Raw genomic sequence first — 45,218 nt, forward strand, 5'->3', positions numbered from 1 at the left:
AGCCGAGAGCTCGGGGGAAGGCAGCGCACCAGTCTAGGCCGCCGTCAGGGCCCGCGGCTTCACACGGGCGGCCGGGGGTGTGCGCGGGGGCGAGCGCCCTGTGCATATGCGGATACGCCCCCGCAGCGTGACCCAACCCCAAGTGGCGCGTTGGTCAAGAGAGATTGACCGAATCGGGTCGCCCCTCCCCCAGCGACCCGCTCCCTTTCACGCCGGTTCGAGAGGCTCATCCATGGCCGACCACGCAACCCACGACGCCCAGGCCCGGGCAAGTCTGCACCTGCTCGTGCGGGACATCGAGCGGGTCCGGCGGCAGGTGGACGCACTGCGCACGCTCACGGCCCAGCTGGGCAATGTCTACCGCCCGCGCCGCACCGCCCCTTCGACGGGCTTCGTCGTCTACGGGCGCGCCCCCGCCCCCACCGTCCGTCTCGCCCAGGAGCTCCGGGACAGCGTCGAGACCCTGGTGACCGCCGCGGTGGACTTCGACCGCTCGCTCGGGTTCTCGTGGGACGCGGTGGGCTCCGCGCTCGGAGTCACCAAGCAGGCCGTCCACCGCCGTTACGGCTCCCGCCGCGCCCCGCAGCCGGGCGGCGGCGCCGCCCTGGAGCAGGAGCGGGCGGCGGAGCCGGGCACCACCCGCACCATGCCCGTGGTGCCGCCGGCCCGCAGCATGCCGCCGCAGCCCACCTCGGGCAGCCAGGCGCTGCGCGAGGAGCCCCGCCCGCCGGTCTTCCCGGCCCCGCGCAACGGCTGACGCACCGTCGCGCGCAGTCGCAGTCGCCATCGCGTTCGCGTCCCGAAAGGGCCGCCCGTCCTGTCGCGGGCGGCCCTTCGCGCGCCGTGGCAGGGGCGCTCAGCCGATGTCGGGCGGGTCGACCCGGACCCGGACCGGCTCCCCGCCGCCCCGCGCCAGACGGGAGGCCTGGGCGCGCTTCAGGGCGGTGGCGAGCGCGGCGCCGCTGCCGGGGGGTACGCGGATCAGGGCGCGCTCCCACTGCTCGCCGGGCGGGGTGTCGCCGGGCCGGCGCGGGCCGCCGGGCCGGGTGACGGGCAGCGGGACGGGGCCCAGGATCTCGGCGTCGGGGGGGAGCTCAGCGCCGTGCAGGAAGGCGCCGAGGGCCTCCGGCGGGCCGGACACGGCGGCCATCCGGGAGACCGGCGGGAAGCCCAGCTCGGCCCGCTCGGCCAGCTCGCGCTGGGCGTGCCCGACGGGGTCCCAGCGGACCAGCGCCTGGACCGGGCGCAGGGTGGGCTCGGCGACGCACACGACGGTGCCGCCCCGGTCCTGGCCGCGCACCAGCGAGGCCGCGTCGATCCAGCGGCGCAGCGCCTCCTCGCCCGCCCGCAGGTCGGGGCGGCCGAGCATGGCCCAGCCGTCGAGGAGCAGAGCGGCCGCGTAGCCGCCGTCGGCTACGGGTTCGGCGCCGGGGGTGCTGACGACGAGCGCGGGCCGGTCGGGCACCCGGTCGAGGACGTGGTCGCGCCCGGAGGTGCGCACGGGTACGGCGGGGAAGGCGCGGCCCAGTTCCTCGGCGGTGCGCCGGGCGCCGACGATCTGCGCGCGCAGCCGGTTCGAGCCGCAGGCCACGCAGTGCCAGTCGGGTGCGCCGCGCCCGCACCAGGCGCAGTGCAGCTCCTGCTGCTCGGGGGCCTCCAGGCGGCCCGAGCAGTGCCGGCAGCGGGCGGGCGTCCGGCAGCGCTCGCAGGCCAGCCTCGGCACGTAACCCCGGCGCGGGACCTGGACGAGCACCGGGCCGGTCTTCAGCCCCTCCCGTACGGTCTGCCAGGCGAGGGTGGGCAGCCGGGCGGCGCGGGCGGCCTCGTCGCGGGCGAGATCGGTGTCGCCGACGGTACGGACGATCGGGGCGGCCCGCCGTACCTGCTCGCGGCCGGGCAGCAGCGGCCGGGCCCAGCCGGACTCGACGAGCTGGGCGGCCTCGACGGTGCAGCTGACGGAGCCGAGCAGGAAGGCGCAGCGGTCGTGGGCGGCGCGCAGCAGCAGGACGTCGCGGGCGTGCGGCTGGGGGGCGTGCGGTTCGCTGTGGCTGGTGTCGCCGTCGTCCCAGATGACGGCGAGGCCGAGGTCGCGCACGGGCGCGAACATGGCGGCGCGGGTGCCGACGACGGCGCGGACGGCGCCGCGCCGGACGGCGAGCCACTGCGCGTACCGCTTCTCGGGTCCGGCCTCGGCGGTGAGCAGCGCGTGCCGGCCCGCGCCGAGCAGCGCGGTGAGGGCGGCGTCGACCCGGCCGGCTGCCCGGCCGTCGGGCACGACGACGAGGGCGCCGCGGCCGGAGGCGAGGGTGGCGGCGACGGCGCGGGCGATCTCCTCGGCCCAGTGCGGCCCGGGCAGCGCGTTCCACACGGCCCGGGGGGCGGCGCCGTGGGCCAGCGCCTCCAGGAAGGCCGCGCCCTGCTCGTACCGCGCCCAGCTGCCCGGCTCGGGCGGCCGGGGGGCAGGCAGCGGCTCCGGGGAGGGCTTGGCCTCGGCGCGGGCGTTGCGCGGGGGCACGGCGAGCTGCAGCACGTCGGCGAGGCTGCCCGCGTACCGGTCGGCGACGGCCCGGGCGAGCCCGAGCAGCTCGGGTCCGAGGACGGGCTCGGGCGAGACGACGTCGGCGAGCGCGGCGAGCGGCCCGGAGTAGTCGGACTCGGCCTTCCGCTCGATCAGGAAGCCGTCGATCAGGCGTCCGCCCTCGCGCCGTCCGCCCCGCACCTGGTGCGCCCCGGCCCCGAACCGCACCCGCACCCGCACCCCGGGCCGCGCGGCCTCGTCGAGCTCCTCGGGCACGGCGTAGTCGAAGAACTGGTCGAGGTGCAGCACGCCCTTGTTCACCACGACCCGCGCGACCGGCAGCTCCTTGGCGAGGGCGGCCCCCCGCCAGGTCCGCGGCTTGGCCCGCGGCACCTTCGCCCGGCGCACCGTCTCGCGGATGAGCGCGAGCTGCTCGGGCTCCTCCTGCCCCCCGCGCCCGTCGCCTGCGGGCCTCTCGTTCTCGCTGCTCACAGCCTCATACCTACCAGACGCCACCGACAGCGGCGGCGGTACGCCGAAGGCCCGGCGCCCCCGTCCAGGGGTGCCGGGCCTTCGCCGGTCGCTTCAGGCTGTGGTGCGGCGGGGTCAGACGCCCGCGGCGGCCTTGAGGGCGTCCACGCGGTCGGTGCGCTCCCAGGTGAAGTCCGGCAGCTCGCGGCCGAAGTGGCCGTAGGCGGCGGTCTGGGAGTAGATCGGGCGGAGCAGGTCGAGGTCGCGGATGATCGCGGCCGGGCGGAGGTCGAAGACCTCGGCGATGGCGGTCTCGATCTTCTCGGTCTCGATCGTGTTGGTGCCGAAGGTCTCGACGAAGAGGCCGACGGGCTCCGCCTTGCCGATCGCGTACGCGACCTGGACCTCGCAGCGGGAGGCGAGGCCCGCGGCGACGACGTTCTTGGCGACCCAGCGCATGGCGTAGGCGGCCGAGCGGTCGACCTTCGACGGGTCCTTGCCGGAGAAGGCGCCGCCGCCGTGGCGGGCCATGCCGCCGTAGGTGTCGATGATGATCTTGCGGCCGGTGAGGCCGGCGTCGCCCATCGGGCCGCCGATCTCGAAGCGTCCGGTCGGATTGACCAGGAGGCGGTAGCCGTCGGTGTCGAGCTTGATGCCGTCCTCGACGAGCTGCTTCAGGACGTGCTCGACGACGAACTCGCGGATGTCGGGCGCGAGCAGCGACTCCAGGTCGATGTCGGAGGCGTGCTGCGAGGAGACGACCACGGTGTCGAGGCGGACGGCCTTGTCGCCGTCGTACTCGATGGTGACCTGGGTCTTGCCGTCGGGGCGCAGGTACGGGATGGTCCCGTTCTTGCGGACCTCGGTCAGCCGGCGGGAGAGCCGGTGGGCGAGGTGGATCGGGAGCGGCATGAGCTCCGGGGTCTCGTCCGACGCGTAGCCGAACATCAGGCCCTGGTCACCGGCGCCCTGCTTGTCCAGCTCGTCCTCGTCGCCCTCGACGCGCTGCTCGTAGGCGGTGTCCACGCCCTGCGCGATGTCGGGGGACTGCGACCCGATGGAGACCGAGACGCCGCAGGAGGCGCCGTCGAAGCCCTTCTTCGAGGAGTCGTACCCGATCTCGAGGATCTTGCCGCGGACGAGGGTCGGGATGTCCGCCCAGGCCTTGGTGGTGACCTCACCGGCGACGTGCACGAGGCCGGTGGTGATCAGCGTCTCGACGGCGACGCGGGAGGTGGGGTCCTCCTTGAGCAGCGCGTCGAGAATGGTGTCGCTGATCTGGTCAGCGATCTTGTCGGGGTGACCCTCGGTCACGGACTCCGAGGTGAACAGACGACGGGACACAACGCTCCCTGGGGTTGCAGCGGCTGCTGGCTGTCGATTGCGGACCGGCAGGGGGCTGCGCCCCGCGACGTTCCATGGACAGTCTAATAGGCACGATCGCCCATCTGGCCAGGCCTTCCGCCCGGCGATTGCGTGATCTGTGCGCCAACCGGGGCTCCCAGCTGGCGTTATGCCCGATTTTGTGGGAATTCTCGCGGTCTTCGGGGCGCAGTGCGCCCGCCTCCCGCCGTTGGCGCGGAATTCACCCGGAGAGGGGGCGCAGCCGGGGCAGGACCAGGTCCCACACCGTCTCTGCCAGCGCTTCCTTCGGTCCGTACGGCACCGGGGTCTCGGTTCCGTCGGCGGCGAGGACCACGGCCTCGTTCTCCTCCGAGCCGAAGGTCTTGCGCTCGCCCACCTCGTTGACGACGAGCAGGTCACAGCCCTTGCGCTGGAGTTTCCTGCGCCCGTTGGCGAGCACGTCGTCGGTCTCGGCGGCGAATCCGACGACGACCTGGCCGGGCAGCGCGCGGTCGGCGGAGATCTCCGCGAGGATGTCCGGATTCCGTACCAGCCCGATGGTCGGCGCGCCGCCGTCGTCGCTCTTCTTGATCTTGCCGGTGGCGTACTCGGCGGGCCGGAAGTCGGCGACCGCAGCGGCCATCACCACGGCGTCGGCGTCGCCGGCGGCCTTGAGGACGGCTTCGCGGAGCTGGACGGCGGTGCCGATGCGGACCACGTCGACGCCCGCCGGGTCCGGCAGGCCGGTATTGGCCTCGATCAGGGTGACCCGGGCGCCACGGGCGGCGGCGGCCTTGGCGAGGGCGTAGCCCTGTTTGCCGGAGGAGCGGTTGCCCAGGTAGCGGACCGGGTCGAGGGGCTCACGGGTGCCGCCCGCGCTGACCACCACATGGCGGCCGGCCAGGTCGGGGGTGGCGACGCCGCGGGCCAGACTGCGCCTATTCAAGATGCGGCGGCAGACCTCGAAGATCTCGCCGGGGTCGGGCAGCCGGCCCTTGCCGGTGTCGACGCCGGTGAGACGCCCGACGGCGGGCTCGATCACCACGGCGCCGCGGCGGCGCAGGGTGGCGACGTTCTCCTGGGTGGCCGGGTGCTCCCACATCTCGGTGTGCATGGCCGGGGCGAAGACCACCGGACAGCGGGCGGTGAGCAGGGTGTTGGTGAGCAGGTCGTCGGCGAGGCCGTGGGCGGCCTTGGCCAGCATGTCGGCGGTGGCGGGGGCGACCACGACGAGGTCGGCGGCCTGCCCGATGCGCACGTGCGGCACCTCGTGGACGGACTCCCAGACCTCGGTGGAGACCGGGTTGCCCGAGAGCGCGGACCAGGTGGCGGCGCCGACGAAGTGCAGCGCGGAGTCGGTCGGGACGACGCGGACGTCGTGGCCCGACTCGGTGAGCCGGCGCAGCAGCTCGCACGCCTTGTACGCGGCGATGCCGCCGCTCACGCCCAGCACGACCTTCGGCTTCGTCGTCACCACTGTCACGTCACTCCCCGCACTCGGATGCGCACGACTGCGCGTACGACTCCATGAGACACCACAGGCCCGGCGGATGTTCCGCCGGGCCTGGGTGACAAACCGAAAAACGTGCTTACTGCACCGGGCCCTCGATGGCCTCGGAGGTCAGCAGGCCCGCGTTGATCTCGCGCAGCGCGATCGAGAGCGGCTTCTCGTGGACGTGGGTGTCGACGAGCGGACCGACGTACTCGAGCAGGCCCTCGCCCAGCTGCGAGTAGTACGCGTTGATCTGGCGCGCGCGCTTGGCGGCGTAGATCACGAGGCTGTACTTGGAGTCCGTCGCCTCGAGCAGCTCGTCGATCGGCGGGTTGATGATGCCCTCGGGCGCGGTGATGGAAGAGGACACGCTCTACCTTCCGAAGATGGATATCCGGTCACGGATCATGACGGATAAAAGATCAGACAACGTGCATCAACGTTAGCAGCTCGCGCGCGACGTCCTCGACCGAGGTGTTGACGAGCGTGGTGTCGAACTCCGACTCGGCGGCCAGCTCGACCTTCGCGGCCGCGAGACGGCGCTCGATGACCTCCGGCGACTCGGTGCCTCGGCCGGTGAGCCGGCGGACCAGCTCCTCCCAGCTCGGCGGGGCCAGGAAGACCAGCTGCGCGTCGCTCATCGACTCCTTGACCTGGCGGGCGCCCTGGAGGTCGATCTCCAGGAGCACCGGCTCGCCGGCCTCCAGACGGTCGAGGACCGCACGCCGCGGGGTGCCGTAGCGGTTGCCCGCGAACTCGGCCCACTCCAGGAGCTCACCGTTGGCGACCAGCTTGTCGAACTCGTCGTCCGTGACGAAGAAGTACTGGACACCGTGCTGCTCGCCGGGTCGCGGCTTCCGTGTCGTGGCCGACACCGAGAGCCAGACCTCGGGGTGGACCTTGCGCATATGAGCGACGACCGTGCTCTTGCCCACCCCGGAGGGGCCGGAGAGCACGGTCAGCCGCGGACGTACCTCTGCTGCCATGCAGCGATTATTCCAGCTTCACCGGTGTGCCCGGGACGCCTGGTCCCGGGCCGCCGGCGCGGCCGCGGCGCACTCAGGCGCCGGCGCCGCCGAACTCGCGCTCCAGGGAGGCGATCTGGTTGGAGCCGAGACCGCGGACCCGGCGGCTCTCGGAGATGCCGAGCCGCTCCATGATCTGCTTGGCGCGGACCTTGCCCACGCCCGGAAGGGACTCGAGCAGCGCGGAGACCTTCATCTTGCCGATGACGTCGTTCTCCTGGCCCTGCTTGATGACCTCGTGGAGGGAGGCGCCGGAGTGCTTGAGTCGATTCTTGACCTCGGCCCGCTCCCGGCGAGCCGCGGCGGCCTTTTCGAGCGCGGCTGCGCGCTGTTCAGGGGTAAGGGGCGGAAGAGCCACGCCTACGTCACCTCGGATGTCGAACTGTCGGATACGGACCGGTGGGAAGCTGCACGCCCCGCGCGAGCGGGGCACGCCACACCAGTGGAGCAACGACCGACGTGGAGTACGTCGAACGCCGACTCTGTCCCGGAGACTAGCGGCCGAGGCCGCCTGAGTCAGCGAGAACAGACGAAAAGTCCTGGTCAGCATCGACCGACCAGGACATTTCCGACATAACGACGCCGTTTTGGGCCAAGTTTTGTCAAGGAGTGAGACGGCGAGGACACGCCGCCCGACCTGCGGATTGGCGAGAACCGGACGAAATCGTCCGCCGGGGTGCCTCAGGCGCCCACGGCCTCCCTGATCTCGTTCGCGTAACGTTCCGCCGCCGAGCGCAGCGCACCGGCGTCCGGACCCGCCTTCAGGACCCCGCGGCTCACGTTCGGGACGACGTTGCGGACCGCCGCGCCGAAGACCCTCGGCAGGTCGGCCGGGGTCGCGCCCTGGGCGCCGATGCCGGGGGCGAGCAGCGGCCCGTTGATGTCCAGGTCGAAGGAGGACAGATCCCCGAGGGTGGCGCCGACCACCGCGCCGAACGAGCCCATCGGGGTCTCCCCCGCGTTCTCCTCGGCCAGGTGGGCGAGCATCGTCGCGCCGATGGTCCGCCCGTCCTCGCGCACCGCGCGCTGGACCTCCGCACCTTCCGGGTTGGAGGTCAGCGCGAGCACGAAGAGACCGGCGCCGGACTCCCGGGCCAGGTCCACGGCCGGCTTCAGGGAGCCGTAGCCGAGGTACGGGGAGACGGTCAGCGCGTCCGAGAACAGCGGGGAGTCCTTGCGCAGGAAGGCCTCCGCGTAGGCGCCCATGGTGGAGCCGATGTCGCCGCGCTTGGCGTCCATCACGACCAGACCGCCGGCCGCCCGCAGGTCGGCCGTGGCGCGCTCCAGGACGGCGACGCCGCGCGAGCCGAAGCGCTCGAAGAAGGCGGCCTGCGGCTTGAACACGGCGACCGTGCCGGCCAGCGCCTCCACCACGGTGTACGTGAAGCGCTCCAGGCCGGCGATGTCGTCGGCGAGGCCCCAGGAGTCGAGCAGCGAGGCGTGCGGGTCGATGCCGACGCAGAGCGGTCCGCGCTCGTCCATGGCGGAGCGCAGGCGGTTCCCGAAGGAGAGGGTCACTGGGCGGCCTTTCCGGTGGAGGAGCGGTGGTCGGCGCCGACGGCCTCGGCGAGCGTGGCGTACGGGGAGGCCGCGAGCCGCGCGGCCAGGCCTTGGTGGATCGCGCGGGCGTAGAACGGGCCCTCGTAGATGAAGGCGCTGTAGCCCTGCACCAGCGTCGCGCCGGCCAGGATCCGCTGCCAGGCGTCCTCGGCGTTCTCGACGCCGCCGACGCCCACCAGGACGATCCGGTCGCCCACGCGCGCGTACAGCCGCCGCAGCACCTCCAGGGAGCGCTGCTTGACCGGGGCGCCGGACAGGCCGCCGGTCTCCTTGATCAGCGCCGGGTCGGACTTCAGGCCGAGGCCCTCACGGGCGATGGTGGTGTTGGTGGCGATGATGCCGTCGAGGCCGAGCTCCAGGGCCAGGTCGGCGACCGCGTCCACGTCCTCGTCGGCGAGGTCGGGGGCGATCTTCACCAGGAGCGGGACGCGGCGGTCGGTCACCGTGCGGTCGGCGGCCTCGCGGACGGCGGTGAGCAGCGGGCGCAGCGACTCGGTGGCCTGGAGGTTGCGCAGCCCCGGGGTGTTGGGCGAGGAGACGTTGACGACCAGGTAGTCGGCGTGGGCGGCGAGCCGCTCGGTCGACTTCACGTAGTCGGCGGCGGCCTCGGCCTCGGGCACGACCTTGGTCTTGCCGATGTTGACGCCCACGACGGTCCTGAAGACCGGGTTACGGGCGGCCAGGCGGGCGGCGACGGCGGCGGAGCCCTCGTTGTTGAAGCCCATGCGGTTGATCAGAGCGCGGTCCGGGATCAGCCGGAAGAGGCGCTTCTTGGGGTTGCCGGGCTGCGCCTCGCCGGTGACGGTGCCGATCTCGACGTGGTCGAAGCCGAGCATGGCCATGCCGTCGATGGCGATGGCGTTCTTGTCGAAGCCGGCGGCGAGGCCGAAGGGGCCGTGCATGCGCAGGCCCAGGGCCTCGGTGCGCAGCTCCTTGTGGCGGGGCGCGAGGACGGCCGCGACGAAGGTGCGCAGGACCGGGACGCGGACGGCCAGCCGGATCCAGCGGAAGGCCAGGTAGTGGGCCTTCTCGGGGTCCATCCGCTTGAAGACCAGGGTGAAGAAGAACTTGTACATGGGGAGTGTCCTCAGCAAGAGGGGGACACCGTTTCCGGTGTCCCCCCTGTGGGCTGCTAGTCGCGGGCCGCGGTCAGGTGTGCCGCGTGATCCTGGAGCGAGCGGACGCCCACGTCGCCGTGGTTGAGTGCGTCGATGCCCTGGACGGCCGCCGCCAGCGCCTGGACGGTGGTCAGGCAGGGGACGGAGCGGGCCACCGCCGCCGTACGGATCTCGTAGCCGTCGAGGCGGCCGCCGGTGCCGTACGGGGTGTTGACGATCAGGTCGACCTGGCCGTCGTGGATGAGCTGGACGATGGTCTTCTCGCCGTTCGGGCCCTCGCCCTCGGACTGCTTGCGCACGACGGTGGCGTTGATGCCGTTGCGCTTGAGGACCTCGGCGGTGCCGGAGGTGGCGAGCAGCTCGAAGCCGTGGGCGACCAGCTCACGCGCCGGGAAGATCATCGAGCGCTTGTCGCGGTTGGCGACCGAGATGAAGGCGCGGCCCTTGGTGGGCAGCGGGCCGTAGGCGCCGGCCTGCGACTTGGCGTAGGCCGTGCCGAAGACCGAGTCGATGCCCATGACCTCGCCGGTGGAGCGCATCTCCGGGCCGAGGACGGTGTCCACGCCGCGGCCGTGGATGTCGCGGAAGCGGCTCCACGGCATGACGGCCTCCTTGACGGAGATCGGCGCGTCGAGCGGCAGGGTGCCGCCGTCGCCGGTGGCCGGCAGCAGGCCCTCGGCGCGCAGCTCGGCGATGGTGGCGCCGAGCGAGATGCGGGCGGCGGCCTTGGCGAGCGGCACCGCGGTCGCCTTCGAGGTGAAGGGGACGGTGCGCGAGGCGCGCGGGTTGGCCTCCAGGACGTACAGGATGTCGCCGGCCATCGCGAACTGGATGTTGATCAGGCCGCGCACGCCGACGCCCTTGGCGATGGCCTCGGTGGAGGCGCGCAGCCGCTTGATGTCGAAGCCGCCCAGCGTGATCGGGGGCAGGGCGCACGCCGAGTCGCCGGAGTGGATGCCGGCCTCCTCGATGTGCTCCATGACGCCGCCGAGGTAGAGCTCGGTGCCGTCGTAGAGGGCGTCGACGTCGATCTCGATGGCGTCGTCGAGGAAGCGGTCGACCAGGACCGGCCGGGTGGGGCTGATCTCGGTGGACTCGGCGATGTACGACTCCAGGCGCGCCTCGTCGTACACGATCTCCATGCCGCGGCCGCCGAGCACGTACGAGGGGCGTACGAGGACGGGGTAGCCGATCTCGTCGGCGATGGCCTTGGCGCCGGCGAAGGTGGTGGCGGTGCCGTGCTTCGGGGCGGGCAGGCCGGCCTCGGCGAGCACCCGGCCGAAGGCGCCGCGGTCCTCGGCGGCGTGGATGGCCTCCGGGGAGGTGCCGACGACCGGCACGCCGTTGTCCTTGAGCGCCTGGGCGAGGCCCAGCGGGGTCTGGCCGCCGAGCTGGACGACGACACCGGCGATCGGGCCCGCGAGGGACTCGGCGTGCACGATCTCCAGGACGTCCTCCAGGGTGAGCGGCTCGAAGTAGAGCCGGTCGGAGGTGTCGTAGTCCGTGGAGACGGTCTCCGGGTTGCAGTTGACCATCACCGTCTCGTAGCCGGCGTCGCTGAGCGCGAAGGAGGCGTGGACGCAGGAGTAGTCGAACTCGATGCCCTGGCCGATGCGGTTGGGGCCGGAGCCCAGGATGATCACCGCGGGCTTGGTGCGGGCCGCGACCTCGGTCTCCTCGTCGTAGGACGAGTAGAAGTACGGGGTGTTGGCGGCGAACTCGGCGGCGCAGGTGTCGACCGTCTTGTAGACCGGGCGGACGCCGAGGGCGTGCCGGACCTCGCGGACGACGTCCTCGCGCAGGTTGCGGATCTCGGCGATCTGGGTGTCGGAGAAGCCGTGCCGCTTGGCCTCGGCGAGCAGCTCGGGGTCGAGCTTCTCGGCGGCGGCGAGGTCGTCGGCGATCTCCTTGATGAGGAAGAGCTGGTCGACGAACCAGGGGTCGATCTTGGTGGCCTCGAAGACCTCCTCGGGCGTGGCGCCCGCGCGGATGGCCTGCATGACCGTGTTGATCCGGCCGTCGGTCGGGCGGACGGCCAGGGCGAGCAGCTCGGCCTTGTCGCCGGGCTCGCCGGTGAAGGCGAACTGCGAGCCCTTCTTCTCCAGGGAGCGCAGGGCCTTCTGCAGGGCCTCGGTGAAGTTGCGGCCGATCGCCATGGCCTCGCCGACCGACTTCATGGTCGTGGTCAGCGTGGAGTCGGCGGACGGGAACTTCTCGAAGGCGAAGCGCGGGGCCTTGACGACGACGTAGTCGAGGGTCGGCTCGAAGGAGGCCGGGGTCTTCTCGGTGATGTCGTTCGGGATCTCGTCCAGCGTGTAGCCGACGGCCAGGCGGGCGGCGATCTTGGCGATCGGGAAGCCGGTGGCCTTGGAGGCGAGCGCGGAGGAGCGGGAGACGCGCGGGTTCATCTCGATGACGATGACCCGGCCGTCGTCGGGGTTGACGGCGAACTGGATGTTGCAGCCGCCGGTGTCGACGCCGACCTCGCGGATCACGGCGATGCCGATGTCCCGCAGGATCTGGTACTCGCGGTCGGTCAGCGTCATCGCCGGGGCGACGGTGATCGAGTCACCGGTGTGGACGCCCATCGGGTCGAAGTTCTCGATGGAGCAGACGACCACGACGTTGTCGTGCTTGTCGCGCATCAGCTCAAGCTCGTACTCCTTCCAGCCGAGGATGGACTCCTCCAGGAGCACCTCGGTGGTCGGGGAGAGCGTGAGGCCCTGGCCGGCGATGCGGCGCAGCTCCTCCTCGTCGTGGGCGAAGCCGGAGCCGGCGCCGCCCATGGTGAAGGAGGGACGGACGACGACGGGGTAGCCGCCGAGGGTGTCGACGCCCTTGAGGACGTCGTCCATGGAGTGGCAGATGACCGAGCGGGCGGACTCGCCGTGGCCGATCTTCCGGTTGACCTCCTCGACGACCTCCTTGAAGAGGTCGCGGTCCTCGCCCTTGTTGATCGCCTCGACGTTGGCGCCGATGAGCTCGACGCCGTACTTGTCGAGGGTGCCGGCCTCGTGCAGCGAGATGGCCGTGTTGAGGGCCGTCTGACCGCCGAGGGTGGGCAGCAGGGCGTCGGGGCGCTCCTTGGCGATGATCTTCTCGACGAACTCGGGGGTGATCGGCTCGACGTAGGTGGCGTCGGCGATCTCCGGGTCGGTCATGATCGTGGCCGGGTTGGAGTTGACCAGGATGACCCGCAGGCCCTCCGACTTGAGCACCCGGCAGGCCTGGGTGCCGGAGTAGTCGAACTCGGCGGCCTGTCCGATGACGATCGGGCCGGAGCCGATGACCAGGACGGACTGGATGTCGGTGCGCTTAGGCACGCTCGGCCTCCATGAGGGTCACGAAGCGGTCGAAGAGGTACGCGGCGTCGTGCGGGCCCGCGGCCGCCTCGGGGTGGTACTGGACGGAGAAGGCCGGCTGGTCGAGCAGCTGCAGGCCCTCCACGACGTTGTCGTTCAGGCACACGTGGGAGACCTCGGCGCGCCCGAAGGGGGTGTCGGAGACCTTGTCGAGGGGCGCGTCGACGGCGAAGCCGTGGTTGTGCGCGGTGACCTCGACCTTGCCCGTGGTGCGGTCCTGGACGGGCTGGTTGATGCCCCGGTGGCCGTACTTCAGCTTGTAGGTGCCGAAGCCGAGCGCGCGGCCGAGGATCTGGTTGCCGAAGCAGATGCCGAAGAGCGGGGTCTTGCGGCGCAGGACCTCCTGCATGACGGCGACGGGGCCGTCGGCGGTGGCCGGGTCGCCCGGGCCGTTGGAGAAGAACACGCCGTCCGGGGCGATCGCGTAGACGTCCTCGGCGGTGGCGGTGGCGGGCAGCACGTGGACCTCGATGCCGCGCTCGGCCATCCGGTGCGGGGTCATGCCCTTGATGCCGAGGTCGACCGCGGCGACGGTGAACTTCTTCTCACCGATCGCGGGGACGACGTACGGCTCCTTGGTGGCGACCTCGGCGGAGAGGTCGGCGCCGGTCATCTCGGGCTGCTGGCGCACCTCGGCGAGCAGGGTGCCGTCGTCGGGCAGGGCGCTGCCGGAGAAGATGCCGACGCGCATGGCGCCGCGCTCGCGCAGGTGGCGGGTGAGCGCACGGGTGTCGATGCCCTGGATGCCGACGACGCCCTGGTGGCGCAGCTCCTCGTCGAGGGAGCGCTGGGCGCGCCAGTTGGAGGAGACGCGGGCGGGGTCGCGGACCACGTAGCCGGAGACCCAGATGCGGGCGGACTCGGGGTCCTCGTCGTTGACCCCGGTGTTGCCGACGTGCGGGGCGGTCATCACGACGACCTGGCGGTGGTACGACGGGTCGGTGAGGGTCTCCTGGTAGCCGGTCATGCCGGTGGAGAACACGGCCTCGCCGAAGGTCTCCCCCACGGCCCCGTAGGCGCGGCCGCGGAAGATGCGGCCGTCCTCCAGGACGAGTACGGCGGGAACCTTGGTGGTTCCCCTGGTGGAGGTCGTCATCGTGCGGTGCCTTCCGTCGTACGTGCGGTGTTCAGGTGGTTGATGGCCTCGACCCAGGCGGCGTGCTCGGCCGCGTGGTCGGAGCGGAAGCCGGAGTCGAGCAGGGTGCCGCCGTGCTCCCAGGTGACGACGAGCAGTCCGCCCTCGGTGAGGACCTTGCCGGCGATGCCCTTGTCGAGGCGGGCCTCGCGCAGGGCGGCGGCCGGGATCAGGAAGTCGTCCGCGCCGGGGCGTACGACGCTGATCCCCGCGTCCGTCAGGGTGAGCTCGGCGCGGCTGCGGGTGCCCAGGCCGTGGGCGACGATCCGGTCGAGCCACTGTCCGGCGGTGGTGGAGCCGTGGTAGCGGCCGCTGAGCTCCAGCGTGGGCTCACCGGGGGTCTCCGGCACCTCGGGGAGGGGCGGGAGGCCGGACTGGAGGCTGCCGCGCCACTTCCAGCCCTGGCGCATCAGCCAGTAGACCAGGGTGATGAAGAGCAGCAGTCCGGCGACCCAGCCGAGCCGGCCGGCCCAGTCGGTGACCTCGGCGGACTTCTGATCGGCCGCGGCGGCGGCTGCGGCCAGTTGGATGAGTGGTGTCACGCCAGCTTCCCGTCGACGAGCGTTGCCCGGCCCCGCAGGAAGGTGTGGGTGACGCGTCCCGGCAGCTCACGGCCCTCGTAGGGGGTGTTGCGGCTGCGGGAGGCGAAGTCGGCGGGGTCCACGACACCACGGTATGCCGGATCGACCAGGGTCAGGTTGGCGGGCTCACCAGCCGAGACGGGGCGTCCGTGGCCGGCCGCCTGCCCGATCCGGGCCGGCTTGACGGACATCCGGTCGGCGACGCCGGCCCAGTCCAGCAGCCCGGTCTCGACCATCGTCTGCTGGACGACCGACAGCGCGGTCTCCAGGCCGACCATGCCCATGGCGGCGGCGGCCCACTCGCAGTCCTTGTCCTCGTGCGGGTGCGGGGCGTGGTCGGTGGCCACGATGTCGATGGTGCCGTCGGCGAGGGCCTCGCGCAGCGCCAGCACGTCACGCTCGGTGCGCAGCGGCGGGTTGACCTTGTAGACCGGGTTGTAGGTGCGCGCCATCTCGTCGGTGAGGAGGAGGTGGTGCGGGGTGACCTCGGCGGTGACGTCGATGCCGCGGGACTTGGCCCAGCGGACGATCTCGACGGAGCCGGCGGTGGAGAGGTGGCAGATGTGCACGCGGGAGCCGACGTGCTCGGCGAGGAGCACGTCGCGGGCGATGATCGACTCCTCGGCGACGGCGGGCCAGCCGCCGAGGCCCAGCTCGGCGGAGACGACGCCCTCGTTCATCTGGGCGCCCTCGGTGAGCCGGGGCTCCTGGGCGTGCTGGGCGACGACGCCGCCGAAGGCCTTCACGTACTCCAGGGCGCGGCGCATGATCACGGCGTCGTCGACGCACTTGCCGTCGTCGGAGAAGACGGTGACGCCGGCGGCGGAGTCGTGCATGGCGCCGAGTTCGGCGAGCTTCTTGCCCTCCAGGCCGACGGTGACGGCGCCGATGGGCTGCACGTCGCAGTAGCCGGCCTCCTTGCCGAGCCGGTAGACCTGCTCGACGACGCCGGCGGTGTCGGCGACGGGGTGGGTGTTGGCCATGGCGAAGACGGCCGTGTAGCCGCCGGAGGCGGCGGCGCGGGTGCCGGTGAGGACGGTCTCGGAGTCCTCGCGGCCGGGCTCGCGCAGGTGGGTGTGCAGGTCGACCAGGCCGGGCAGCAGGATCTGCCCCTCGGCCTCGATCACCTGGGCGTCGTCGGCGCTGAGGCCGGTGCCGACCTCGGCGATGATCTCGCCGTCGATGAGGACGTCCTGCGCCTCGCCGCCGAGCACCTTCGCACCGCGGATCAGGATCTTGCTCATGTTCTTACTTCTCCTCGGTGCGGGTGGTGGTGGCGGGGGCGGCGGGCTCGGAGCCGCCGAGCAGCAGGTAGAGGACGGCCATGCGGATGGACACGCCGTTGGCGACCTGCTCGACGACCGTGCAGCGGTCCGAGTCGGCGACCTCGGCGGTGATCTCCATGCCGCGGACCATGGGGCCGGGGTGCATGACGATGGCGTGCTCGGGCATCCTCGCCATCCGCTGGCCGTCGAGGCCGTAGCGGCGCGAGTACTCGCGCTCGGTGGGGAAGAAGGCGGCGTTCATCCGCTCGCGCTGCACACGCAGCATCATCACCGCGTCGGACTTCGGCAGCACGTTGTCGAGGTCGTACGAGACCTCGCAGGGCCAGCTCTCGACGCCGACCGGGACCAGGGTGGGCGGGGCCACCAGGGTGACCTCGGCGCCGAGGGTGTGCAGCAGGTCGACGTTGGAGCGGGCGACCCGGCTGTGCAGCACGTCGCCCACCAGGGTGACGCGCTTTCCGGCCAGGTCCTTGCCGAGGCCGGCGTCCCGGCCGACCAGGCGGCGGCGCATGGTGAAGGCGTCGAGCAGGGCCTGGGTGGGGTGCTGGTGGGTGCCGTCGCCGGCGTTGATGACCGGCGCGTCGATCCAGCCGGAGGTGGCCAGGCGGTACGGGGCGCCGGAGGCGCTGTGCCGGATGACGACGGCGTCGACGCCCATCGCCTCCAGGGTCTGGGCGGTGTCCTTCAGGGACTCGCCCTTGGAGACGCTGGAGCCCTTGGCCGCGAAGTTGATCACGTCCGCGGAGAGGCGCTTCTCGGCCGCCTCGAAGGAGATCCGGGTGCGGGTGGAGTCCTCGAAGAAGAGGTTGCAGACGGTCCGGCCGCGCAGGGTCGGCAGCTTCTTGATCGGCCGGTCGGCCACCCGGGCCATCTCCTCGGCGGTGTCGAGGATCAGAACGGCGTCGTCGCGGGTGAGGTCGGCGGCCGAGATGAGGTGACGCATCATCGGGGTCTTTCTCCGTTGTGGGGAGGATGAGGGCAGACGGGTGCGCAGGGCTGTGCCCCGGCTCCCGTCGAGGGGGCCGGTGAAGGTGTCAGGAGGCGGGCTTGCTGCCGAGCAGCACGGTGTCGCGACCGTCCTCCTCGGCGAGCAGGACCTTGACCGTCTCCCGCAGCGACGTGGGGAGGTTCTTGCCGACGTAGTCGGCGCGGATCGGGAGCTCGCGGTGGCCGCGGTCGACGAGGACGGCGAGCTGGACCGCGCGCGGGCGGCCGATGTCGCCGAGGGCGTCGAGGGCGGCGCGGATGGTGCGGCCGGAGAAGAGGACGTCGTCGACGAGGACGACGAGGCGGCCGTCGACGCCGTCACCGGGGATCTCGGTGCGGCCGATGGCGCGGGCGGGCTTCAGCCGCAGGTCGTCCCGGTACATGGTGATGTCGAGGGAGCCGACCGGGATCTTGCCGCCGGTGATGGATTCGAGCTTCTCGGCCAGCCGGGCGGCGAGGAACACGCCGCGGGTGGGGATGCCGAGGAGGACCACGTCGTCGGCGCCCTTGGCGCGCTCGACGATCTCGTGGGCGATGCGGGTCAGGACCCGCGCGATGTCGGGGGCCTCCAGAACGGGCCGCGCCGTCTCGCTGTACTGCTGCTGAGCGTCCATGTGTAAACGGACCTCCTTCTCCGCCTCACGGGACGGACCTTAAAGGACGTCGGAATTGCGCCATCCACCCTACCAGGGGCGGACGGGACGCCTGCTCACCCCCCGTCCGCCACACCGCGCGCCGTCCCCCGGGAGGGGGCGGTATGGACCATTCGGCTTGACGGGAGAGTGTCACGCTGCGTAACCTCACAGTGAGTTACCAGCCGCGCGGCGCAGCCGCAACGTCGTCTCAGCGTCCGGGAGCGTTATGTCCAGCGAATACGCAAAGCAGCTCGGGGCCAAACTCCGTGCGATCCGCACCCAGCAGGGCCTTTCCCTCCACGGGGTGGAGGAGAAGTCCCAGGGCCGCTGGAAGGCGGTCGTGGTCGGTTCGTACGAGCGTGGCGACCGCGCCGTGACGGTGCAGCGCCTGGCCGAGCTTGCGGACTTCTACGGCGTGCCGGTGCAGGAGCTGCTGCCCGGCACCACCCCTGGCGGCGCCGCCGAGCCGCCGCCGAAGCTGGTCCTCGACCTGGAGCGCCTGGCCCACGTCCCCGCGGAGAAGGCCGGCCCGCTCCAGCGCTACGCGGCGACGATCCAGTCGCAGCGCGGCGACTACAACGGCAAGGTGCTGTCGATCCGCCAGGACGACCTGCGCACCCTCGCCGTCATCTACGACCAGTCCCCCTCGGTCCTCACCGAGCAGCTGATCAGCTGGGGCGTCCTGGACGCGGACGCGCGCCGCGCGGTCGCCCACGAGGACAACAGCTGACCCTGCGGAGAACACTCGCAGAAACGTGCCGCCGGGGCCCCGGGAGTCACCTCGACTCCCGGGGCCCCGGCGCTTCTGTGTGCCTGCGTGGCGGTACGACGAAGGGGCCCGCAGCACACCAGGTGCTGCGGGCCCCTTTCGACTGCCTGAGGGCCGTGGACGGGCTAGGCGTCCGCGTCCCGGCGCAGGCGCGGCTTCAGGTCCTTGAAGCGCGCGAGCAGGCCGTTCACGAAGGTCGGCGACTCGTCGGTGGAGAACTCCTTGGCGAGGTTCACCGCCTCGTCGATGGCCACCGCGTCCGGGGTGCCGTCCTCCCAGATCAGCTCGTACGCGGCGAGGCGCACGATGTTCCGGTCGGCGGCGGGCATCCGGTCGAGGTCCCAGTCCACCGCGTAGGTCGCGATGAGCTCGTCGATCCGGGCCACGTGCTTGGCGTAGCCCTCGACCAGCTGCATGGTGAAGTCGTTCACCGGCGGCTGGCGGTCGTCGGACCGGTGCAGCCGGACCTGGTCCGCGAGGACCTCCTGCACCGAGGTGCCGCGCTGGTCGGCCTCGAACAGGATCTGGAAGGCCCGCTTGCGGGCCTTGCTCCGGGCGGCCACGGCTAGTTGTTCACCCGGCCGAGGTAGCTGCTGTCACGGGTGTCGACCTTGACCGTCTCACCGGTGGTGACGAAGAGCGGGACCTGGATCTCGTGGCCGGTCTCCAGGGTGGCGGGCTTGGTGCCACCGGTGGAGCGGTCGCCCTGGACGCCCGGGTCGGTGTGCTGGATCTTCAGCTCGACGGCGGCCGGGAGCTCCACGTAGAGCACCTCGCCCTCGTGGCGCGCGACGGAGGCCGTGAAACCCTCGATGAGGAAGTTCGCGGCGTCGCCGACGGCCTTCTTGTCGACGTGCAGCTGGTCGTAGGTCTCCATGTCCATGAAGACGAAGTACTCGCCGTCCATGTAGGAGAACTGCATGTCCCGGCGGTCAATGGTGGCCGTGTCGACCTTCACACCCGCGTTGAAGGTCTTGTCGACGACCTTGCCGGACAGCACGTTCTTGAGCTTGGTGCGCACGAAGGCGGGGCCCTTGCCGGGCTTGACGTGCTGGAACTCGACGACGGACCAGAGCTGGCCGCCTTCGAGCTTGAGCACCATGCCGTTCTTGAGGTCGTTCGTGGAAGCCACGGTTGCGGAATCTCCTGGTACTGACGTGGACCAAGAGGCACGGCGCGCGCTAGAGCGCGAGCAGCTCCTTGGTCGTGATGGTGAGTAGCTCGGGTCCGCCGTCCGCCTCCTGGCGTACGACGAGCGTGTCATCGATCCGGACCCCGCCCCGGCCCGGGAGGTGGACCCCCGGTTCGACGGTGACCGGCACGCAAGCGTCCAGTTTACCCATGGCCGCGGGTGCGAGCTGCGGGTCCTCGTCGATTTCCAGGCCCACGCCGTGCCCGGTGAGCGGGGTGGTGACGTCCCCGTGACCCGCCGCGACGAGAATCTGCCGGGCCGCCCGGTCCACGTCCCGGTACTCGGCGCCGGGCACGAGCGCCTCGCGGCCGGCCCGCTGAGCGGCGAAGACGAGGTCGTACAGCTCGATCTGCCAGTCGGCCGGGGTGGTCCCGATGACGAAGGTGCGGCCGATCTCGCAGCGGTAGCCGCGGTAGTCGGCGCCCAGGCAGACGGTGAGGAAGTCGCCCTCCTCAACCCGCCGGTCGGTGGGCCGGTGCCCGGAACGCCCGGAGTGCGGTCCGGTGGCGACGGAGGTGGCGAAGGCCGGCCCGTCGGCGCCGTGGTCGACAAGCCGCCGCTCCAGCTCCAGGGCGAGGTGCCGCTCGGTGCGCCCGACGAGGATCGACTCCAGGAGCTCGCCGAGCGCCTGGTCGGCGATCTCTGCGGCGATCCGCAGACAGCCGATCTCGTCCTCGTCCTTGACGATCCGCAGCTGCTCGACCGAGCAGGCCAGGTCGGCGAGCCGCAGCCCGGGGGCGACCGAGCCCATGGCCCGGTGCCGGGCCACGGTCAGATGGTGCTCCTCCACGGAGAGGGCGTCCGCGCCGGCCTTGCGGGCGAAGTCGACGCCGGCGACGGCCGGATCCCCGCCGCCGGCCGGCAGCACGAGCGTGCGCAGCAGCTCGTCGAGCCGCCCGTCCGCCGGATCGGCGCCCGGGGCGGTGGGGCAGAGCAGCACGTCCTCGTCGGGCCCGAGCAGCAGCACGGCCCCGGCGGGCGAACCGCCGGTGAGATAGCGGACATTGGCGGGGCGGGAGACCAGGGCCGCCGGGCTGCCCGCGGCCGCGCACCGGTCGCGCAGCCGGGTCCGGCGGTCCGCATACACCTCTGACATGTTCCGAGCCTACGAGCGCCCGCCCGCCGCGGCCTGTTGTGCGCACCCGACCGGGCAGTGCACAGCGGCTACGCCGGCGGCTGGCCGGATATCGCGCGGGCGAGGACGTCGTCCAGGACCCGGGCGGTGGTCTCCACGTCGTACGTGGAGTTGTCGATGATCGGCAGTCCGGAGCCGTACCAGCCGGCCATCCGGCCGTGGATCGCGGCGACCTCCTCGTCGGAGAGGCGCCGGTTGCCGCTGCGCTCGGCGTTGCGCTCCAGGACGATGTCGAGGCCGGGCAGCAGCACGACCGGGAGCAGCCCGGGGCCGACGTGGCGCTTCCAGCCGCCGAGGCCGACGACCGGCCAGTCGGGGAAGACGGCGTCGTCGAGGATGCAGGAGATGCCGTTGGCGAGGAAGTTGCGGGCGGCGAAGCCGCAGGTGCGGCGGGCGAGCCGGTACTGCGCCTCGGAGTTCTCGTTCCAGCCGGACTGGGGGTCGGCGAAGCCGGAGCAGACCCATTCGCGGACGTCGTCGAGGCTGATGTGGGCCGTGGGGACCGGCCGGCGGGCCGCCCAGTGGCGGGCCACGGTGGTCTTGCCCGCGCCGGCCGGGCCGATGAGCAGGACCGCGATCGTGGCGCCGCCGGTGCCGGTGACCGGGGGCGGCAGGGTGATGTGGCCGGTGACCTGGCCGGAGGGGGCGCCGCCCCAGCCGGGCGGCGGGCCCGGCGTGGCGGGCGGAGCCGGCGGGGCCTGCGGAGCCGGCGGGCCCTGGGGGGCCGGCGGCGCCGGGTAGGGCTGGTGGTGGCCAGGAGCGGGGTGGTGCGCGGGCGGGTGATGGCCGTGGCCGGGGACGGGCGGCGGGGGCGGCACGGGCGGGTGTCCGCCCTGGACCGGGGCGCCGGGGGCGTGGGCCTGCGGGCCCTGCGCCCAGCCGGTGCGGCCCGCGGGTTCCTGCGGTGGCAGCGGAGCCCCCATTCCGTGCTGCATCCGGTGCCCCACTCCGTTCCCTGCCGGCGATGTTTCCGTCGTTGCCGGAACGTTACCGCCCCCGGCTTCCCCAGGGGAAACGGCCCGGGGCGATCGGCCGGGGGCGCGAGCCCTCACCCGCCGGGGTGAGGGCTCGCTCAGGCGTCCAGTTCCTCCGCGAGCGCGCGCAGCGCAAGCCGGTAGGAGCCGATGCCGAAGCCGGCGACGGTGCCGGTGGCCACCGCGGCGACCACGGAGGTGTGCCGGAACTCCTCACGGGTGTACGGGTTGGAGATGTGCACCTCGATCAGCGGCGCGGTGCGCTGGGCGGCCGCGTCGCGCATCCCGTACGAGTAGTGGGTGAAGGCGCCGGGGTTGAGGACGACCGGGATCGAACCGTCGGCGGCCTCGTGCAGCCAGCGGATCATCTCCCCCTCGTCGTTGGTCTCGCGCACCTCGACGTCGAAGCCCAGCTGCTCGCCCAGCGCGCGGCAGGACTCCACCAGGCCCTTGTAGGACGTGGCGCCGTAGATGTCGGGCTCGCGGGAGCCGAGCCGGCCCAGGTTCGGGCCGTTCAGCACGAGGACGCGGCGCGGTTCGCTCACGCGGACACCTCGCCGTACGCCGCGATCAGCACCGCCGGGTCGGGGCCCTCCATGACGGTGGGCTTGCCGAGGCCGTCGAGGACGATGAAGCGCAGCAGGTCGCCGCGGGACTTCTTGTCGACCTTCATGGTCTCCAGGAGCTTGGGCCACTGGTCGCCGCGGTAGGTGAGCGGCAGTCCGACGGACTCCAGGACGGCGCGGTGCCGGTCGGCGGTGGCGTCGTCGAGGCGTCCGGCCAGCCGGCCCAGCTCGGCGGCGAAGACCATGCCGACGGAGACGGCGGCGCCGTGCCGCCACTTGTAGCGCTCGTTCTTCTCGATGGCGTGCGCGAGGGTGTGCCCGTAGTTGAGGATCTCGCGGCGGCCGGCCTCCTTGAGGTCGCCGGAGACGACCTCGGCCTTGACCTTGATCGAACGGACGATCAGCTCGGCGGTGTTCGGGCCCGCCGGGGTGCGGGCGGCCTCCGGGTCGGCCTCGATCAGATCGAGGATGACCGGGTCGGCGATGAAGCCGGCCTTGATGATCTCGGCGAGGCCGGAGACGTAGTCGTGCACCGGCAGCGAGTCCAGCGCGGCCAGGTCGCACAGGACTCCGGTCGGCGGGTGGAAGGAGCCGACGAGGTTCTTGCCCTCGGCGGTGTTGATGCCGGTCTTGCCGCCGACGGCCGCGTCGACCATGCCGAGCACCGTGGTGGGCACGGCGATCCAGCGCACCCCGCGCAGCCAGGTCGCGGCGACGAAGCCGGCCAGGTCGGTGGTGGCGCCGCCGCCGACGCCGACGATGACGTCGCTGCGGGTGAAGCCGGTCTGGCCGAGCGCCTTCCAGCAGTAGGCGGCGACCTCGGCGGTCTTCGCCTCCTCCGCGTTGGGCACCTGGATGGCGACGGCCTCGTAGCCCTGGCCGGCGAGGTCGGCGCGCAGCGCCTCACCGGTCTCGGCGAGCGCCTCGGGGTGGATCACGGCGACCCGCTTGGCCTGCGGGCCGATGAGCCCGCCGAGCTCGCCGAGCAGCTGCCGGCCGACCAGCACCTCGTACGGGTCGGAACCCTCGGAGCCGCCGACCGGGATCCGGGTGACTTCCTGGTCCTGGTCCGTCATACGTCCTTCAACTCCAGTGCGTCGAGGACCGCCTCGGCGACCTCTTCGGGCGTGCGCTCGTCGGTGGCGACCACGACGCTCGCGACTTCTTCGTACAGATGGCGGCGCGCGTCCATCAGCTCGCGCCACTGCCGGCGCGGGTTGACGGCGAGCAGCGGGCGGGCGGCGCCGAGGCCGACCCGGCGGACGGCGGCCTCGACGTCCATGGAGAGGTACGCGACGGGGCGCCCGCGCAGCAGGGCGCGGGTGCCGGCGTCGAGCACGGCGCCGCCGCCGAGCGCGAGGACGCCCTCGTGCTCAGCGAGGGCGGCGGCCACGGCCGCGCGCTCCAGGGCGCGGAAGTGCTCTTCGCCGTCCTCGACGAAGATGTCCGAGATCTCGCGTCCCTCGGCGGCGACGATGTCCGCGTCGGTGTCCCGGTAGACGGCGCCGAGCCGCTCGGCGAGCAGTGCGCCGACGGTGGACTTGCCGGAGCCCATGGGTCCGACGAGGACGACCTGCGGGCCGCCGGTCACCGGATGTGGAGGTTGTCGAGGTACGACTGCACGTTGCGGCGGGTCTCGGTGACGCTGTCGCCGCCGAACTTCTCCACGACCGCGTCCGCGAGGACCAGCGCGACCATCGCCTCCGCGACGATCCCGGCCGCCGGGACGGCGCAGACGTCGGAGCGCTGGTGGTGGGCGGCCGCGACCTCGCCGGTGGCGACGTCGATGGTGGCAAGGGCGCGCGGGACGGTCGCGATCGGCTTCATCGCGGCGCGCACCCGCAGCAGCTCACCCGTGGTCAGACCGCCCTCGGTGCCGCCGGAGCGGCCGGAAGTGCGCTTGATGCCGTCCTCGGTGCGCACGATCTCGTCGTGGGCCTGGGAGCCGGGCACCCGGGCGAGGTCGAAGCCGTCGCCGACCTCGACACCCTTGATGGCCTGGATGCCCATCAGCGCGGCGGCGAGCCGCGCGTCGAGCCGGCGGTCCCAGTGCACGTGCGAGCCGAGGCCGACGGGCACGCCGTAGGCGAGGACCTCGACGACGCCGCCGAGGGTGTCGCCGTCCTTGTGGGCCTGGTCGATCTCCGCGACCATCGCCTTCGACGCATCCGCGTCCAGGCAGCGCACCGGATCCGCGTCCAGCTTCTCGACGTCGGCCGGGGTCGGGTAGACGCCGTACGGGGCCTTCGCCGCCGCCAGCTCCACCACGTGCGAGACGATCTCGATCCCGGCCGCCTCCTTCAGGAACGACCGGGCCACCGCGCCGAGCGCCACCCGCGCCGCCGTCTCCCGGGCGCTCGCGCGCTCCAGGATCGGCCGGGCCTCGTCGAAGCCGTACTTCTGCATACCGGCCAGGTCCGCGTGACCGGGCCGGGGCCGGGTCAGCGGCGCGTTGCGGCCGGTCTCCTTCAGCTCGGCGGGGTCGACCGGATCGGCCGACATGACCTTCTCCCACTTGGGCCACTCGGTGTTGCCGACCATGACCGCGACCGGCGACCCCAGGGACAGGCCGTGCCGGACACCGCCGAGGAAGGTGACCTCGTCCTGCTCGAACTTCATCCGCGCACCGCGCCCATAGCCGAGCCGACGCCGTGCGAGATGGTCCGCCACCAGCTCCGTGGTGACCGGAACACCGGCCGGAAGTCCCTCAAGGGTTGCAACCAGCGCGGGGCCGTGCGACTCCCCCGCCGTCAGCCAACGCAACCTGCTCAACGATGCTCCTCATGCTCGCGCCTGGGCACTGCGACGGCACGACCTGGGTGCGCGGCCCGGGTCCGCCTGCCCCGATCCTCCCACGTCCCGGCGGCCGATCGATCGCCGGTCCACGAGTCGGGACGCTCGTCTCACGCATCGGGTGAGGTCGCGCAGGCCGGGGTGGGGCGGTCGGCGCCTCCGCCGGCGCTCAGCGCTCGGCGAGCGCCCGCTCCCCCGCCGCCCGCATCGCGGCCAGCGGCCCCGGCGTGCGACCGGTCATCTGCTCGACCTGGAGCACCGCTTGGTGCACCAGGAGGTCGAGCCCGCCGACGACCTTGCCGCCGCGCGCCGACCAGGCGGCGGCGAGGCGGGTGGGCCAGGGGTCGTAGAGCACGTCGAAAAGGGTGCCGGGGGCGTCGGGGACGGCGCCGGTCAGGGCGTCGGTCGTCCCGGCCGGCGTGGTCGCGATCACCAGCGGCGCGGCGAGGGCCTCCGCCGCGTCGCCCCAGGCGGCCGTGCGCACGTCCACGCCGAGCCGCTCGCCCCAGCCGCGCATCTCGTCGGCGCGGGCCTCGCTCCGTACGTACGCGGTGACGGGGCCCGAGCAGATCCGGGCGAGGGCGGCGAGCGCCGAGGAGGCGGTGGCGCCCGCGCCGAGGATGGCGGCGGAGTCGACCTTCTCGACGCCCCGCTCGTGCAGCGCGGCGATCATGCCGGGGATGTCGGTGTTGTCGCCGACCCGGCGCCCGTCCTCCGTGAACACCACCGTGTTGACGGCCTCGACCGAGGCCGCCGTGTCGGTGATCTCGTCGAGCAGCGGAATGATCGCCCGCTTGAGCGGCATGGTCAGCGAGAGCCCGGCCCACGAGTCGTCGAGCTCGCCGACGAACCCGGGCAGCGCCGCCTCGTCGACCTCGAAACTGCCGTAGGACCAGTCGTCGAGGCCGAGCTCGGCGTACGCGGCCCGGTGCAGGACCGGGGAGAGCGAGTGGGCGATGGGCGAGCCGAGGACGGCCGCCCGGCGTGCTGCCGCCATCAGTTCTTCCTCGACTCGTTGAACTTCTCGACGAGCTTCTGGTGCTCCGCGTTCGTCTTCGTGAACTGCGAGGTCTTCCCGTCGAGCGAGATGAAGTAGTACCAGCCGTCGTGCGTCGGCTCGACCGTGCCCGTCATCGCCTCGATGCCGGGGTTGCTGATCGGGCCGGGCGGCAGGCCCTTGACGTAGTACGTGTTGTACGGGTTCTCGTACTTGCGCAGCGCCGTGAGCGACAGGTCGACCGTGCTCTGGTTCTTGATGTAGTTGTACGTCGAGTCGAACTCGAGCCCGCCGTAGGTCTGCGGGTTCGACGGCTTGAGCCGGTTGTAGACGACCTCGGACATCTTGCGGAAGTCGTCGTGCGACGTGCCCTCCGCCTGGACGAGACTGGCGATGGTGACGAGCTCCCAGGGGCCGTCGACGCCGAGCTCCTTGGCCTTGGCCTCCAGGTCGAACTTCGCGTATTCCTGGTTCGCGCGGGAGACCATCTTGCGCAGGGCGTCCTCGGGCTTGCCGCCCTTGGCGACCGGGTAGCTCGCCGGGAAGAGGAAGCCCTCGAGCGGGTCCTTGACGTTCTTGTGGTTCTTCGCCCAGTCCGGGAGACCGAGCTCGTTCGCCTTCGCCTTCGCAATGCCCTGGGTCGTGCCGGGCTTGAGTTCGAGCCGCTTGTCGATCTGCTCGTACACCCAGACGTTGCGCTTGCCCTCGGGGATGACGAAGTTGCTCTGGCTCGCCGGGTTGAGCATCATCGAGACGGCGCTCTCCGCCGACATCTCCTTCTTCAGCGTGTACACGCCGGCCTGGATCGACTGGCCCTTGGGGTTCTTCTGCTGGGCCGAGACGAAGGCGTCGACGCTCTTGACCACGCCGTTCTTCTTCAGGATGTTGCCGATGTCGTAGCCGGTGGCTCCGCGCGGGATCTCGATCTGGACATCGCCCGAGCCGGCGCCTGTGTAGTCCGGTGCCTCCGCGAAGCGGCCCTGCCAGAACTTGTAGCCGACGTAGCCGACGCCGCCCACGCCGCCGACCAGGACCACGGCGACGACCAGGCAGGCCATGCCGTTCTTGGCCTTCTTGCCCTTCTCGCCCTTGCCGCCCCGGCCGTTCTTCCCGCCGCGGCGGCCCGAGCGGCGGCCGTCCGGCTCGTCGTCGTAGTCGTCGTCGTACGCGTCGTCGTCATAGCGCTCGGACTCGTTGCCGGGAGCGTCCTCGCCGGTGAAGAAGGGGTGGTTCTCCTCCTCCGGCTCCGCGTCCCAGTCGGTCACCGGCTGCTGCTGCGGGGCCCGGCGCCGGCCGGGGGGCTGCGGCGGGGGGTAGGCCTCGGGGGTGCCGTAGAGGTCGGGCTGCTGGCCGCCGTACGGATCGGCGGGCGGGGCGTTGTACGGCATCGCCGCCTGGCCCGTCTCCCAGGTGGCGTCGTACTGCTGTGCGGGGTAGCCGGGCGTGTCGTAACCGGCCGACTGCCCGTACTGCTGTTCGCCGTACTGCTGGCCGTAGTCCTGCGGGTACTGCTGCGGATCGTGCGACTGCTGCTGCTCGTAGGGGCCGCCGGCGTACGTCTGCTGCTGGGCGTACGGGTCCTGGTGGCCGTACGGAGCCTGCTGCTGGTACTGCTGCTGCGGGTACTGCTGCTGGCCCTCCCACCCCTGGTCCCCGTACAAGGGGTCCGAGGGGTGCCACGGTTCGGAGCCGGGGCTCCGGCCATACTCAGTCATCGATCCCCAAACAGCCGCGAGGCTTCCGGACGTTCCGCCTCTACGTTGTGCGGCAGCTGTTCGAACACCGCCGCATCGCGCGGAACGTTACCGTATCGCGATCAGATGACCACTTCGACGCCCTCACCGGGCGGATTACCTGATACCCGTTCGGACTCAAGAGCGTTCTGCAGGATGATCACAGCGGCGGCCTGGTCGATCACGGACCGCCCCTTCTTGGACTTCACGCCCGAGGCCCGCAGGCCCTGGGTCGCGGTGACCGTGGTCATCCGCTCGTCGACGAGCCGGACCGGGACCGGGGCGATGCCCTTGGCCATCTCCCGGGCGAAGGCGCGGACCTTGGTCGCGGCCGGGCCCTCCCGCCCGCTGAGCGAGCGGGGCAGGCCCACGACGACCTCGATCGGTTCGTACTCCTCGACGATCTGGCGCAACCGCCGGTGGGCGGCCGGGACGTCACGTCCCGGCACGGTCTCCACCGGCGTGGCCAGGACCCCGTCGGGGTCGCACGAGGCGACCCCGATCCGGGCGTCCCCGACGTCGACGGCGATCCGACGTCCTCGGCGCATCGTCACGCCGTCTCCACGACGAGGCGCTCGACGGCGGCCATGGCCTCGCCGACGGCCTCCGGGTTCTGGCCGCCGCCCTGGGCGACGTCCGGCTTGCCGCCACCGCCGCCGCCGAGGGTCTTGGCGGCCGTGCGGACCAGCTCGCCGGCCTTGAGGCCGCGCTCGCGGGCGGCCTCGTTGGTGGCGATGACCGTGAGCGGCTTGCCGTTGGCCGTGGTGAACAGGGCCACGACGGCCGGGCGGTCGGACGGGATGCGGCCGCGGACGTCGAGGACCAGCTTGCGCAGGTCGTCGGCGCCGGTGCCGTCCGGGACCTGACCGGTCACCAGGGCGACGCCGCGGATGTCCCGGGCGGAGTCGACCAGACCGGCGGCGGCCTGCAGCACCTTCTCGGCGCGGAACTTCTCGATCTCCTTCTCGGCGTCCTTCAGCTTGCCGAGCATCGAGGAGATCTTCTCCGGCAGCTCCTCCGGACGGCCCTTGACCAGCTCCTGGAGCTGGGCGACGACCGTGTGCTCACGGGCCAGGAAGTTGTACGCGTCGACGCCGACCAGGGCCTCGATGCGGCGCACGCCGGAGCCGATGGAGGACTCGCCGAGCAGCTTCACCAGACCCAGCTGGGCGGTGTTGTGCACGTGGGTGCCGCCGCACAGCTCCTTGGAGAAGTCGCCGATGGTGACGACGCGGACCTGCTCGCCGTACTTCTCGCCGAACTCGGCGATGGCGCCCTGGCGCTTGGCCTCGTCGATCGGCATGACCTCGGCGTGCACGTCGAGCTCGCGCGAGAGGACCTCGTTGATCTTCTGCTCGACGTCCGTGAGGACGGCGCCGGGGACGGCGTTCGGCGAGCCGAAGTCGAAGCGGAAGCGGCCCGGGGAGTTCTCCGAACCGGCCTGGGCGGCGGTCGGGCCCAGGGCGTCGCGCAGCGCCTGGTGGGTGAGGTGGGTGGCGCTGTGGGCGCGGGCGATGGCCCGGCGGCGGCGCACGTCGATGGCGGCGTAGGCGGTGGCGCCCACGGTGACCTCGCCGACCTGCACCGAGCCCTTGTGCACGGAGACACCCGGGACCGGCTGCTGCACGTCGCGGATCTCGATGACCGCGCCGGAGTGCAGCTTGATGCGGCCGTGGTCGGCGAGCTGGCCGCCGCCCTCGGCGTAGAACGGGGTGCGGTCGAGGACGACCTCGACGTCGTCGCCCTCGGAGGCGGCCGGCGCCGGGACACCGTTGACCAGGAGGCCGACGACCGTGGTCTCGCCCTCGGTGTTGGTGTAGCCGGTGAAGCTCGTGGCACCGGTGGTGTCGGCGATCTCGCGGTACGAGGTGAGGTCGGCGTGACCGGTCTTCTTGGCCAGGGCGTCGGCCTTGGCCCGCTCCCGCTGCTCCTTCATCAGGCGGCGGAAGCCGTCCTCGTCCACGGAGAGGCCCTGCTCGGCGGCCATCTCCAGGGTGAGGTCGATCGGGAAGCCCCAGGTGTCGTGGAGCAGGAAGGCCTTCTCGCCGGCGAGGACCGTGCCGCCGGCGGCCTTGGTCTCGGTGACGGCGGTGTCGAGGATGTTGGTGCCGCCCTTGAGGGCCTTGAGGAACGCGGCCTCCTCGGCGAGGGCGACCGTCTCGATGCGCTTGCGGTCGGTCTCCAGCTCCGGGTACTGCTCGCCCATGGTGCGGATGACCGTGTCGACGAGCTCGCCGACGACCGGGCCGGTGGCGCCGAGCAGCCGCATGTTGCGGACAGCGCGGCGCATGATGCGGCGCAGCACGTAGCCGCGGCCCTCGTTGCCGGGGGTGACGCCGTCGCCGATGAGCATGACGCTGGTGCGCATGTGGTCGGCGACCACGCGCAGCGAGACGTCGGAGTCGTGGGCCTTGCCGTAGGCGACGCCGGTGAGCTCGGTGGCCTTGTCGATGACGACCTTGAGGGTGTCGGTCTCGTACATGTTCTGCACGCCCTGGAGGATCATCGCCAGGCGCTCGAGACCGAGGCCGGTGTCGATGTTCTTGGACGGCAGGTCGCCGAGGATCTCGAAGTCCTCCTTGCCGATGCCCTGGCCCCGCTCGTACTGCATGAAGACGAGGTTCCAGATCTCGACGTACCGCTCGTCGTTGACGGCCGGGCCGCCCTCGACGCCGAACTCGGGGCCGCGGTCGTAGTTGATCTCGGAGCAGGGGCCGCAGGGGCCGGGGACGCCCATGGACCAGAAGTTGTCCTTCTTGCCCAGGCGCTGGATGCGCTCGGCGGGCACGCCCACGACGTCGCGCCAGATGGCCTCGGCCTCATCGTCGTCCTGGTAGACCGTGATCCAGAGCTTCTCCGGCTCGAGCCCGTAGCCGCCGTGCTCCACCGGGGTGGTCAGCAGCTCCCAGGCGAGCTTGATGGCGCCTTCCTTGAAGTAGTCGCCGAAGGAGAAGTTGCCGCACATCTGGAAGAACGTGCCGTGGCGGGTGGTCTTGCCGACCTCTTCGATGTCGGGCGTGCGCACGCACTTCTGCACGCTGGAGGCGCGCGCGAAGGGCGGCTTGACCTCACCCAGGAAGTAGGGCTTGAAGGGCACCATGCCGGCCGGGACGAGGAGCAGAGTCGGGTCGTCCGCGATGAGCGACGCCGAAGGGACGACGGTGTGCCCGCGCTCCTCGAAGAAGCTCAGCCAGCGGCGGCGGATTTCAGCCGACTCCATCAGTGGTCCTCATTCCGGTTGTCAGACTTGTACGAAAACGAATAGGTGGTCGTGGAGTCGGCGGGACGGCCGCCGAGCGCCGCGCGGCGGCGCGGGCCGGGCAGCTCGCGCTCCTGCTCCACGGGCGGCGGGGCGTCCAGGCCCAGGGCCGCGCCGAGCTCGGCCTCCCGCTGGAGCATGGTCGCCCGCACGTCGAGGGCGAAGTCCTTGAGCCGGTGGCCGGTCTCGACGGCCTTGTTCGCCGCCTGCGCGGCCAGGCTCTCCGGGGTCAGCTGCTTGAGCTTCCGGTTGACCTTGGTGGTGGCCCACACGCCGGCGGCCGCGCCCGCGGTGAACCAGAACGTACGGCGGAACATCGTGCTCAGCCCTTCTGCTTCCGGCGTCGTGCGGACGGCACGGTACGGCCGACGATCACAGTACGCCGGTCGGCCGCGGCGGGCGCGTCCTGGCGGCCCCGGCCCCGCTCCGGCTCCCGGTCCCGGCCCAGCGCCCTGCGCACCCCGTAGCCGAAGGCCGCGACCTTGACGAGCGGGCCGCCGAAGGTGGAGGCCACGGTGCCGGCGAGGGCGGAGGCGTTGGAGGTGACCTCCTGGACGTCGGACGCGATGGCGTCGACCTTGTCCAGCTGGGTCTGCGCGGAGCGCACGGTCGCGGAGGCGTCGGCGAGCAGCGGGACGGCCTTCTCGGTCACGTCCGCGACGAGCTTGGTGGTCGCCCGGAGCGTCTGCGCCAGCCTCACCAGCACCACGGCGAGGAAGGAGACGAGGATCGCCCAGAACACGGCCACCAGGATCCCGGCAACCTCACCACCGGTCACGCTGCACCGCTCTCTGCTGTCGTCGGGTCCCGGTCGGTCGTCGGACCCGTGTGTACACGTCCTCCGACCCTATCGCGCCCGAGCTCCCCGGCCGCACCGCATTACCGCCTGTGGGAGGGGAGTTGCGTACGCCGATTGTACGGAGTGCGCGCGGATGAGTACGCTCCGTGTGCCATGCGACGGAGCAATCTCCCGGCGGAACTGAACCGGTTCGTGGGCCGGGCCGCCGAACAGGACCGACTGGCCCGGATGATCGCCGAGTTCCGGCTGGTCACGGTGGTCGGAGTGGGCGGGGTGGGCAAGACCCGGCTCGCCCTGCGGGCTGCCGCGGCACTGCAGAAACGCTACGTCGACGGGGTGCGGCTCGCCGAGCTGAGCGCGCTGCGCGACCCGGGCCTGGTGGCCCACGCCCTGGTGGAGGCGCTCGGGCTGACCGACCACACGGTGCGCCCGCCGCGCGAGGTGCTCCTCGAACACCTGGCGAAGCGGCGGCTGCTGCTCGTGGTGGACGGTTTCGAGCATCTGGTGGACGAGTGCGCGGTGCTGCTGCGGGAGTTGCTCGCCGGCTGCCCGGGGCTCACGGTCCTCGCGGCGGGTCGCCGGCCGCTGCGGGTGGACGGCGAGGCGGTGTGCGCGCTGGCGCCGATGGGCGCGGCGGACGCGCTTGAGCTGCTCACGGGGCGGGCGGCGGAGGCGGGCGCGGGGCCGGACGCGGGCGCGGGCGGGGATCCGGAGATCCTGCGGGAGCTGTGCCGGCGGCTCGACGGGATCCCGCTGGCCCTCGAACTGGCGGCGGCGCGGCTGCCGCTGCTCACGCCGGAGCAGCTCCTTGCGCGCCTCGAGGACCGCTTCCGGCTGCTCGACGGCGGACGGCGCGGAGCGCTCCCCCGGCATCAGACGCTGCGCACGGCGATCGGCTGGAGCCATGAGCTGTGCACCCCTGAGGAGCGGCTGCTGTGGGCGCGGCTCTCGGTGTTCGCCGGTCCCTTCGACCTGGAGGCCGTGGAGTACGTGTGCGGGGGCGCCGAGCTGCCGGCGGACCGGGTGCTCGACGTGCTCGGCGAGCTGCTCGCGCAGTCGCTGGTGACGCGCGAGGACACGGCGGCGGGCCCGCGCTACCGGATGCTCGACACGGTCGGGGCGTACGGGGCGGAGTGGCTGGCGGCGCTCGGCGACACCGAGCGGATGCGGCGCCGGCACCGGGACTGGTACATGGGGCTTGCCACCTGGTGCGAGCTGGAGTGGTTCAGCCCGCGGCAGGCGGAGGTGGCGGCGGCCACGGACGTGGCGCTGCCCAATCTGCGGGCGGCCCTCGAACTGTGCCTGGAGTCGGCGGAGGACACGGCGCTCGCCCAGCATCTGGCGGGGACGCTGTGGTTCTACTGGGCGGGCTGCGGACGTCTGTCGGAGGGCCGGCACTGGCTGGACCGGGCGGTGACGGCCGGTGCGCACCAGCCGGTGGCGCTGCACGAGGACGCCCGGCTCAAGGCGCTGTGGGTGCTCGGGTACGTGGCGGTGCTGCAGGGCGATCCGACGGCGGCGGTGGCGGCGCTGCACGAGTGCGGGGAGCGGGCCCGGATCACCGGGAACACGCTGGCGGAGGCGTACGCGACGCACCGGATGGGGTGTCTGGCGCTGATCTCGGACGAGCTGCCGCGGGCCGAGGAGCTGATCGGCAGAGCGCTGCACCTGTATCGGGAACTGGGCGAGCTGAACAGCAACGTGCTGATGGGGCAGGTGGAGCTGGCGATGGCGCGGGCCTTCCAGGGCGATCTGGAGGGTGCGGTCGCGCTGTGCGCGGAGGTGCGGGAGGTCTGCGAGGAGCGCGGGGAGCGATGGACCCGGGCGTACGCGCTGTACGTCCTCGCCTATGCGGCGCTGACGGACGGCGATCCGGTGTCGGCGCGGGAGCTGCTCACCGAGTGCGTGACGATCAACCACGCCTTCCACGATCTGGTGGGTCTGGTGCTCGGGATCGAGCTGCTCGCGCTGGTGACGGCGGTCGAGGGGGATCCGGCGGAGGCGGCGCTGCTGCAGGGGGCGGCGGTGCCGGTGTGGCAGTCGGTGGGGCTGCCGCTGTTCGGTTCGAGCAACTTCAACGGGGCCCGCGCGCTGTGCGCACGGCAGGCGGGCGAGCTGCTCGGCGGGGAGGCGTACGGCGCCTGGTACCGGGAGGGCGAGCGGCTCCCGCTCGACGCGGCGGTGGACCGGGCGCTCGCCGACCGCCGCGATCCGGCCACCGGGAACGGCGCGGGCGCGGCGGCCCCGCGCCCCTTCCGTACCGGCCGGGCACCCGTCCCGGACACGCGGAAGCCCGCCGGCTCCCCCACCGTGTCGGGTGGGGAAGCGGCGGGCTGAACACCGCGGAGGTGGTACTACTGCGCGCCGATGATCAGCGGGCGTAGTACTCGACGACCAGCTGCTCGTCGCAGACGACCGGGATCTCCTTGCGGTTCGGGTCGCGGTCGAGGCGGAAGGCCAGGGCCTTCAGGTTGACCTGCAGGTAGCGCGGGGTCTCGCCGTCGGGGGCGAAGCCACCCTCGCGGGCCACCTGGAACAGGGTCTTGTTGCGCGACTTCTCGCGGACCATCACGACGTCGTCGGGACGGACGCGGAAGGACGGCTTGTCGACCTTGCCACCGTTGACCTGGATGTGGCCGTGGACGACCATCTGGCGGGCCTGGTAGATGGTGCGGGCGATGCCCGAACGCAGGACCAGGGCGTCGAGACGACGCTCGAGCTCGACGACCAGCGCCTCGCCCGTCTTGCCCTCGGCCTTCTTGGCGCGGTCGTAGGCGCGGGCCATCTGGCGCTCGCTGATGTCGTACTGGGCGCGCAGACGCTGCTTCTCGAGCAGACGGACCTTGTAGTCCGAGTTCTGCTTGCGGCCACGGCCGTGCTCGCCCGGCGGGTAGGGGCGGGCCTCGAAGTACTTGACGGCCTTCGGGGTCAGCGCGATGCCGAGGGCACGCGACTTCTTGACCTTGGGACGGGACTGGTTCGGCATGAACCAACCTCTCTACTGTTGCGAATACGGCTTCACCAGGGTTAGGGAGGTCGCCATCCGCAGCCGGGAAGACCCGTCGGGTCCGTGAGGACCTGCCGGGCAGCCGCTCCCTGGTCTGGGCACATACGTGCAGCACGCGAACGACCCACCGCCCGCTCCGGGGAATCCCGGTGGTGGTGGGTTGCCCGCGACACCTTCGAAGGTGCGCGACGCTCCTGGAGACCCCGCCCGAAGGCCGGGACTCCGGCTGTTCGCCCTGTTCTGGTGATGCCGGCCGAAGCCGGACACAGGACGCAGCACTTCGGATCAGTGTACCGGGTCCGCCGGGCGCCCCGCGCCAGGGCCGCTCAGCCGCCCTCGCCCCTCAGGCGCTCCCGCACCTTCTCCACCACGTCCGCGTAGCGCGCCTCCGCGCCGTAGCGCGTCGGCTCGTAGTACTGCTTGCCGTGGACCGCGTCCGGCGCGTACTGCTGGCTGGCGATGGCGCCCGGCACGTCGTGCGGATACACATACCCCTGGGCATGGCCCAGCTTGGCGGCGCCCTTGTAGTGCCCGTCGCGCAGATGCGGCGGTACGGGGCCGGCCAGGCCGCCCTGGACGTCGGCGCGGGCGGCGAAGATCGCGTTCGTCGCCGCGTTGGACTTCGGGGCGAGGGCCAGCGCGATGGTGGCGTGGCTCAGGGTGAGCGCCGCCTCGGGGAAGCCGATCATGGCGACTGCCTGGGCGGCGGCCACGGCCAGCGGCAGGGCGTTCGGATCGGCGAGGCCGATGTCCTCGCTCGCAGAGATCATCAGGCGCCGGGCGATGAACCGCGGGTCCTCCCCCGCCTCGATCATCCGGGCCAGGTAGTGCAGCGCCGCGTCCACGTCGGAGCCGCGGATCGACTTGATCAGCGCGCTCGCCACGTCGTAGTGCTGGTCGCCGTCCCGGTCGTACTTCACGGCCGCCCGGTCGACGGTCTCCTCGACCGTCTCCAGGGTGATGGTCTTCTCCTGCTTCGCGATGGCCGCGCCGGCGGCCGCCTCCAGGGCGGTCAGGGCGCGCCGGGCGTCGCCCCCGGCGATCCGCAGCAGATGCGCCTCGGCGTCCTCGTCGAGCCCGACGGCCCCGCCGAGCCCGCGCTCCTCGTCGAGGGCGCGGCGCAGCAGTCCGCTCAGGTCGGCGTCGGTGAGCGGCTCCAGGGTGAGCAGCAGGGAGCGGGAGAGCAGCGGGGAGATCACCGAGAAGTACGGGTTCTCGGTGGTGGCGGCGATCAGGGTGACCCAGCGGTTCTCGACGGCCGGGAGGAGGGAGTCCTGCTGGGCCTTGGAGAAGCGGTGGATCTCGTCGAGGAAGAGGACGGTCTCCTTGCCGAAGCCGCCGACGGCCCGCCGGGCCCCGTCGATGACGGCCCGGACCTCCTTGACGCCTGCGGTGATCGCGGACAGCTCCACGAAGCGCTTGTTGGTGGCCTTGGAGACCACGTAGGCGAGGGTGGTCTTGCCGATGCCGGGCGGGCCCCAGAGGATCACCGAGGAGGCGCCGGCCGGTCCGCCGGTGCCGTCGCCGACCAGGCGGCGCAGCGGGGAGCCGGGCTTGAGCAGATGGCTCTGGCCCACGACCTCGTCGAGGGTGCGCGGACGCATCCGGACGGCCAGCGGGCTGCTGGTCGGGTCCTTCTCCTGGCGTTCTTCGGCTGCTGCGGTGAAAAGGTCGGGCTCCACGGTCATGAAGCCTAGGTCACCGCACTGACAGTCCGGTCCGGGCGGCCCCGGCTCGGCCGGCCGCTCAGCTGGTCCAGAAGTCCCACCAGCGGGTCAGGATCAGCATGCCGATGATGCCGATGTGCAGCACCGGGAGCACCCAGGTGAACTCCGAGAAGAAGGTGCGCAGCCCGGCCGGCGCGGGCAGCACCCCGCTGCGTACGTTGTGCGAGGTCACGTACCAGAACATGACGATGGTGGCGACCCAGGCGAGGCAGCACCACAGGCAGAGCGAGTTGATCTCGTACAGGGACTGCTGCATCAGCCAGGTGCAGAATCCGACGCCGAAGAGGGTGCCGGCGTTGAGGCCGAGCCAGTACCAGCGGCGGTAGCGGGCGCCCGCGAGCAGGCCGACGCCGATCGCGATCACCACGGAGTACGTGACCAGGCCGAGCATCGGGTTCGGGAAGCCGAAGACCGAGGCCTGCTCGCTCTTCATGATGTTCCCGCAGGACACGATGGGGTTGAGGCTGCACCCGGGGACGAAGTTCGGGTCTTCCAGGAGCTTGAACTTGTCGATGGTGATGACCCAGGAGGCGAGCAGTCCCGCCGCCCCGGTGATCACCAGGAGCCAGGCGAAGGCGCGGCTCGCGCCGATGGTGCGGGAGTCCTCCCGCGGTGCGGTCCCGCTCGCGGCCGCTGCCTTGGTCATGTCGCTCACTCGCTCTTCGTCGTTTCCGTCGTCTCCGCGGACCGGGGCAGGGTCATTCTGCCGCACCCGGTCGTACGGACGGTGTGAGCGAACGCGGAGGGCCCCCGGCACCGGGTGCCGGGGGCCCTCTCTCACGTACGGCCGGAACGGATCAGGCGCCGAGCTTCGCCTGCACCGCGTCGACGAGCTCGTCGAGCGCGACCGCCGTCTGCTCGCCGGACTCCATGTCCTTGAGCTGGACCACGCCCTCGGCGAGGTCGCGCTCGCCGGCGACGAGGGTGAAGCGGGCGCCGGAGCGGTTGGCGCTCTTCATGTGGGCCTTGAGGCCCTTCGCGCCGTAGCTGAAGTCCGTGGCCACGCCTTCCTTGCGGAGTCGCGTGACGAACCCGAACAGCACCTTGCGGGCCTCGTCGCCAAGCGCCACCGCGAAGACGCTGGTGGCCGGCGGGATGTCGAGCTCGATGCCCTCGGCCTCAAGGGCGAGGACCGTGCGGTCCACGCCGAGCGCCCAGCCGACGGACGGCAGCGCGGGGCCGCCGATCATCTCGGACAGGCCGTCGTAACGGCCGCCGCCGCCGACCGCGGACTGCGAGCCGAGACCGTCGTGGACGAACTCGAAGGTGGTCCGGGTGTAGTAGTCCAGGCCGCGGACCAGCTTGTCGTCGTCCTCGAAGGCCACGCCCGCCGCGGTGAGCAGCTCACGCACCTCGGAGTGGTACGCCTTGCACTCCTCGCACAGGTAGTCCTTGAGGAGCGGGGCGTCGACCAGCTGCTTCTGCACGTCGGCACGCTTGTCGTCGAGGACCCGCAGCGGGTTGATCTCGGCGCGGCGCAGCGTCTCCTCGTCCAGGTCGAGACCGCGCAGGAAGGTCTGCAGGGCCTCGCGGTAGACGGGGCGGCACTGCTTGTCGCCGAGCGAGTTCAGCAGGATGCGGAACTCGCGCAGGCCGAGCGAGCGGTAGGCCTGGTCGGCCAGGATGATCAGCTCGGCGTCGAGCGCCGGGTCCTCGGCGCCGATGGCCTCGGCACCGACCTGCGAGAAGTGGCGGTAGCGGCCCTTCTGCGGACGCTCGTAGCGGTAGTACGAGCCGCTGTACCAGAGCTTGACCGGCAGTCCGCCGGCCTTGTGCATGTTGGCTTCCAGGGCCGCGCGCAGGACGGAGGCGGTGCCCTCGGGGCGCAGGGCGAGGTTGGAGCCGCCCTTGGTGGTGAGGGTGTACATCTCCTTGGTCACGATGTCGGTGGACTCGCCGACACCGCGCGCGAACAGGTTGACGTCCTCGAAGCCGGGGGTCTCGACGTACCCGTAGCCGGACTTCCGGAGGGGTGCGGAGATCGCGTCACGGACCGCGAGATAGGTCGCCGAGAACGGCGGGATGAGATCGAAGGTGCCCTTGGGGGCCTTGAAGGTGCTCACGAAAGTCTTGTCACATTCCTCGTCGGGGAGCCTGGGTCTCGCTACTGCTCCCTTGGCGGCTCGACGCCACTTGCCGCAGATACGGGTTGGTGGCGCGCTCCTGGCCGATGGTCGTCTGGGGACCGTGGCCGGACAGGACGACGGTCGAGTTCTCGAGCGGCAGGACCACGCGGGTCAGCGATGCGAGCATCTCGTCCATGTCACCGCCGGGCAGGTCGGTGCGTCCGATGGAGCCGGCGAACAGCAGGTCGCCGGAGAAGAGGACGGAGGGGATCTCCGTGGTCTCCGGCGTCCGGAAGGTCACCGACCCCTTGGTATGCCCGGGCGCGTGCGCGACGGAGAAGTCGAGGCCCGCGAGCTTCAGCGCGGCGCCGTCGGTGAGCTCGTGCACGTCGTCGGGCTCGCCCACGGTCAGCTCGCCCATGAGGGGCATCCCGATGGAGCGGCCGAGGGCCTTCTCCGGGTCGCTCATCATGTACCGGTCGGCGGGGTGGATCCACGCGGGTACGTCATGGGCGCCGCAGACCGGGACGACGGAGGCGACGTGGTCGATGTGGCCGTGCGTGAGGACCACGGCGACGGGCTTGAGCCGATGCTTCTTCAGCGTCTCCTCGACCCCCTGGGCGGCCTGGTGGCCCGGGTCGATGATGACGCACTCCTCGCCCGCGGCGGGGGCGACCACATAACAGTTGGTCCCCCAGGCCCCGGCGGGGAACCCGGCAATCAGCACGATCGTCCTTATTTGTCGTCCGGCAGTTGGCTGCGCCAGTGCGGAACGCAGCGGAATGCAGCAGATCAGAGCCTACCGGCGGTGCGTATTCCACAGCCAACCCGTATACGGTACGGGCACATCCGACCAGGACAGGAACACTCGATCGAAAGGGAGCGGACCCGGTGGTCACCAGCGATCAGCGGCGGCGGCAGCTCGCCAGGGAGAAGTACGCGCGGCAGCAGCAGCGGCGTGCCGAGGCGCAGCGCAAGTCGCGCCGGAACACCGTCATCGCCTCGTCGCTCGCGGTGGTGCTCGCCGCCGGTCTCGCGGTGTGGGCCTCGGTGGCCCTGACGGGCGACGACAAGAACGACACCAAGAGCGACAGCGCGGCGAGCGCGAGCGGCACCCCGAGCGCGGAGCCGACGCCGTCGGGTCAGCCCGAGCCGGCGATGTCGATCGACCAGAAGGCCACGTACACGATGGCCCTCAAGACGAACGTCGGCGACATCAAGGTCACGATGGACGCGGCGAAGGCCCCGCACACCGTGAACTCCTTCAAGCACCTCGCCGACAAGAAGTACTTCGACGGGACCAAGTGCCACCGCCTGACCACCTCGGGCATCTTCGTGCTCCAGTGCGGCGACCCGAAGGGCGACGGCACCGGCGGCCCGGGCTACTCCATCCCGGACGAGAACCTGAACGGGCTCGGCAAGGCCGGGCAGGACGGCTCGGTCACCTTCCCGAAGGGCACCGTGGCGATGGCGAACGCCGGCCCGAACACCGGCGGCAGCCAGTTCTTCCTCGTCTACAAGGACACCAAGCTCCCGCCGAACTACACCCCGTTCGGCACCTTCGACGCGGACGGCCTGAAGGTCGTCGAGGACGTGGCGAAGGCGGGCGTCCAGGGCGGTGCCGGTGACGGCGCGCCGCAGAAGGCGGTCACGATCGAGAAGGCGACCGTCGCCAAGAAGTGAGTGCGGGGGCGGCCCGGCGACCACACCTGCGTACGACCGTTGAATTTCGGTCGCGCTGAGTGCGGACAGCCGGGCCGCCGTTCGCCTAGATTGGCGTTGTACAGCGCAGGCCGACGGCCGCGCTGTGGAGGGCGGGCGAGACCCGCCGGGAAACCGTGGACGATGCCCGGGGGTCGAGGCCCCCGCGACGGCATCATGTGGAGGAGGCGCTGTGAGCAGCGACCCGTGGGGCCGCGTCGACGAGACGGGCACCGTGTACGTGCGTACGGCCGAGGGCGAGCAGGTCGTCGGATCGTGGCAGGCCGGCACCCCTGAGGAGGCGCTGGCCTACTTCGAGCGCAAGTACGAGGGGCTGGTGGTCGAGATCGGCCTCCTCGAGAAGCGGGTGCGGACCACCGACCTGTCGGCCAAGGACGCCACGGCGGCCATCGACCACATCCGGCAGCAGGTCGAGGAGCACCACGCGGTGGGCGACCTCGCCGCGCTGAAGGTCCGGCTCGACAAGCTGGCCGAGTCGGTGGAGTCGCGCCGCGAGGAGCGCAAGGTCCAGAAGGCGAAGCAGGCCGACGAGGCGCGCTCCGCCAAGGAGGCGCTGGTCACCGAGGCCGAGGAGCTGGCGCAGAGCGAGCAGTGGCGGGCCGCCGGCGAGCGGCTGCGGGCCCTGGTGGACACCTGGAAGGGCCTGCCGCGGCTCGACCGGAAGTCCGACGACGAGCTGTGGCACCGCTTCTCGCACGCCCGCTCGGCTTTCTCCAAGCGCCGCAAGGCCCACTTCGCGGCGCTCGACGCGCAGCGCGAAGACGCCCGCAAGATCAAGGAGCGTCTGGTCGGCGAGGCCGAGGCGCTGTCGAACTCCACCGACTGGGGTGCGACGGCCGCCCGCTACCGCGAGCTGATGGCGGAGTGGAAGGCGGCGGGCCGGGCCCAGCGCGAGCACGAGGACGACCTGTGGAACCGCTTCCGCGGCGCCCAGGACGTGTTCTTCGCGGCCCGCAGCGAGGTGTTCGCCGAGCGTGACGCCGAGCAGGTCGAGAACCTCAAGCTGAAGGAGGAGCTCGCGGGCGAGGCGGAGAAGCTGGTTCCGGTCTCGGACCTGAAGGCCGCCCGGGCCGCCTTCCGCTCGATCAACGAGCGCTGGGAGGCCATCGGCCACGTGCCGCGCGACGCGCGCCCGAAGGTCGAGGGCCGGATGCACGCGGTGGAGCGCGCCATCCAGGACGCCGAGGAGAACGAGTGGCGTCGCACCAACCCGGAGGCGCGGGCCCGTGCGGCCGGCCTGACGGGTCAGCTGCAGGACGCCGTCGACAAGCTGCAGAAGCAGATCGACACGGCCCGTGCCGCCGGCAACGACGCCCGGGCCGACAAGCTCGCCAAGGAGCTGGAGGGCCGCCAGGCCCTGCTGGACCAGGCCCTGAAGGGTCTGCAGGAGTTCGGCGGCTGACGCCGGCCCCGTAGCGGTACGGGGAAGGGCCCCCGGCACCTGGTGCCGGGGCCCTTCCTCGTACCGACTCGCTGTTACGGCCTGCGGGCGCTGGTCACGCGGTACACGTCGTACACGCCCTCCACGCCCCGGACCGCCTTCAGGACGTGGCCCAGGTGCTTGGGGTCGCCCATCTCGAAGGTGAAGCGGGAGGTGGCCACGCGGTCGCGGGAGGTCTGGACGGCGGCCGAGAGGATGTTGACGTGCTGGTCCGAGAGGACCCGGGTGACGTCCGAGAGGAGCCGCGAGCGGTCCAGCGCCTCGACCTGGATGGCGACCAGGAAGACCGAGGACTGGGTGGGGGCCCACTCGACCTCCAGGATCCGCTCGGGCTCCCGGGACAGCGACTCCACGTTGACGCAGTCGCTGCGGTGAACCGATACGCCGCTGCCGCGGGTGACGAAGCCGATGATCGGGTCGCCGGGCACCGGGGTGCAGCAGCGGGCCAGCTTCACCCACACGTCCTCGACGCCCCTGACCACCACGCCCGGGTCGGCGTTGGAGCGGCGCTTGGCGCGGCCGCGGGTCGGCGGGGCGGCCTCGGCGATGTCCTCGGTCGCGGCCTCCTCGCCGCCGAGCGCCTGGACCAGCTTCTGCACGATGGACTGGGCGGTGACATGGCCCTCGCCGATCGCCGCGTACAGCGAGGAGATGTCGGTGTAGCGCAGCTCGTGGGCGAGGGTGACCAGCGAGTCGCCGGTGAGGATGCGCTGGATCGGCAGGTTCTGCTTGCGCATGGCCCGCGCGATGGCGTCCTTGCCCTGCTCGATGGCCTCCTCGCGGCGCTCCTTGGAGAACCAGGCGCGGATCTTGTTGCGGGCGCGCGGGGACTTGACGAAGCCCAGCCAGTCCCGGGAGGGTCCGGCGCCGGCCGCCTTGGAGGTGAAGACCTCCACCAGGTCGCCGTTGTCGAGGGTGGACTCGAGCGGGACCAGCCGGCCGTTGACCCGGGCCCCTATGGTGCGGTGGCCGACCTCGGTGTGGACGGCGTACGAGAAGTCGACCGGGGTGGCGCCGGCGGGCAGCGCGATGACATCGCCCTTGGGGGTGAAGACGAAGACCTCGTTGCGGGAGAGGTCGAAGCGCAGCGACTCCAGGAACTCGCCCGGGTCCTCGGTCTCCTTCTGCCAGTCGAGCAGCTGGCGCAGCCACGCCATGTCGTTGAGGTGGTCGTCCTTGCCGCCGCCCTTGGGCACGTCGGTGCGGACCTTGGAGGCGCCCGCGACGGCCTCCTGCTTGTACTTCCAGTGCGCGGCGATGCCGTACTCGGCGCGGCGGTGCATGTCGAAGGTGCGGATCTGCAGCTCGACGGGCTTGCCGTTGGGGCCGATGACCGTCGTGTGCAGCGACTGGTACATGTTGAACTTCGGCATCGCGATGTAGTCCTTGAACCGGCCGGGGACCGGGTTCCATCGCGCGTGGACGGTGCCGAGGGCCGCGTAGCAGTCGCGGACGGTGTCCACGAGGACGCGGATGCCGACCAGGTCGTAGATCTCCGCGAAGTCACGGCCGCGGACGATCATCTTCTGGTAGACGCTGTAGTAGTGCTTCGGCCGGCCGGTGACGGTGGCCTTGATCCGGGCGGCCCGCAGGTCGGCCTGGACCTCGTCGGTCACTATCGCGAGGTACTCGTCCCGCTTGGGCGCGCGCTCGGCGACGAGCCGGACGATCTCGTCGTACATCTTGGGGTAGAGGATCGCGAACGCGAGGTCCTCCAGCTCCCACTTGATGGTGTTCATGCCCAGCCGGTGCGCCAGCGGGGCGTAGATCTCCAGGGTCTCGCGGGCCTTCTTCTCCTGCTTCTCCCGCTTGAGGTAGCGCATGGTGCGCATGTTGTGCAGGCGGTCGGCGAGCTTGATAACCAGGACCCGGGGGTCCTTGGCCATGGCGACGACCATCTTGCGGACGGTCTCGGCCTGCGCGGCCTCGCCGAACTTGACCTTGTCGAGCTTGGTGACGCCGTCGACGAGCAGGGCGACCTGGTCGCCGAAGTCGCGGCGCAGGTCCTCCAGGCCGTACTCGGTGTCCTCGACGGTGTCGTGCAGGAGTCCGGCCATCAGCGTCGCCGGGTCCATGCCGAGCTCGGCGAGGATCGTGGTGACGGCGAGCGGGTGGGTGATGTACGGGTCGCCGCTCTTGCGCTTCTGGCCGCGGTGCCAGCGCTCGGCGACCTGATAGGCGCGCTCGACCTGGCGCAGGGTCGCCGTCTCGATCTTCGGGTCGTTGGAGCGGACGATCCGCAGCAGCGGTTCGAGGACCGGGTTGTACGGGGACGAGCGCTGGACGCCCAGGCGGGCGAGCCGGGCCCGGACGCGGCTCGAGGAGCCGCCGGAGCGGGCGGGCGGGGCCGGCGTGGGCCGGGCGGACGGGGCCGGAGCGGGCGCCGCGGGCCGGGGCTTGGTCTCCGCGGGCGGGTTCTGGGGCGCGGCGGTGCCCTGCGCGGCCTGGTCGGCCTGCTTGTCGGGCTGCGCGGCGGAGAGTGGCTGGGCCTCGTCTGGCAAGAGCGCTCCTCGTGCGTTTCCGGGTCCCCCGGTCAGGCCCGGAAAGGCCATCGTATCGACCTGGGAGCGCCTGTGCTCACGTGCCTGAGAGCTGAGACGGCACCGGGACCCGTTCCGGTCTCTGTCCGAAAAACGACGGGGGCGGCCCGGGGATTCCCCGGGCCGCCCCTCGTACGGGGCTGGCTCCGCGCGGACGCGCCGGCCGCGACGCGGAACCGCCCCGGTCCGAGGCGGTGGGCCTCAGGACCGGGGCGGTTCCCGTGCGGGTGTGACGTGGCCCGTCAGACCGTGATGAGCGCGGTGAGCGGCGCGCCGCCGAGGGCGGGCTCCAGGCGGGTCCGGCCCGGCAGGAAGCCGAGCTCCATGAGGACGGCGACGCCGGCGACCTCGGCCCCGGCGCGCCGGATGAGCTCGATGGAGGCCTCGGCGGTGCCGCCGGTGGCGAGGACGTCGTCGATGACCATGACGCGGTCGCCCGCGGCCAGGTCCTCGGCGTGCACCTCGATCTCGGCGGTGCCGTACTCCAGCTCGTACGCCTGCCGCAGGGTGGCCCCGGGCAGCTTGCCGGCCTTGCGGACCGGGATGAAGCCCAGGCCCGCGCGGACGGCGACGGGCGCGGCCAGGATGAAGCCGCGGGCCTCCAGGCCCACGATCTTCGTCGCGCCGTGCGCGGCGCACAGCCCGGCCAGCACGTCGGTGAGCGCCGTGAACGCCTCCGGGTCCGCGAGCAGCGGGGTGATGTCCTTGAACAGCACTCCGGGCTTCGGGTAGTCGGGGACGTCCCGGATCCGGCTGAGCAGCAGCTCGGTGGTGCGCTGCGCCTCGGCCGTCATCCGCGCCGCCCGGTGGAGCGGCCGCGGCGGCCGTGCTGGCCGACGACGGCCGGCTCGGCGTCCGTCACGTCCGCCGGGTCGGCGTCGAGCGCCTCGCCCTTGGCGGCCGCGGCGGCCCGCTTGGCGAGGACGCGCTTCTTCAGGGCCTTCATCGCCGGCTCGCGCTCCTTGAGGTCGGCGACGAGCGGGG

40 protein-coding genes and 1 pseudogene are annotated in these 45,218 nt (G+C 71.9%); 5 read left to right on the forward strand and 36 right to left on the reverse strand.

Going from position 1 to position 45,218, the window contains the following annotated elements:
• The first annotated feature begins 232 nt into the window (after positions 1–232).
• Positions 233–757, forward strand: a complete 525-nt coding sequence (locus KV205_RS26470) for a hypothetical protein (RefSeq protein ID WP_265867131.1) — start codon at positions 233–235, stop codon at positions 755–757.
• Positions 758–856: 99 nt separating this feature from the next.
• On the opposite strand, the gene KV205_RS26475 is transcribed toward KV205_RS26470, so the two are convergent.
• The 14 genes from KV205_RS26475 to pyrR all read right to left on the reverse strand — a co-directional run bounded on the left by KV205_RS26475 (position 857) and on the right by pyrR (position 17,493).
• Positions 857–3,010: a primosomal protein N' gene (locus KV205_RS26475; protein ID WP_265867132.1), complete on the reverse strand. Its 2,154-nt coding sequence runs from the start codon at positions 3,008–3,010 to the stop codon at positions 857–859.
• 114 nt (positions 3,011–3,124) lie between these two features.
• Positions 3,125–4,333, reverse strand: coding sequence for a methionine adenosyltransferase (metK, locus tag KV205_RS26480; RefSeq protein ID WP_265867133.1), 1,209 nt, complete (start codon positions 4,331–4,333; stop codon positions 3,125–3,127).
• Positions 4,334–4,574: 241 nt separating this feature from the next.
• On the reverse strand, positions 4,575–5,807 hold the full coding sequence (coaBC, locus tag KV205_RS26485) for a bifunctional phosphopantothenoylcysteine decarboxylase/phosphopantothenate--cysteine ligase CoaBC (RefSeq protein ID WP_265867134.1): 1,233 nt from the start codon (positions 5,805–5,807) through the stop codon (positions 4,575–4,577).
• A 115-nt stretch (positions 5,808–5,922) separates the two neighbouring features.
• Positions 5,923–6,195 carry a DNA-directed RNA polymerase subunit omega gene (gene rpoZ / locus KV205_RS26490; protein WP_030810584.1) on the reverse strand — a complete coding sequence of 91 codons (273 nt, stop codon included), beginning with the start codon at positions 6,193–6,195 and terminating at the stop codon, positions 5,923–5,925.
• Positions 6,196–6,247: 52 nt separating this feature from the next.
• Complete coding sequence (gmk, locus tag KV205_RS26495; protein ID WP_265867135.1) at positions 6,248–6,811, reverse strand: guanylate kinase; 564 nt, start codon at positions 6,809–6,811, stop codon at positions 6,248–6,250.
• 73 nt (positions 6,812–6,884) lie between these two features.
• On the reverse strand, positions 6,885–7,208 hold the full coding sequence (locus KV205_RS26500) for an integration host factor (RefSeq protein ID WP_030493613.1): 324 nt from the start codon (positions 7,206–7,208) through the stop codon (positions 6,885–6,887).
• 323 nt (positions 7,209–7,531) lie between these two features.
• Complete coding sequence (gene pyrF, locus KV205_RS26505; protein WP_265867136.1) at positions 7,532–8,368, reverse strand: orotidine-5'-phosphate decarboxylase; 837 nt, start codon at positions 8,366–8,368, stop codon at positions 7,532–7,534.
• Positions 8,365–9,486, reverse strand: coding sequence for a quinone-dependent dihydroorotate dehydrogenase (locus tag KV205_RS26510; RefSeq protein ID WP_265867137.1), 1,122 nt, complete (start codon positions 9,484–9,486; stop codon positions 8,365–8,367). Before KV205_RS26510 ends, pyrF begins: the two co-directional genes overlap by 4 nt.
• Before the next feature lie 56 nt (positions 9,487–9,542).
• Complete coding sequence (gene carB, locus KV205_RS26515) at positions 9,543–12,851, reverse strand: carbamoyl-phosphate synthase large subunit (RefSeq protein WP_265867138.1); 3,309 nt, start codon at positions 12,849–12,851, stop codon at positions 9,543–9,545.
• Positions 12,844–13,986 carry a glutamine-hydrolyzing carbamoyl-phosphate synthase small subunit gene (gene carA, locus KV205_RS26520; protein ID WP_265867139.1) on the reverse strand — a complete coding sequence of 381 codons (1,143 nt, stop codon included), beginning with the start codon at positions 13,984–13,986 and terminating at the stop codon, positions 12,844–12,846. The genes carB and carA overlap by 8 nt, the downstream gene beginning before the upstream one ends.
• Positions 13,983–14,567 (reverse strand): hypothetical protein, encoded by a 585-nt coding sequence (locus KV205_RS26525; RefSeq protein ID WP_265867140.1) that lies wholly within the window; start codon positions 14,565–14,567, stop codon positions 13,983–13,985. The genes carA and KV205_RS26525 overlap by 4 nt, the downstream gene beginning before the upstream one ends.
• Positions 14,564–15,850: a dihydroorotase gene (locus KV205_RS26530; RefSeq protein ID WP_265867141.1), complete on the reverse strand. Its 1,287-nt coding sequence runs from the start codon at positions 15,848–15,850 to the stop codon at positions 14,564–14,566. Before KV205_RS26530 ends, KV205_RS26525 begins: the two co-directional genes overlap by 4 nt.
• Before the next feature lie 4 nt (positions 15,851–15,854).
• Entirely contained in the window at positions 15,855–16,838 is a 984-nt protein-coding gene (locus tag KV205_RS26535) for an aspartate carbamoyltransferase catalytic subunit (protein ID WP_265867142.1), read from the reverse strand.
• Positions 16,839–16,926: 88 nt separating this feature from the next.
• Positions 16,927–17,493, reverse strand: coding sequence for a bifunctional pyr operon transcriptional regulator/uracil phosphoribosyltransferase PyrR (pyrR, locus tag KV205_RS26540; protein ID WP_265867143.1), 567 nt, complete (start codon positions 17,491–17,493; stop codon positions 16,927–16,929).
• Between the two features lie 247 nt (positions 17,494–17,740).
• Between pyrR and bldD the strand changes: the two genes are divergently transcribed.
• The gene (bldD, locus tag KV205_RS26545; protein WP_265867144.1) at positions 17,741–18,244 is read left to right on the forward strand and encodes a transcriptional regulator BldD; all 504 of its coding nucleotides are present in this window, start codon (positions 17,741–17,743) and stop codon (positions 18,242–18,244) included.
• Between the two features lie 164 nt (positions 18,245–18,408).
• Here bldD and nusB read toward each other — a convergent pair whose 3' ends face one another.
• The 14 genes from nusB to KV205_RS26615 form a co-directional block, all read right to left on the reverse strand.
• Positions 18,409–18,846 (reverse strand): transcription antitermination factor NusB, encoded by a 438-nt coding sequence (nusB, locus tag KV205_RS26550; protein WP_265867145.1) that lies wholly within the window; start codon positions 18,844–18,846, stop codon positions 18,409–18,411.
• A 2-nt stretch (positions 18,847–18,848) separates the two neighbouring features.
• Positions 18,849–19,415 carry an elongation factor P gene (gene efp / locus KV205_RS26555; RefSeq protein WP_265867146.1) on the reverse strand — a complete coding sequence of 189 codons (567 nt, stop codon included), beginning with the start codon at positions 19,413–19,415 and terminating at the stop codon, positions 18,849–18,851.
• A gap of 49 nt (positions 19,416–19,464) precedes the next feature.
• On the reverse strand, positions 19,465–20,571 hold the full coding sequence (locus tag KV205_RS26560; RefSeq protein WP_265867147.1) for an aminopeptidase P family protein: 1,107 nt from the start codon (positions 20,569–20,571) through the stop codon (positions 19,465–19,467).
• Between the two features lie 68 nt (positions 20,572–20,639).
• Entirely contained in the window at positions 20,640–21,545 is a 906-nt protein-coding gene (locus KV205_RS26565) for an AAA family ATPase (protein WP_265867148.1), read from the reverse strand.
• 137 nt (positions 21,546–21,682) lie between these two features.
• Positions 21,683–22,129 carry a type II 3-dehydroquinate dehydratase gene (aroQ, locus tag KV205_RS26570; RefSeq protein ID WP_265867149.1) on the reverse strand — a complete coding sequence of 149 codons (447 nt, stop codon included), beginning with the start codon at positions 22,127–22,129 and terminating at the stop codon, positions 21,683–21,685.
• The gene (aroB, locus tag KV205_RS26575; RefSeq protein WP_265867150.1) at positions 22,126–23,226 is read right to left on the reverse strand and encodes a 3-dehydroquinate synthase; all 1,101 of its coding nucleotides are present in this window, start codon (positions 23,224–23,226) and stop codon (positions 22,126–22,128) included. Before aroB ends, aroQ begins: the two co-directional genes overlap by 4 nt.
• Complete coding sequence (locus tag KV205_RS26580; RefSeq protein WP_265867151.1) at positions 23,223–23,741, reverse strand: shikimate kinase; 519 nt, start codon at positions 23,739–23,741, stop codon at positions 23,223–23,225. Before KV205_RS26580 ends, aroB begins: the two co-directional genes overlap by 4 nt.
• Positions 23,738–24,922 carry a chorismate synthase gene (gene aroC / locus KV205_RS26585; RefSeq protein WP_265867152.1) on the reverse strand — a complete coding sequence of 395 codons (1,185 nt, stop codon included), beginning with the start codon at positions 24,920–24,922 and terminating at the stop codon, positions 23,738–23,740. Before aroC ends, KV205_RS26580 begins: the two co-directional genes overlap by 4 nt.
• Positions 24,923–25,112: 190 nt before the next feature.
• Positions 25,113–25,940 (reverse strand): shikimate dehydrogenase, encoded by an 828-nt coding sequence (locus KV205_RS26590; protein WP_265867153.1) that lies wholly within the window; start codon positions 25,938–25,940, stop codon positions 25,113–25,115.
• Positions 25,940–27,655, reverse strand: a complete 1,716-nt coding sequence (gene mltG, locus KV205_RS26595; protein WP_265867154.1) for an endolytic transglycosylase MltG — start codon at positions 27,653–27,655, stop codon at positions 25,940–25,942. The genes KV205_RS26590 and mltG overlap by 1 nt, the downstream gene beginning before the upstream one ends.
• A 101-nt stretch (positions 27,656–27,756) precedes the next feature.
• Positions 27,757–28,221, reverse strand: a complete 465-nt coding sequence (gene ruvX, locus KV205_RS26600; protein WP_123954413.1) for a Holliday junction resolvase RuvX — start codon at positions 28,219–28,221, stop codon at positions 27,757–27,759.
• Positions 28,222–28,223: 2 nt separating this feature from the next.
• On the reverse strand, positions 28,224–30,893 hold the full coding sequence (gene alaS / locus KV205_RS26605; protein WP_265867155.1) for an alanine--tRNA ligase: 2,670 nt from the start codon (positions 30,891–30,893) through the stop codon (positions 28,224–28,226).
• Positions 30,893–31,249, reverse strand: a complete 357-nt coding sequence (locus KV205_RS26610; RefSeq protein WP_265867156.1) for a hypothetical protein — start codon at positions 31,247–31,249, stop codon at positions 30,893–30,895. The genes alaS and KV205_RS26610 overlap by 1 nt, the downstream gene beginning before the upstream one ends.
• A 5-nt stretch (positions 31,250–31,254) precedes the next feature.
• Positions 31,255–31,710: a DUF948 domain-containing protein gene (locus KV205_RS26615; protein WP_265867157.1), complete on the reverse strand. Its 456-nt coding sequence runs from the start codon at positions 31,708–31,710 to the stop codon at positions 31,255–31,257.
• Positions 31,711–31,884: 174 nt separating this feature from the next.
• On the opposite strand from KV205_RS26615, the gene KV205_RS26620 reads away from it, so the two are divergent.
• Positions 31,885–34,068: an AAA family ATPase gene (locus KV205_RS26620; RefSeq protein ID WP_265867158.1), complete on the forward strand. Its 2,184-nt coding sequence runs from the start codon at positions 31,885–31,887 to the stop codon at positions 34,066–34,068.
• Positions 34,069–34,102: 34 nt separating this feature from the next.
• On the opposite strand, the gene rpsD is transcribed toward KV205_RS26620, so the two are convergent.
• The 5 genes from rpsD to KV205_RS26645 form a co-directional block, all read right to left on the reverse strand.
• Positions 34,103–34,717 carry a 30S ribosomal protein S4 gene (gene rpsD, locus KV205_RS26625; RefSeq protein ID WP_265867159.1) on the reverse strand — a complete coding sequence of 205 codons (615 nt, stop codon included), beginning with the start codon at positions 34,715–34,717 and terminating at the stop codon, positions 34,103–34,105.
• A 347-nt stretch (positions 34,718–35,064) separates the two neighbouring features.
• Positions 35,065–36,420 (reverse strand): replication-associated recombination protein A, encoded by a 1,356-nt coding sequence (locus KV205_RS26630; RefSeq protein ID WP_265867160.1) that lies wholly within the window; start codon positions 36,418–36,420, stop codon positions 35,065–35,067.
• A gap of 64 nt (positions 36,421–36,484) precedes the next feature.
• The gene (locus KV205_RS26635; protein ID WP_265867161.1) at positions 36,485–37,111 is read right to left on the reverse strand and encodes a vitamin K epoxide reductase family protein; all 627 of its coding nucleotides are present in this window, start codon (positions 37,109–37,111) and stop codon (positions 36,485–36,487) included.
• A gap of 151 nt (positions 37,112–37,262) precedes the next feature.
• The gene (gene hisS / locus KV205_RS26640) at positions 37,263–38,528 is read right to left on the reverse strand and encodes a histidine--tRNA ligase (protein WP_265867162.1); all 1,266 of its coding nucleotides are present in this window, start codon (positions 38,526–38,528) and stop codon (positions 37,263–37,265) included.
• Between the two features lie 10 nt (positions 38,529–38,538).
• Complete coding sequence (locus tag KV205_RS26645) at positions 38,539–39,258, reverse strand: MBL fold metallo-hydrolase (RefSeq protein ID WP_265867163.1); 720 nt, start codon at positions 39,256–39,258, stop codon at positions 38,539–38,541.
• Positions 39,259–39,422: 164 nt separating this feature from the next.
• Here KV205_RS26645 and KV205_RS26650 point away from each other — a divergent pair, with 164 nt between their 5' ends.
• Together KV205_RS26650 and KV205_RS26655 are read left to right on the forward strand one after the other, a co-directional pair.
• Entirely contained in the window at positions 39,423–40,214 is a 792-nt protein-coding gene (locus KV205_RS26650) for a peptidylprolyl isomerase (RefSeq protein ID WP_265867164.1), read from the forward strand.
• A gap of 211 nt (positions 40,215–40,425) precedes the next feature.
• Complete coding sequence (locus KV205_RS26655; RefSeq protein WP_265867165.1) at positions 40,426–41,655, forward strand: DUF349 domain-containing protein; 1,230 nt, start codon at positions 40,426–40,428, stop codon at positions 41,653–41,655.
• A gap of 74 nt (positions 41,656–41,729) precedes the next feature.
• Here the strand turns inward: KV205_RS26655 and KV205_RS26660 are convergent, their stop codons facing one another.
• The 3 genes and pseudogenes from KV205_RS26660 to KV205_RS26670 all read right to left on the reverse strand — a co-directional run.
• Entirely contained in the window at positions 41,730–44,195 is a 2,466-nt protein-coding gene (locus KV205_RS26660; RefSeq protein WP_265867166.1) for a bifunctional (p)ppGpp synthetase/guanosine-3',5'-bis(diphosphate) 3'-pyrophosphohydrolase, read from the reverse strand.
• Between the two features lie 281 nt (positions 44,196–44,476).
• Complete coding sequence (locus KV205_RS26665) at positions 44,477–45,028, reverse strand: adenine phosphoribosyltransferase (RefSeq protein WP_265867167.1); 552 nt, start codon at positions 45,026–45,028, stop codon at positions 44,477–44,479.
• A pseudogene (locus tag KV205_RS26670) lies at positions 45,025–45,218 on the reverse strand (protein translocase subunit SecF); the annotation flags it as partial. The pseudogene KV205_RS26670 and the gene KV205_RS26665, both read right to left, overlap by 4 nt.

It is taken from the genome of Streptomyces sp. SKN60, assembly GCF_026236535.1.
GTDB lineage: Bacteria > Actinomycetota > Actinomycetes > Streptomycetales > Streptomycetaceae > Streptomyces.

Coding starts and splice junctions, on each gene's coding strand:
- KV205_RS26470 (WP_265867131.1), top strand. CDS start 233: ATGGCCGACCACGCAACCCACGACGCCCAGGCCCGGGCAAGTCTGCAC.
- gmk (WP_265867135.1), bottom strand. CDS start 6,811: ATGGCAGCAGAGGTACGTCCGCGGCTGACCGTGCTCTCCGGCCCCTCC.
- KV205_RS26510 (WP_265867137.1), bottom strand. CDS start 9,486: ATGTACAAGTTCTTCTTCACCCTGGTCTTCAAGCGGATGGACCCCGAG.
- carA (WP_265867139.1), bottom strand. CDS start 13,986: ATGACGACCTCCACCAGGGGAACCACCAAGGTTCCCGCCGTACTCGTC.
- KV205_RS26530 (WP_265867141.1), bottom strand. CDS start 15,850: ATGAGCAAGATCCTGATCCGCGGTGCGAAGGTGCTCGGCGGCGAGGCG.
- KV205_RS26535 (WP_265867142.1), bottom strand. CDS start 16,838: ATGATGCGTCACCTCATCTCGGCCGCCGACCTCACCCGCGACGACGCC.
- pyrR (WP_265867143.1), bottom strand. CDS start 17,493: ATGGACGCTCAGCAGCAGTACAGCGAGACGGCGCGGCCCGTTCTGGAG.
- bldD (WP_265867144.1), top strand. CDS start 17,741: ATGTCCAGCGAATACGCAAAGCAGCTCGGGGCCAAACTCCGTGCGATC.
- KV205_RS26560 (WP_265867147.1), bottom strand. CDS start 20,571: ATGTCAGAGGTGTATGCGGACCGCCGGACCCGGCTGCGCGACCGGTGC.
- KV205_RS26565 (WP_265867148.1), bottom strand. CDS start 21,545: ATGCAGCACGGAATGGGGGCTCCGCTGCCACCGCAGGAACCCGCGGGC.
- aroB (WP_265867150.1), bottom strand. CDS start 23,226: ATGACGGACCAGGACCAGGAAGTCACCCGGATCCCGGTCGGCGGCTCC.
- KV205_RS26590 (WP_265867153.1), bottom strand. CDS start 25,940: ATGGCGGCAGCACGCCGGGCGGCCGTCCTCGGCTCGCCCATCGCCCAC.
- mltG (WP_265867154.1), bottom strand. CDS start 27,655: ATGACTGAGTATGGCCGGAGCCCCGGCTCCGAACCGTGGCACCCCTCG.
- ruvX (WP_123954413.1), bottom strand. CDS start 28,221: ATGCGCCGAGGACGTCGGATCGCCGTCGACGTCGGGGACGCCCGGATC.
- alaS (WP_265867155.1), bottom strand. CDS start 30,893: ATGGAGTCGGCTGAAATCCGCCGCCGCTGGCTGAGCTTCTTCGAGGAG.
- KV205_RS26610 (WP_265867156.1), bottom strand. CDS start 31,249: ATGTTCCGCCGTACGTTCTGGTTCACCGCGGGCGCGGCCGCCGGCGTG.
- KV205_RS26620 (WP_265867158.1), top strand. CDS start 31,885: ATGCGACGGAGCAATCTCCCGGCGGAACTGAACCGGTTCGTGGGCCGG.
- rpsD (WP_265867159.1), bottom strand. CDS start 34,717: ATGCCGAACCAGTCCCGTCCCAAGGTCAAGAAGTCGCGTGCCCTCGGC.
- KV205_RS26635 (WP_265867161.1), bottom strand. CDS start 37,111: ATGACCAAGGCAGCGGCCGCGAGCGGGACCGCACCGCGGGAGGACTCC.
- KV205_RS26665 (WP_265867167.1), bottom strand. CDS start 45,028: ATGACGGCCGAGGCGCAGCGCACCACCGAGCTGCTGCTCAGCCGGATC.